Consider the following 57,671-nt stretch of genomic DNA (forward strand, 5'->3'; position numbering starts at 1 on the left):
ATTTCTCAAAAGAATGGTCAATTTGCAATGGGTTAGTAGATGGGATAGATAAATATACTATTCAAAACCATGAATCTGTTTTTTCTAATATAACTGGTGTAATTTCAGGAGGTTTGAATTACTCTAAGACATCGTCAAAAATCACAAAAGAACTTGCTGAAAAAGTATTGAATAATAATGGGTTGTTAATATCTGAAAACTCGCCAAATAAAAGTGAAGATCAATTTTCGGGAAGTAAAGCAAGCAGGATACATGCAGGATTATCAAAAGGAATTATATTAATTCAAAGCAGTAGTTCAGGAGGATCAAAATATACAATTAAGGCATTTTCAGAGTTAAATAGACCATTAGGAGTTATTAATTTTAAGGGTAATAAAACTTTTGAGAATGATGAGTTGTTTTCCGGAAACAGAATGCTTATAAATAAGGGGGTTGATGCCATAGCTGAAATGTGTGAAATTAAAAATATGAAAAGTATAAGGGTTGATAATATAGTATCTATAAGTAGCAAGAGTGATTATATTTTATTTGAGAAGGCTTTAGTGAATTAAATAAAAGGGACTTGAGTTTATTCAAACCAAGGTTGAGGCTTCGGTTCGATTTGTGCCAGTGATTTCGGTTCAAACTGTGCCACTTTTACCTGTGCGGTAAAAGCCTGTAGAGGTTCGATTTGTGTCACATTTCGATCATGCTCACTGTACCGACTTTGAAAGATCAAGTATTAATTATCTTATCGCTTAAAAGCATGCGATATGGCCAACACACTTGATCCAATGAACTAAAACCAAATCATTTCCCTACATAATGATGGGTTTAGCAACCGTAAAATAGGTGCTTAGGGATATCTCGTAATACTGTAAACAATTATATGCGCCTGTTCAAGCCAGTAACCGTTCTTTATATGAACTGGAACCTATTTAAAAGAACTGGCAAAGCTCCTAAAGGCAGATCTGCTTATCATGGATGACTCTGGCCTACAGGCCTTTGACAGCTATTAGAGAGAATCACTTATGGACATAATCGATGACCGTTACAAGAGGTCTTCCATCATCCTCTTGTCCCAGATCCCCATCTCAGCCTGGTAGGATATCATAATTTTAAATAACGGCTCATAATGCTCGTCAATCTCGTACTAGAATTGGTTCTTTATACCAAATTTTAACACTCCTCTTATTTAGATAAAATAATTCAAGGAATATGCAATAAAGGCTTTATGCGTTTAATATTATCTAGAAATCACTCAATAATAAAAATGTTTTTTCATGTTGACTAAGATCGATTCCTCATTGGACATTATTACAAAAAGTTTAACTGTAGCAGTTTTACAGCGCAAACCTGAAGTGTTTTGGTTTCACTTATCAATACGTAAGAATGTTAAAACTACCTTTCCAAATAAATATAAGTTTTATGAATTCTTCAGGGAAATGCTTTGTAGTTCTTATGTAAATTCGAAAGGCCATTTACATTTAGTTATTGAGAATCCTAGTTGGGAAACTGAAGGTTATATGCATTATAATTTTTATGATGCAGTTCATAAACATCCCCGATTTTATATTAAAATCAAAGAATTAGAAGATAATGTGCTCTGTTTTGATATGATGCCGTTCTAGGATTTCCAACTTATCATATTAAAGGAAAAACTCTATTAAAATAAACATTTGTCATTAGCACGTTCTAAGAAGTGCTCTACTAAAACCGAGCGAAGTAGAATAATTTGTAAGCATGCAACTAATAAACGCTCTAATCATCGCATAAATAGCAACAATTACTTCAAGGGGTCTATTAAGAATAGGGAGTTCGAGCATGTCCCTGCTCAAGCTATTCACGAGTTATAAAATTTCAGGTCTAAAACCATGGTATAGCGACGAAGAGCGTTGTTTTAGTATTCGGTCATAAACACTAATTCTAAATTAAAGTTTCAAAAATGGATCGCTAAAGGAACGCCCTGCTAATTGCAGGGTATCCAAATACAGGTTTTCCAATTTAGTCGCGATTCGTCTTAAACGCCAGCGATTTTAACTCCTGTTCAAGTCGAGATATGCCATATTTAGTAGCCACATCTTTCCAATGCCCAACAGCATTCCAAACTTCGTCTATAATTTCATTTGCTCTTTCTTCACTTAATCTAAAAAACACAGCAACTTCCAAAGCAAGATCTAAGTCTAAAGAATTATCTACATCAGAGATGTTAAGTTTTAATCCTGTGCCAGTTTCCACGGGGTTAATGTCATATGCAGGAGATAATATCCATCCATAATTAGTTAATATAAAGCCATGATTCCTAAGGTGATCGTCGGTGTTGGTGACACAAATACTAAATACAATTCTTCGCCAAAGTTGTTCCAAGTCCTGTTCCACATTGGCTCCATTATTCTGAATAAATTCAACCAATTCTAAATAACTGGCACCATCTACATGGTCCTGACCATCGGTATAGCCTAACATAGTCATAGCAGAAGCAAAATGGATGCGCTGTCCATCAGTTCCACGATCAAAACGCTTAGTGAGAAAAGTGTAATAATTAGAAGAAAACTTTTGTGCCTTAGATTCTGCCATGCTAATCCCTGCCATCAGCGCTAACTCGTAGGTTACAATTTCCCAGCCTCCAATATCCCCTTGGTCATTCCTGCTAGGGAATTTCGCAATCCACAATCCACCATCGGTATCGGTTATACTAGCTTTAGGTCTTGCTCCACCCAAGGAAGTTCCTGGGGCAATGAGCATGCTTAACCATCTTAAATACTCAGGATCATCCAAAACATCTTCATCCTCGAGCCTTAAACTTATTTGCTCAAGTTCTCTAAGAGAGGTCCACGGTGGACTGGCCATCGTCTCATTATCGTTTAAAAATGGACCAGCTTCTTCCAGTTTAAACCGCAAGGCACCCATTCTATGGCCATCAAAAACTCCCAGTAAATAATCAGTTTCAAATAACTTATGCTCTTCTCTGGCCTCAACTCTAGCAAGAGCAGCTTCTCTTCTGCGCATCAAAATACGACCCCAACGGTCCGGTGAGGAATCTAAAAATAGTCCAAAATTATCTTGTACCTCATTTAAGTAATGGAGTCCAGAATACAACTGTAAATTTGGATCTAACAATTGTGCAGGGCCATTGCGTAACCAGTCATCATCATACTCGAAAGAAAACACCTCTTTTCCCTTTAACCGATTAGAACTTAAGGTTCCCATGAATAAAGGGAGTTCCATACCTAACCAATGCGCATAAACCTGTATCGATTTTTTAGTGTTCCGCTTAGCCATTCTTGTCGTTTCGTTTAGCCGCCCTTTCATTTACAAGGATACCAGCATCTTGTAACTTTCGGCCTAATGTATCATCTTTTGCCACAATAAGGAAGTCTTTTTCCAATCCTAGCACTTGTAAAACGGATAAATAGGACCCCATACTTACGCTTGGTTTCCCTTTTTCGATGGATACCAAAGTAGGTCTACTAATATTGGCACGTTCCGCCACTTGTTCAGAACTTAATTTTCTCCTCAAGCGTGCGAGCTTAATATTCTCTCCCATTTCATCGATAATTCTTCTGGTTTTTGGTAATAATACTATTTTTACTTTTGCCATAACATTAAATATGATTTACAAATATACGTTTTTTTGTAAACTATATTTATCATTGTAATGATTATTCTAAACCATAAATTCCAGTCTCTACAAATTATTATCTATAAGAAGGCAACCTTATATGGCATCCTCAACATAAACACTGGCAGCTGAACATTGACATCCGAGAAATGACTTACGCTGCGGTGGCCGTAAATAACTTTTTACCTTTATTTTATGGGGTTGATAATATCTGATTCCACACGCCAATTTAACATTGTACAGTCTCAGATTATGAAATCAAGAGTAATAATAATGTTAGGGATGTTAATTTGCGCACCTACATCAATGCCTAATAGAGATACCCCACAAAATCAAACGATAAGGGCTGGTGCAGAGCAAATTCACTTATATTTTCCTTTATTACAAAATAAGAGGGTTGCAATTTCGGCAAATCAAACGTCCATTATTGGCGAATCATAATTGGTTGACCGTTTAAATCAACTGGGTGTTAACATTGTCAAAGTCTTTGGTCAAGAACATGGTTTTAGGGGCGATGCAAGCGCCGGCGCAAAAGTAAGTGACACAATAGATCTGGTCACTGGTATTCCAATCATCTCTTTATACGGCAAAAAAAAATGCCAAGTAAGTAAGGTCTTCAAGATGTGGATATTCTAATTTATGATTTGCGGGATGTGGGTGTTTGTTGAAGGCTTTCATAATCCACTCAGCCCATTGCCACTGCATTCCGCGAAAAGCTCCATTACGGGCAAAGCGCTTCATTAAAAAATCTTGGACCCAACTCCAAAGTTTACGATTTCCATTCCACTTGTCCGCTTATTCCCGAAAAAAGTCGGGAAGCGGTCAAACTCCATTCCAATCTCCAACTTTGAAGTCACTTCCGCTTAACCCCGGCTAAACGAGAACATTTCGTTTTCATAACACGGGAAGCACATTCCCCTGCATTCCGCGAAAAGCTCCATTCCGGGAAAAGAGCTTCCCTAAAAAAGTCTTGGACACAATCCCCAATTTTTAGCTTTCCATTCCGTTAACCCTTCCCGCTACACCGGGAAGGAACACTTCATTCCCTATCTAAAATTGGAAATAGCGTCCGCCAAACTGGAATTCAAATTATAATTTGGCACCACTTCCTATGTTTTTGTACTTCACATTAGCCTTTAGATTTTCATCCGCACCCTCGTCGTCCCTCCCTTTTTTTTGAAAGCAAAATACCAACATTTGGAACTTGAACGGACTGCATAAACCGTTTCGCTGCGCTTCTCTATTTATAAGTCCTCATCAATTCCAAATATTGAAACTGTATCAGCAACAAAAAAAGGTAATAACGAGGGCGCTATGGGAAGTAAATCTAAAATGAATCTTATGAAATCTTACAAAAACATCAAGAAGGAAGCAGCAACCAAAAAAAAAAGGGAAAACACTCAAGATATAATAAGTAAATCACTTACAAAAAAACAGAAAAGTAAACCGTTTGAATAGTTCAGATGGCAATTTTAATTAATTCTTAAATATTTTATTATGAGCACTTTAAAAAATCACGTACAGTTAATTGGAAACGTTGGACAGGAGCCAACCTTTACGAACCTTGAAAGCGGTAAAAAAGTAGCGCGCTTTTCATTGGCAACAAACGAATATTACAAGGATGCCAAAGGCGAAAAAACACAGACTACAGATTGGCACACCGTGGTAGCTTGGGGAAAGACGGCTGAAATTATCGAAAATTATGTAGATAAGGGCAAAGAAATAGGCGTTACTGGGAAACTACGAACTCGAACCTATACGACCGATGATGGCAGTCAGCGCTATGTGACCGAAATCGAGGCAAGGGAGATCCTTTTGCTTGGAACAAAAAATGATCACTAACTATTAAAAGTTAAGAGGGCGTTCTCATGGAAAGTAGCGCCCTCTTATTCATTATTCACACTTTAAAATACATGCACAATGAAATCACAAGTTAATAAAATCAAAGAAGGATTGCAACATTTTCACGGAACGGAGATGTTCTACCAGATCCCATTATTAAGAACACGTTTTACGGACGGACTAAAATATCTTGCTAATGTAGCGGATTGCTTTTGGCTCATTACGGACACTTCCGTCATTGCAAAAAGCCTGATTCCCCGTAGTGAATTTATAACCATAGACTTTAAAAGATTGTCCAAGGAAAAACAGGAGGTCACAGGTTATGAAGCTGAAATTATCTACACCGATGGCAACGATAATATTTTAGAAAAACAGGGCTATCCTGCCACCGATTTTCCACTGGATGAACTGCGGTTATTCTTTGTAAATGATACGCTGATGCTACCTAGCGAATATTAAAATATAAGGTCATGGTATATCTCAATTTTACGGACCTGAGCGAAGAAGCTCAAAACCGACTTTTAGAACTTTCTAAAAAAGATGTGGAACGAAAATTTGGCGACGATATTCGCAAATACGTAAGATAAAATTACACCAATTTTGAAACGAGGATAGAGGAAGAAGCATTACCAAATCTGTATTCCTATACCTTTAAATTCAATATCTGATTTTTAAAAAATAATGATCAAGCACCTCTAAATATTCAGAGGTGTTTTTGTGTTTAATTAATTTCATTTCAATAAAAAAATGTATCTTTATTTCACTGAAATTCAGTACCTATAATTTTATATGGTTATCCATTATTTACTTTCGCCGATAACCATACCCATCTAAAAACAACAAATTGGAAATTTATTTCCGAAAAATGGCAATTGGCTTTTTAGCCAGATTGTACGAAATTTTGTCCCGCTAGGCGGGACGAAAAGGAGTAGCAAGAGGATAACACGCTGCGCGATGTTAAGCACTCGTTTTGATTTTTAAGCCACTGATAATCAGCGACTTGAAATAATTGTAATTTCTTGACTCTCAACGATTTGCGACAAACGCCATGTGAGAGACCATTTTTAGGTTAGAATTTGCGACAAATCGGCGAATTATGGACTCATTTATTGGAATTAGATTCAAAAAGGAAACAGCAAAACGTTTTCAGGAATTTTCAAGAACGCACTTCAAATCACATACCGAAGCCATGGCAACCATGCTCGATTTCTTCTTCTATAATGAGATCTCGCCAAAGGAGAAATTTGGCCCGACGGGACGAACCATGGAAGCTAATTTGATGAAACGGATGAATGCCATTATTGCCATTCAGCGCGATATTGAAAAGACCCAAACCAAACCGACCGTGGCCATGTTGGAATCGCTATTTAAAACTGAAGGATCCACCACGACACCTTTGATCCTGGAGAAAAAATTTAGTGAGAATAACAGAGCCATCGGTTTTGAAGAGAAACGAAATACGACTAACGAACCCTAAAATCTGGAACTATGTATATCACAATTACACCCCAAAAATTAGGAGGCACATACTCACAAAGTTCAGCGGATTTTGTAGGGTATCTGGAGAAAGAAAATCAAGGTCTGGAACAAGAAGACATGGAATATTTTTTCAATCAGTATAGCGATGAGATTTCAGCTAAGGATGTCATAAAGGAGATTGATGAAAATACAGCGAAGCTCAAAAAGATCGAACCGAAATTCTATTCCATTACTGTCAGCCCTTCCAAATACGAACTGAATAGATTACAGAACTCAAGTGAAGAATTGAAACGGTACACCCGTGAGCTGATGAAAGATTATGTATCATCCTTTAATCGTGAAATTAATGGACGTCCAATAGGTATCGATGACATAAAATATTATGCAAAAATCGAGCATCAAAGAACCTATAAAGGAACTGACTTCCAGATAAAGGAAAATCAACCCTACGCTTCTAAAATACTACAGCTCAAAACGGATATCCGAAAAATTGAAAACGGGACAATGACTGGAAATAAGGATGAAAAAGAAAAGGAAATTGCAAAATTGGAAAGGGAAGCCCCGCACCAACAGGATGGCAAACGTATCGTTCAAGGGATGGCCAAGTCAGGTAACCAAAGTCACATTCACATTATTGTAAGTCGCAAGGATGCGTCCAACACAGTTAGTCTTTCGCCAGGGAGTAAATATAAAGCGTCAGAAACCGAGATGCATGGAAAGACCGTCAAACGTGGTTTTGATCGGGATAGTTTTTTTGAGAAGGCAGAAAAAACCTTCGATAAGAATTTTGGTTACCATCGAAACTTCGCGGAGACCTATCAAGCGAGAAAGGATTTTATCAAGAATCCAAAGATCTATTTTGCTGCGCTGATGAAATTGCCCACCAATGAAAAAGCATTAGCGTTTAAAATGATGGGCAAAGCTGGTGTGCCGATGATGCCTAGCATTCCTGTTACGCAAGGACAATTGGCAATGAAAATATTTAAAGGACTGCGACGTGGTGTGGAAGTCGCCATTAAATCAAGCTCCATCGGCATCTAATTTTAGAACTATGCATCTGGATAATTTATTTTCGACCTTTTTCATTATTGGTTTGACCAGTAGTGTTTTCTATGGCATGTATCGCATAAGCAAATATGCCTTTATTATCAATCTTCTAATCCTTGGTGCTTTTGCCTTTTTTCTTAAAGAAGAAATCCAACTCGTATTATTAGCACTTTATTTAATTTGTCCTCTAATTTTAGTTAACGTAGTGATGTATGTGTTCTTGCATAAAACAGACGTTTCAGTAAATGGAAACCTTGAATATCAAGTCAATTTTGACACGGATAAGGGAAAATTCAAACTCGACAACATTAAACGAGGAGCATCAGTTATCGGTTCTGCAGGAAGTGGCAAAACTGAGAGCGTGGTCTACGGTTTTCTGAAACACTTCCGGAAAGAGGGTTTTTGCGGTATCATTCACGATTATAAGGATTTTGAATTGACGGAAATGGCGTATCCTCTTTTTAAGACTGGCAATATTCCATTTAAGATCATTTCATTCGATAAAATCATTCATAGGGTTAATCCTATTGCGCCACGTTACCTGGAGAACGAGGAGAGCGTCAATGAGGTTTCGCGGGTACTGATTGAAAACCTTTTGGAACAAAGGGAATCCGGTACGACTGGTACTACCAAATTTTTCAATGATGCTGCGGAAGGACTGATAGGCGGGTTGATCTGGAAATTAAAAACGGACTATCCTAAATTCTGCACGCTGCCTCATTTAATTGCCGTATATCAATACCTAAATACCGAAAGTCTTATCAAGTTTTTGGAAACCAATACCACATCAAGAGCTATGGCAGATGCCTTTATCAGTGGCAAGGATTCCGAACGGCAGACGGCAGGTGTCAAAAGCACCTTGGCCAATGCTCTAAAACGAATTAGTACACAGCGCATTTTTATGGCATTATCAGCAGATGAAGTGGCATTGAATATCAATAGTGAAGATAATCCGGCGATCATTTCCATAGTAAATAATCCAAAATTTGAAACCTCCTATTCGCCTGTTATAGCAACGATCATTCACACGATAACCAAACAAATGAGCGTTCGAAATAGCAAACCTTCATTTCTTTTGATGGAAGAAGCGCCGACCATTCGCTTATTGAATATGCACCGTATTCCTGCGACATTGCGGAGTTATAACATCTCAACGGTCTATGTGATGCAGGACAAGATCCAGAATGATATGATGTATGGCGACAAGGGAAGTAAGGCAATTTTGAGCAACCTTTCTTATCAGTTTTTTGGAAAGGTCAACGATCCTGACACTGCCAAATATTATGAACGTTTCTTTGAGATCATTAAAGATCCAACCAAGAGTGTGAGTCGTGGTTATAATCTTGATTTTGATACGCGTGTGACTACTGGAGAAAAGGAGATTCCGAAAATAAGGGCTGATGTTTTCTTTAGATTGAAGCAAGGAGAGTTTATAACCTATGCGGATGGGAAGGAGAAAAGGGTGCAGTTTAAGTTGCCGAGGATACAGCGAGAGTTGCCAACAGATACTAAAGCGTTTTCCAAAGCCGAATTAGAAGTTAATTTTGAGCGGATTTATGGGGAGGCGAGATCCCTTTTTGGATAGCAATACTGGATGGATGACTGACAAAATTTGCCAGAATATATCCACCGAAAGTTAGGGCATTGCTGGGGCAATTCTTAAATGTTGGTCTTTCACTAAGGCGAAGTATTCTCAAATTTAATTTTTTCTATTAAATCTGCGAAATATTCGGGACTCCAAATATTTAAGACAGCATCGTTTGGGATGAACTTAACAACATCTTCTTTAATACCGCTAAAGGAAACCGATTTGATCTTGGCGTCCAATAGCCCTATGATCTGTTCGTTAGTAATGCTATCGTCTAGCCAGTCATTAGTGTCTTTTGCTCTGGTTAAGAAATGATTTACATCCAACGGGATTCCCTTTTTGATGTACCATTCCAGGTCATACCAATCCCTTCCTTTGACCCTGTTCAGCCATTTTCTAAATAGCAGGGCATGCATTTTGCCCGCAAACAAACTTGGTTTGGTAAAGCATTTCACATAAAAGGAAAATGGACGGAGCACTAATTTTTCTTCGGTTTTGAAATTTAATGGAGGCTGTCGGTCAACTTCTATTTTTATCTTCAAGGTCTTGTTGGAGCGCACCCCGGTTTCTTTGATGATATCTTCGAGCACAATTTCCTGCCAAATTGTTTCGGCTTTCAGAAATGCAGAATCAATAGCCGTCTGTCTTGTTTTTTTCTTCTCCCTAATGCTAACTGTCAGTCCCAATGACTTAAATTCATCTATAACGGCGTTGAAATAGGGCTCAATTGAAAAATCTGGATCAGCTTTGAGTAATGAAAAATCCAAATCTTCTGAATATCTATCCAGTCCATAAAAAATCCGGAGAGCAGTTCCTCCATAGAAAGCTGCTTTCTCAAAAAAATCAGTTCTTGATAGGCCTGCCAAAGTGATTTCTTGCATTATTTCCCGTAACGCAGATAATATTTCCTCTTCATTTTGAGGTTTATATTCCGCGATCCATTCTTTTATCATAATTTTATCAGCGTTTTAATAAGCATTTCCAGACTACTTTTTTTAGGGGCATGTTCAATCCATAATTCCATGACATTCGTATCTAAAGTGCTTAATGATTCACTGTCCATACGAAGATCTGCCATTAAAAAATCTTCCGTTTGTTTTGTGGTTCTAAGATAGATTTTTGGTGTTAGCACAACTTTGTCACACAAAGCTTTTTCAGGAGAGGCAATCAACATTGTTTGCTTCGGTGAATGTTCTATGTTTTTTATTCCATAAGAATAATAGGGGGTCTTTAATTGCTTGTAACTAAACCGTCCAACAGGAGTTTTATATAACTTTGAAGTTTTTATGGTCACTGAACTTATTTCATAAACTTTTTCCGGTATCATGTTCCAATAGGACAATGCGGATTCCAATGACACATAGCTCGGTCCTCTCAGGTGGTTCGCTATTAGAAAGGGTTCCGGTGCTGGCAAGTCTAATCTAGGTCCGGTCATGTATAGCCCTCTTCTAATGGAAATAAGTTCCTTGCTTTTAAGTAGCTCACTAATTTTATCGTTTGGCCGCTGATAATCACTTAGTAGATCTAAGATCAAATGTCTGGATATAGGCGTTTCAGCATATTCCCTTATCATGTTTCTAAAATCCATAGTGTAATTATTGTGAGTGATAATCGGATTACTTCCGATTTACTAATGTAAATATAGCAGTTAAATGTGAAAAAACAAACACATAATCGGATATATTCCGATTATGTATTTAGATTATTACAATTATTTTATAGTCGGTTATTTTAAATACCTTCAATATTTTCACATGAGAGTATGTTTTACAAAAGTTGCTAGGTTAAAGGCAATCTGATTATAGTCTTTGAAATATCCAATTTTATTTTAATAATGGAAATTGGGAATTAAAGATTTGTAGATGATGTTATTTTGATCAGTCTTTGCGATACATAATTTTTAATGTTCATTATTTTATGCTGTTCAGTGACAATGAACCTTCAGATATAATGAACATATTGAAGTATTTAATTTTATATTTGAGAATTCGATGATTGGAATATTGGGGAAATCTTGTTAAACCTAAAAAGGTCCCTTATCCCTAGGTCCATTATGAGTAACTTTCCATTGCCCATCTTCCTGCACCAATTTAAAAACGCCAGGTTTTGGATCGTAAACTGTGGAATATTTTATCCAGGCCACGTGGCCATCAGTTAATTCATCGATAATCATAAAATGGGACTCTGACTTTTTATCCTGAGCGAACATGTCCTGAATGCTAACAAGATTCGCATAACCTTCAGATGTAGTATATTTTTTAAGGGTTGATTTATCTCCATGATAAAAGCTTTCTACAACTGTTTTAGCGGTTTCTGAAGGAGAAAGCTTCATGTTACCAGAGCAGGAAACAAATATGAGAGCGAGTGAACAAATGAGAATCCTTTTCATAATATTATTAATTTGGGTTATTGATATGTTTATGTGATATTTTGAGTTCTAGGTTTCTTTCGCCATCATTTTCATTCAATTCCAGAATAATCCTGCGGTCATTGGATATTGAAAATTTGGGCAGAACATATACAAAGCGTACCGTTTCATTTTCTCTGACTTTTGTTGGAAGTTTGTGAATGAAAATAGGTTCTTGATACAAACGTTGCAATGATTTCCTTTTTCCTTTTTGCCGTGTTTCAATTGAGAATTTCAAAAAATTTAAATCGTAATCCAAAGTAGAATTATTTTCAATTTGGATAACGAAGTAGAGTTCTTCTTTATCAAAAACAATATTCTCAACACTTAAAACAATACTTTCTGTTTGATTCTTAATCCGCCCGATGCGCTGTTTTCTATCAAGAAGATATCTACAGAATTTTTCATAATAATAGGTTCCATAATCAACACTGCTTTCAAGGGTTTCAACAGGAATTGAATCCTTTACTTTTGGCTTTTCATTCCCTATACTACTAGAGACTGGAATGAAGTAATTGAGATTAGAAAGCTTCTCTTTATAGCTTACAATATACGAAAAAACAGATCCATTTATATTGATTACTAGAAGATTACTTTCTTTCCCGGGTTTTGCCTGGAGCAACCCAAAATACTGTTCTTTTTCTCGATTGTAAGTGAATATAAAATTCTCTGAGCCAGTTATTCCTTGTCGAATAGGTTCAGGAAAAAATAGTGCAACGTTTTTGGTGTCATTGGCATAAAGAGTGTCCAGAACTTGTGCTGAGCAAAGTTGTGGTACAAACGTGCAAATCAGAATAGCTGAAATAATCATATAATTTTTCATAAGAGTAAGATTTTAAAGATCTAATAGGCCTATGGCCTTGGTTTTAGAATTAATTTGTAATTATTAAGTACAATTACTTTTACACTTCGATTGTTGCGTTTTAGAACCTTTGTAATTCCATTGACTTGCGGTACCGATGGTATGTTGATATCTCCAATGATATCATCCAGAACTTCATTGGTTGCTTCAGCTCGGAAATTATTTTCAACATAAATGCCTTCACTGCCATCTTGTAAATCGACAGCTTTGAGCTTTGTGGGATGATGGTCGATATTCTCAATGTTAATTAAAGCGCGATTGGGCTGAAAGCTGATGAATCCGAAGACAAGCGTATTCTTTGGCATCAGTCTATTGTTGATTGTTGCTGCTTTAGTGAGACGCATTCTTAATCGCGTCTTGGCCTTTACAATCTGATCCCCATCAACAACGACGTAAATGCTCTCGTCGGTATGGCCGTGTGTGGCACTATCATTTGGCTTTGGCGAAGCAGCGAAAAACAATTGGTGTTCCAGCCCCAGTTCTTTAGCTTGAATTTTTTGTTCAGTCTTGATTTCGGTGGAATCAATCTGTTTTTTATCCATTCGAGTCACTTTTTCTTTTCCAAAATTTTGATATCGTTTTTCGGAGTATTGGATTTTGCCTGAGTTGTAAATACTATCTACAATGCGCTCTTTTTCACGTTGTGGCAAATCAGGATCGTAAAAGCCTAAAGAATCAATCAGTTTTTCATTATAGATGCTAGGTGCGTTGGTTTCCCGTACCTCATTAAGGTCATTGATGGCATCCAATTTTGAATCATATTGCTTTTGGTTTTCTTGTAAATCTGGGATCGAGGTTTGCTTAAGGTTCTTACTTTCACTTTTATCATCTCCCATGATCATGAGTGAATAGGAAATAAGGAAAATGAAAATCACTGCTAATACTGTTGCAAAGACTATTTTATTTTTTTCTTATTTTCTATTTTGAATTTTTTTTAAGGTGTTTTCGAAGTAATCGGTAATCAATAATCCGTGTGGATTGTTCGGGAAGTTCCGGTCAACCATTATCAATTTCCCTGTGGAGACCAATTCATAGGTGTCGGTTATGACGCCTCTGTTGATTTCAAAAATGGTGGTGGTCGTGAAACTATACGTTCCATCAGCTTCATTTAAATTGGAGTCAATACTGAGTACTTTTTGAACCAATGAGTATTGTAATAATCGATTATAGACGCCATCCGCTTTTTTCTGACGGTAGAGGTTATCAACAGAACTATTGCCTAGCCACAGGGCTTTCTTTAAGTTCCGTTCATAGTTGCTAGCATCAATGTTATAGAAGTAATTGTGGAACTGTTCTAAATGCGCCAATGCTTCTACCGCGAAATTCTCCTTTTGGGAAACGAGCTTCAGCGGAATGATGCTGCCATCGGTGTTGATGGCAAACGCACTATTGAGAGCATTTTTGTTGGTGGTAAAGGCCATCCAAAGCGAAAAGGTGCTGGATAACAAAGTACACACGATAACGGTTAAAACTATGAGCCTGTTTAACTTTAATACGCTATATATATTTCTATAAGGAGTTTTCATATGTGTTAGTTTAGCTATTAAATAATCTGAGCGTGAATGATGTGGCACGACTGTATAATTTAAATTTCAGAAATACTATAAAGAAAACAGAGCCTAACTGTACTACAGGAGCAAAAAAGCCTTGGCCTGCATCAGTACCAAACAGATTTGGCCAAAAATTGGTATTGATTTCGGTATAGATGGCGTTGATAAATATGTTGACCAAAAAAAACGCTGGCACCAGCATATAAACCGCCGCATATAACTTGAAAAATGAATAAGCAAGTGATCGGAATTTTTCAAATACGGCCAAGCTTATGACCAATGGGAAAAACGCTTGCATAATTCCAAGAAGAAAATAGCGTTCGGCTAAAAACAGCGGGTAAATAAATAAGTCCAATATCCATAGAAAGAGACTGATTATAAAAGCCAATATCTTGAAACCATAAAGTGGCGTTATTAATGCTTCATAAAGTAAAGACATTGCATTTTTTGCGGCATCAAAAAGATTTATGTCTTCTTCTATTGGAAGATCCTGCATCTGTAAGGGCAGTAGAGCAGGAGCGGTGGCACGATATTGCCCTTCAATTGCGACCAGGATACCATCAAAGAATCCCAATACTTGAGTTGAAAATATTACTAACAGAACTATTGCAAAATTTTTAGCAAGTTCACTTGGGGTCAATCCCCAGGTATAGCCGTCTTTATCGGCAACACCTTCATTATATTTTTTGAGGATATTGACCAGAAAGAATAGTACAGCAAGCGTTTTCATCCCTGCAATTGTGTATTGCGAGAAGCTACTGTTTTGTATCGTTTGGAAAACCGTATCGATATATTCCAATCCTATTCCTAAAATGATAATTGCGGTCATCTCTAAAATTCGGTTTCACGGTTATTGATTTTATCCTGCATTTTTCTAAACGAAATGATATCCTTGTAGCGTTTTGTTTTGGTAATAATATTGGATACCATCTCCCTAGATTCGAGCTCTTTTTCTTTTAGAATTTCAGCACGTTCGCCATCGCTCATTTTTAAATAGTCGCTCGACAGAATCTCATCTATAAAATCCAATGTATCCAAAGAGTTTTCAACGATCGCAGTGAATGATTGTGACACCCTTGACACTTCATCAGGTTTTATGTATGGACTATTAAGGATTTCCCTCAGATCATTCTGCATTACTTCAAGAAGGCGTCGATTGTTCCTTCCAATTTCACGAACTGCTTTTAATTGCTTTACCACATCGTTGACCTTTTCAATATTTTCTTTCTGGTTTTTCAGGAATTCGACGGTCTTGATAATGTTTGCAGTCTGCTTCCCAGATTCTATCAGTTGTTTTACCAAGCTAATAAAATTGGTGTTGTCATATGTGGGCATCCCTTGGGCTTTACCGCTCAGGCTGAACAGAAGCGTCATTCCTAGTATTAGGATTTTTATTTTACTCACGGACTTCGTCTTGGTAAAATTTTTCTGAATTTTCATTGCGTTTTTCATAGTATTAGGATTTAGAAGTGAATTCCTTTATAGCCAATTCCATATTATTGGTCTTTTCATAAATGGCCATTATGGCCGCGTTTTCCTGTCCGTCGGTTAGATAGGCGGCATAAACCTCCTTAGGAACTTCGAGCCTGAAAATGTTGCTTTCCTTTCCAATCTTGATGAACATCTCGGTATACTTCCTTGGGCCGGAAAGATTGTTCTTGATGGATTTTAATTGGTTCAGATCATGGCTGGATAGGTTGAGCCTTTTAACAAGTTCAGCATAGCCCTTTTCATTGTTCAGACTATAAATGACCTGTGTGTTTTCAAGAATGCTCGCAGAGGTAGAATTATTTGGAAGCTGATTTATGGATTGGAGAATAATACCAATGGCACCGTTTTGTTTACGTATGGCTTGATAATAGAACTCTACACTTTCCAGAACATTTTCGAACTTTAATTGTTTGGCAAACTCATCAAATAGGATGATACCTTTTTCAGCACGATTTTTCCATATCGTTCGTTGGATCGCTGATTTGATCAGCTTCAACATTACGGAAAGAATTTCCTTATTATCCTTGACTTCATCGAGTTCAAAAACAATTAAACGTTTATCCTCGATTTTATAGGTTTGGTCTTCGCTGACTTCAAAAAGAAAACTATATAGACCATCGCCAACGTATTCAGACATGACGTGCAAAAAGCTTGTGACGTTGAAATAGTCAGGATGGATTTTAAGGGTGTCCAAAATATCTTCTTGATTCCTTTCTATAAAATTGTAGAAACCCTCCAAAGAATGGTTTTCCGGAGTTGTATCATAATAATGGCGCAAGATCTTTTTGACTGAAACCGATTGTGCCTTTGTCACTTTTAGGTCCGATGTCAACAATTCAAAAAGAAACACTGATAAATCCTCAAGACGATCCGGTGTCAAATCATTTGCAGCGCTGATATAAAATGGATTTATGCCCAAATTTTTTCCACTCTCATAACGCAGTACGGTATACTGTTCAGGATAGAGTTTCGCGAATTTGGTGTAGGAGCCACCGAGGTCAATGATGACCAAACGAACGCCACTTTCAAAATATTGACGTAGAATATTATTGGCCAGAAATGATTTGCCCTCGCCTGTTGGAGCGAAGATGGCAAAGTTTCGTGCTTTGATGCGTTTCTTGTCATCGTCCCAAACATCTTTTAAAACAGGAATATTATATTCACGGTCGTTAAAGATGATTCCTGTTGTATCCGATTTGTAATTGGTGTTATTGATAAACAGACAGAGTGCGTGTTTTAAATCGGTTACGTATAGATCGTTGTTCGAGAAATTGGAGGAGAAACAGCAATAACTATTCAGGATATAGTTCTTGCGTTCTTCGCCTCGTGGATAATATGGAATGATGTCCAACTCTTTGAACTCTGTTTTAATCTTTGAGGTTATTCTATCCAGATCTTTGGCTTCCTTCGCCCAATACACAATATTGAGATGGCCACGGATGATCCGCGAGCTATCATCAGCATTGATCTGGTCAAGGATGTGTCGTATTTTTCCAAGAACCACCTTGTTCTGTGAACCAAAATTTGAACTTTTGTTCAGTTCCTCAATTTTCTTATCGAGCAGCTTGCGCCATTTTTGTTTGTCATCCAAATACAAGATTTGGTTAACGATATGATTCTCATTAAGCGTAAGCCCTATACCATCAATAAACCCTTGATGAAACACGAAATCGTCAGAAGTGAATCTCTCATTGGTCTTGCTACTCTGTACACTTTCGCCAAAGCACAGTTCGCTATTGATGGCCAGGGCATCAAAATGGTTTTCGCCAATAGTGACGCTTTTCTTATCCAGTAATATGTCGGTATCGAAACCTTCATTGAAGCCATTGAAATAGCCACTTGTTAGCTGTAAAATCTCTTCCGGTATAAGAGGAAGGAACGTCATTTTTCGGCTATTGTTTATAAAGGAAACGGAGTCGCTTACAGAGTTGGCAAAACTTTTTATGTTGTCATCCAATTCCTTTACAATTCCCTTCGATATTTTTCGGAAGGGATTGACATATTTTGGATTATTGAGGGTTTTGTTTTTGTTCAGTATAAAGAATAGATAACATCTGTGTTCAATATGGCCACGACCTTTGAAATGGTCGTGTGTGGCTTTTTCCAAAAACGTTGTATTCGGAAGTTTTTCTGATGAATAAGATTTCTTGAGGTAGACATCCTGTTTGTGAACCACCGTGCCAACTGGTAATGATTTTAGAGCCTGGAACCAAGCCCCGTGTATATCCTCAAAGTCCTTTTCAGAAAGTGAATAGATTTCTGGTAGATCTCCCTCATAACATAGGACTACGTTACCATTGTTGGCAAAAACGGTATTGTCCTGAATATCTGCAATAGGTTGATATGCCGAAAGGTTAATCTTTTCCATAATCGAAGCCTGAATTTCTTTTGTTACTGATGATGCTAGGGAAGGACTTGGCTATCTGAAATAGTTGTGGATTGTTCGTAATCCGAATCAAGCCAATGTAAAGGGCTGCATTAAAAATTAAGATGCTTATAATCAGCGCGAAGCTAAATGAGAAGATGATGACCAATAACGAACCAAGTATGGCAACCATCATTAGCGCAAACAGGGATATGGGCAGTCCAAAAATAACTGCCCGTTTTCTGATGTTTTTATAGACCTCGAATTTTTTCATACAGCTTGGTATTTAAATCCCTCTTAGAGAGTTAGACCACGATTCCGATGAGATAAGTGAAGATTCCCACGACTGCACCCGCAATCAAAACGAATATGAGAACCCTTGTGATCCCTTTTTTCATATCTGCGTTTTCTCCAAAGAAGTGTCCTGCATTAAACAGAAAACCTACAAGGAAAATAACACCAAGGATGATTGGGAAAATAGTTCTGATAGTATCAGAAACGTCACTAACGGAATCTTCGATGCCACCGATTTGAGCAAAAAGCGAAGTGGATAACAGTGACACAAATGTTGCTAAATAAAGTGATTTTTTCATAACGGAAAGTTTAGATTTTTGATTCATTTTCGTTATTGGAAATTTACATATATTTGTTTATAAAACATTGAAAATCAAATATTTGTGAAAAAAATAATGTTTGATTTTGTTTGAATTAATTTGTTATTATTTGACATCAAAATCTATGAGATTTTGAAGTAGAGTTGTCGATAACTTGAAAATTGGAAATGGAAAAAGCACTCAAAAACGTCAGTTTTGTCTTTTTGCTTCTAAAAATGTGTTTCATTTTTGGACAAGAAACGACAACCCAAAAACGAATTGTAATTGATGTTGGACACGGTGGAAAAGATTCTGGTGCGATCGGAATAAATGACATTAAAGAAAAAGATGTTGTACTAGATATCGCTCTTGAAATTTTGAAGCTAAACGAAAATTCAGAAATGCCACTTGATATCTATTTGACAAGATATAGCGATACATTTATTTCCTTACCACACAGAACGCAGCTGGCCAAAGCTTTGAAAACGGATGTCTTTATTTCCTTGCACTGTAATCATTCAAACAATCCAAACGCAAGAGGGATTGAGGTTTATGTAGCCAACAGGACTTCACAGAATTCCGATCATTCCACCTGGTTGGCCTATCAATTTCAAGCGCAATTCAAAAAGCAATTGGGTTTTGATAGTAGGGGAGTAAAGTTCTCAAATTTTCAGGTGTTGCGAGAAACAATTGAAAGCAATTCTTCGATTCTATTGGAATTGGGGTTTTTGAGTAATTGGGATGAGAGTGGCTATTTTTCAAACCTTCAAAATATCCAGTTAACTGCGAGAACCATTTTAAAAACTATAAAAAAAACAGTAAGGCCATGAAAGAAATATTTATAGAATTAACTAGGAATTTGAAGGAAATCACAGCGCAATTTTTTTCTGAGGTCATTGAATTGTTCAGATCTTTCCGACATTGAATTATTTTCTCTTGTCTCCAGCAGACTCATCAAAATCAATGATATTAAATAATTTTCGCATTCGGCTGCGAACACGATGGCCATAGTGTTCTTCCAATTCGTCAGCATCAAGATTTGTAGTCGCATGGGTCTTAATCCGTTGTTTTGACTGGATGAAAAGCTCATATCGGGAGAGCAGAACTTCGCCCATCACATTGAGGTCCTTGCCATAGAATCTTCCCATAGGCTCAATGCCAAGATCATCAAAGCAAAATGATTTTGTATTTCCGTAATCCTCGACCGTTTTAAAACCAAGATGGTTAAAGCTGAAGATTACATTTCTGCAGGGAATGATGTCGTAGGGCCGATTGGTTGGGATAATGTGTCGCAACAATGTCATCAATGTCGTTTTGCCGCAGCCTACAGGACCGGAAAGAAGAATTCCCTTCCTTGGATCAATATCATATTTTTGACAATTTTTCTGGTCTTTGATAAAATAATAGCAAAGTTTATGGATGATATCTTTGTCTTCATCGTAGATTCTGAATTGGTCGCCAAAGAGAAGCTTGCCCTTGGCATTTAAATAAATCGAAATTTTGTCAAAGTCATAGAGAACTCTGTTGCCATCAAAGTCGCCAAGCGAATATTCAATGTCATCTTCGATAATTTTAGAGGGGTTTTCCATAATTTTTAGATTTAGTGGTACGCAAGTTGTCCTTGATTTGGGACAGTTGATTTTTGTTTGGATTGTTTGCTTCGGAATATAGTGCTGATCTATCCATCCAGTTTGCAGCCATGGCACGCCAATCGCGAATGGCTTTTCCGTCGCTAGTTTTCCAATGTCTGGACTCATAATACTCGAAGAATTTTTTTCCTTCATCAGCATTAAAACTTTTTTCTAAAAAAAATTAATAACCACCTGCCAGCCCTTTGGTTGTTTTATAATGTTTACTTGTTTGGTATTGTTTATATTAGATCCCATTTTAAGTCCTGTGGTGGGACTGTAGTGTCCCATTGTTGGTCCATTCGTGGGACTGTAGTGTCCCAAGGAGGTATCGCTTTTGGGACTGTATGTTTCCATTGTGGGACTGTATCTTTCCATTTTGGGACTGTAGTGTCCCATAGAAGGTTCAATTTTGGGATTGTACTGTTCCGCAACCTGTTCCAATATGGGACTGTATTGTTCCACAGCAGTTTCTTCGTCCGTCCCGAAAATAAACATCTTAATTTTGCTTCCCTTGTAAGGGCTTTTTGAAGGGACATAGGACAAATATTCCCAGCAGTCCAGATCTTTCATGCACCTGTGGTAAGTTGATTTTGAGCCAATTTTAGAGGCTGTCATCAACTCCTTTCGACTCACTGTGAACTCATCCGTAAACCGGCTGCTGTTCCAATCCAGAAAAAGGGCCATATACAGACTGATGTGGTTGGGGTTTAAGCGGGCATCACAAAAGAACTTTTCAAATGCAGCATTGAGTAGCTTGATGTAGTTCATGGCCTAAGATTTTAGAGTGTGCTGAACACGGTTATTGGTCAAGATCTCTTGGATTTCCTCGGCGTCGTAGTAAATGATTCCGCCAACCTTGGTATAGGGTAGGATGCCATTGATGCGAAGATTTTGCAATGTGCCTGGACTTACTTGGAGCAGGTCCATTACCTCGGTGGATTTGAGGTATCTTTTCAAGTTCCCCTTAGATTGTTTGGTTAAGAGGTTTTTGATGTCTTCGAGCAGTTCCATTTTGAAATCTCGAAGATCGTCGGTGGTAATAATACTTGTCGGCATAATAACATGGTTTTTGTAGAAAGGGACTATCGCATTGATGTCAATCATTTTGATAGCCCCTGACTTGATTTGACTTTCGTTCTACAAATTTGAAAGGTATTATTGGATTTTATTCCCCATCTCGACCGTAGTACGGTTAAAATTTAACATTTTGAAATTTGATGTGTTTTGTGTCACATTGATGTCTGTTTTTTCAGATTATGACATCAAATGAATAGAAATAAAATGGAAATTAGCGTAAAAAGATGATGACCGTAGGTTAACCGTACTACGGTCTTTTTAAGATTATAAAATATTGATGAAATAGAATTATTCCTCGCTTTTAATTATTTCGGATAACAAGCTTTTAGTAAGCTCATCTAGAAATAAAGTTCTACTATTCTTTCGATTTTTAATGTCCTGATAAGTTTTGTAGATATCTTTGGGTGTGAAGTCAAAAACTTCTTGCATAATTTTGGAAATTCTACTAATACTTAAGCTTTTTTGTTTTGCAAGTCCTGCGGAATGAAACGCATAAGCAAGCTCAACCCAGTCTGTGTTTGTAAATGGCCAATTCAACTTTTCGGGATTGTCAATTGATGTTTCAGTGGCGACCACACGGAATTCTAAATCATGTAGGCGTTGTTCGAGATATAATACTAATTCACTATAGGCTTTAAATTTGCCTAAAAGAATATCCCTAGGTGTAGAGAAATCAGGGTCTTGAAAATAAAATTTAGAAGTAGCTATTCGGTAAGAATCCATAAATTCCCGAGTGTAGTATTCCTTATCAAAATGGGTGTGTTCTGAATCAGTGTAATGAGTAAAGTCCAAATTATAAATAAAAAAACGGTTAACTTTTTGTATTTTTTTCTGATAAATTTACGCTGACAGTCTTTGTCAGCTTTTGGGAATTGAATCTCAAAGGAACGTATTTCAGAAAAATAAATAAGATGCCTTAATGGAATTTGTTTTAGCTTTTTGAAAAAGTAAATTTCATCAGAGTCGCATTCGAAGCCATTGGTCACAATTTCTTTTTTTAATTCTCCTAAAAGATTTGTACATACAGCGATTGAACGGTTTGATCGTTGCACCATTGACTTTGAAGTTTCTTTAATTTCTGATAGCTGCTGTTCTAAATTTTGTGTTAGTAAATGTAATTTCATATTAGATCCCTTTACAGTGTTAGCAACTGTATTGATAGAGTTTATGTGACGTATTACATAGACTATGTAATGGACAATCTATGAACAGTTAGTTTTATGAAATAACAAAAAGCATGCCTCATTTTAATAACACATTGATTTTTAAGTATTTGAGGGGGTTAAAAATATGTTTTGATGTTGATATTTTGAACCTTATTTTTTGCGCCTCTAGAGGTTTGTAATGTTTATATACAAGTATCGAGTTAGATAGGTTTTGGATTTCTTAAAGCCGAAAGACTAAAGAAAAAAAATTCATATGGAATGGGTATGAAATAAGATCAAGTAAGAATTTTTCCTTAAGCATGATAGAAGTAACCGTTTTCTAATATGGCAATTTTTGACTCAAAAGTTTATTGTATTTGGTTGATTTTAAGATTCTCTTCTTTATCGAAATTAGCAAGTTTACTCTTCAGAAGTTGCATATCTTCATTGACTTTTCTATCCAGAATTTTTGCGTAATGCTGAGTGGTTTTTAAAGAGGTGTGTCCTAACATTTTACTCACAGACTCTATGGGTACACCATTGGAAAGTGTTACTGTAGTTGCAAAAGTATGTCTGGCCAAATGAAATGTAAGATGCTTGTTGATTCCACAGAGATCCGCAATCTCTTTAATATATGCATTCATTTTTTGATTGCTTAACACAGGAAGTAAAAGTCCATTTTCTGACAATTCAGAACTATGAGCATATTTTTGCAGAATGGTTTGGGGAATAGGTAAGAGAGGGATGTTACTTCTTGTGTCAGTTTTACTTCTATTTATTTTTATCCATTGGTCACCAGTGATACCCATAACAATGTTGTTTTTAGAAAGCTTTTTCACATCAGCATAAGCTAAACCCGTAAAACAACAAAAAACAAAGATGTCTTTCACATGATTTAATCTATCAATTCGGAATTCTTTTTCAACGAGTGTTTGAAGTTCTTGTTCTGTCAGAAATTCGCGATCCACTATTTTAAGCTTGGCTTTCCAATGTAGGAAGGGGTCTTTATCGATCCAATCGTTAGCATGGGAAATTCGAATGATTTTTTTAAAATTAGTGATATACTTGATGGCCGAGTTGTGGGCACACTTGCGAGTTGTTTTAAGATAGTATTCAAGACCTGTGATAAACTTATGGTCAATATCTTGTACGGGAATATCATTTTTCTTGTATTTCTTCTTTATAAAGCTTGCTACGTGTTTTTTGCAAGTGCGATAACGCTCGGCAGTTCCGGCAGCAAAATCCTTTCCGATTAGACTTTCAACTTCAGTATTGTGTTCCTGGAATATTTCTAGCAGCATTTTTTGAGTTTTGTCTTTTCCTAAGTAGGCATCTCGAAGAGCGATGGCAGTATATTCCTTTTCTTCTCTTTGAAATTGATGTTGAATTGAGTAAATCTTATTTTTAATTACGCCAAGCTCTCGATTGATTTCTTGCGCTACCATAGAATTACCTAGGGCAAGTTGGGTTTTGGGGTTCCATTCACTGGACTGAATTTTTCTATGAATACTGCACTCAGCCCTGCGACCGTCAAGTGTGATACGCAAGTAGATGTTAGCTTTGCCGTGTTCATCGGCCTTGCTTTTTTTGATATAAAACAGAAGAGAAAGAGAATGTGACACCGAATAGATTTTAAATTCTCTTCAATTTAGTAAATTTAATTTAAATCGTTTTAATTTTAAGTATCTATTTATCAATGGCTTAACTTCAATTCGGTGTCAGTTGGAAAGAGAATTTTAGTGACACCGAATTAGCCCCTTTTAGGATGATATTATATGATATCAAATGAAATCATCCAAAATTAAAAACCCTGTAAATCAACGATTTACAGGGTTTTTGGTGCCTTTTGTAGGACTTTTCGCGGAGAAAGAGGGATTCGAACCCCCGGAGGTGTGACCCTCAACAGTTTTCAAGACTGCCGCATTCGACCGCTCTGCCATTTCTCCAGTGTCTCTAGCGTTTGCCTTTTTTCAAGTTTGCCGTTATTGTGAACAAAATATGCTCTCAGCGGGCTTGCCCGGCTATGCAACCACAGGTTGCTTAGGCGGGTGCAAATATAGAACCCTTTTTTAATTCTTTCAAATAAAATCACAACTTTTTATCCAAATAAATTCTTCTATTAAATTAAATTATCGAAATGGTTTATAAATGCAATGGACATGGCTTATTTTTGTCCTAATTGAAATGAATACCAATGGATATAATAGAAAGTTTACAATGGCGCTATGCCACTAAAAAATTTGATAGGAATAAGAATCTTACCGATGAAAAGCTGCAGACTCTTAAACAGGCCTTTAACCTCACAGCCACATCTTTTGGCTTGCAAACCATTTCATTGCTTATCATTGAAAACGAGACCCTAAGAAATGAATTGTTGCCAGCAGCCTACAATCAAAAGCAAATTGTGGAGGCGTCACATTTATTGATCCTTTGTATTAAGGATCATATTAACACAAATGATGTGGATGAGCTCTTTGATAATGTCAGTTATTTGAGGAATACTCCAGAAACTATTTTGGAGCCTTACAGGAATGATCTGAAATCAATGATGCAAAAAATGACTCAGGAGCAACAACAGGAGTGGTCCATTAAACAGGCCTATATTGCCTTAGGGAATTTAATGACTGTTTGTGCTGTGGAGCGCATCGATTCATGCCCAATGGAAGGTTTTGACCGTGCTCAATATGATAACATTTTAAAGCTCCATGAGAAAGAACTGAAATCTGTTTTGTTATTGCCGGTTGGCTATAGGGCAGAAGATGACATGTTCGCAAATTTTAAAAAAGTGAGAAAGGCTTTGAAATATAGCATTATCGAAATGTAAAAGATTTAATGAAGGTGGTTTTAAAACTTTATTCTTATTCGATCATTTTATTACCATTCGCCTTATAATCCTCACCCATTCCTGAGACATACCCTCTAAAAAGCAGATTTTCTAAATTACCAATAAGATCAAACTCAGCTTCCTGAATCATAAAACCAGCTGAAAGTTTGCTATCCACAATTTTCAAATCGTAAAGGTCAAATGCTCCCACGTCAGAAGTGACGCTTCCAGAATAAGCACCTTCTGCATTTTTTGTAATTGTCATAGTGGCTGACACATCCCCTTGTGGTGTACTTTCTATCAACAAGCTCCAAGCACCCAAGTAAGGATCAACTTTTACTACATTTTTGCTGGAACCACAATTGGTTAACATAATCGAAGTAATTAAGACAAATAACAAATAGGACTTTTTCATGGTAAGGTCGGTTTTTACAACCTAAATGTACAAAATTTTTTATTACTGATGAACTTTGGTTTTTGGGCTTTTTAAGGTCATAAAATATGATGTTTCACTTTTTCAATGAACATATAAATCGTAATTTTGAATCATAAATTTATGAATTAATAGCGTAGTTATGCCAGGATTTGAATTGTTTGGAAGTGCTGAACGTAAAGAGGTAAATGATGTGTTGGAAAACGGTGTGTTGATGCGTTACGGTTTTGACGGCATGCGAAACGGACATTGGAAAGCCAAAGAATTGGAAGCAGAGTTACAATCCTCTTTTCAAACTAAACATGTACACTTGGTTTCCAGCGGAACAGCTGCGGTTTCAGTAGCACTTGCCGCTGCAGGAATTGGTGCAGGTGATGAGGTCATCATGCCATCGTTCACGTTTGTGGCAAGTTTTGAAGCTATTATGATGCTTGGAGCTATTCCTATTTTGGTGGATATAGATGATACCTTAACTTTAGATCCAAAAGCGGTTGAAAATGCAATCACGCCAAGAACAAAAGCGGTCATGGTAGTGCACATGTGCGGCAGCATGGGAAATATGGACGCACTGCAGGTCATATGTGATGCACATAACTTAGTTTTAATAGAAGACGCTTGCCAGGCCATTGGTGGAACTTATAAAGACAAGCCTTTGGGAAGTATCGGAGATTTGGGTTGTTTTTCATTTGATTTTGTAAAAACCATTACCTGTGGTGAAGGTGGTGCAGTCATTACGAATACTAATGACTACTATCTCAATGCTGACCATTATACTGATCACGGCCATGACCATGAAGGCAGTGATAGAGGTGCCGAAACCCATCCGTTTTTGGGCTACAATTTTAGGATTTCTGAACTTCATGCAGCTGTTGGGTTAGCCCAAGTGCGACGGTTGCCTGAATTTTTGTCCATCCAAAAGAAAAACTATACAGTGCTCAGGGAAGCCCTTTCTGAAATTGCAGAAGTGAATTTTAGAAGAGTGCCTGATGGTGGCGAGGAAAGTTATGCTTTTTTAAATTTTTTCCTTCCAGATCTGGAAATCGCAAGAAAAGCTTCTAAAAATCTGAAGGACGCCGGCATTGACGCCTGTTTTCATTATTTTGATAACAATTGGCATTATGTGCGTAAGTGGAACCATCTGAAGGACATAAAAAGCCTCTTTCCAATATCTGCTGAAGTAAAAGCTGGTCTGGAGTATTTAGAAACAAAAGCATTTGAACAGTCTGATCATTTTATTGGGAGAAATATCTCGTGCTTGATCAAATTATCATGGACAGAAGAAGAAGTGAAATTACGGGCACAAAAAATGGTGACCGCTATTCAACAATCCTTAAAGTCTTAATAACTTTTATAATCCACAATTTCAAGACCGTAACCAATTATTCCAACACGTTTGGTATGTTCGCTATTGGATAGCAACAACAGTTTATGGATGTTGAGATCGTGCAGAATTTGCGCTCCAATACCAAAATCTTTGTGGTCCATGGCAATACTTGGTGCCTTTATAATATCTGTATGATTTTGGCCTTGTCTCAATGTTTTTAATCGGTTCAACAAATCTGTAGATTGATGCTGCTGATTAATAAATAGTATAGCCCCTTTACCCTCATCATTGATCAATTTGAACATGTCATCCAATTTCTTATCAGCGTTATTGGTCAAGGTGCCTAAAATATCATTGTTTACTAGGGTAGAGTTAACCCTGGTCAAAACCGGTTCATTAGTTTTCCAAGCGCCTTTGGTCAGTGCAATATGCACTTGATTATTGGTGGTTTGTTGGTAGGCTCTCAATCTGAATTTACCAAAGCGCGTCACGATTTCAAAATCCTCTTTTTTTTCTATTAAAGAGTCGTGTTGCATTCTATAAGCTACCAAATCTTCTATGGATACAATCTTAACATCAAATTTCTTGGCTACCTTCATCAGTTGTGGCAATCGCGCCATGGTGCCATCCTCATTCATGATTTCTACGATGACTCCTGCAGGTCTTAAGCCCGCTAAGCGTGCAAAATCTATAGCAGCTTCAGTATGTCCTGTGCGTCTTAAGACACCGCCTTGCTTAGCCACCAATGGAAAAATATGTCCTGGCCGACCTAACTCGTGGGATTTGGTTTCAGGATCAATAAGTGCTTTGACCGTTTTTGCTCTGTCACTTGCTGAAATTCCGGTGGACACACCATTACCCCGCAAATCAACAGAAACTGTAAATGCGGTCTCCATAGGGTCAGTATTGTTATGAACCATTGGATGCAGGTCCAATTCTTTACAACGCTTTTCAGTAAGTGGTGTACAAATCAATCCGCGGCCATGCGTAGCCATGAAATTAATCATTTCAGGTGTTACCATTTCTGCAGCCGCAACAAAATCACCTTCATTTTCTCTATCGGCATCGTCAACAACAATAATCACTTTTCCATTTTTGATATCCTCAATGGCTTCTTCAATGGTATTTAAAATTATTGTTGTTTTGTCTGTGCTTGTGGTCATGTTTTTTGAAATTATATGCAAAGATATAGCTTATTTTATATTTAGGATAGAGCTTCTATCTAAGTCTTCCTTGATTTTGTTTTTGATTAAAAAATGGGAAACCCCATATAATGGCAACCCAACTATCATCAAAAACAGATTTACAGGTTTCACTTTTAAACCAAGATGGCTGTAGAATGAGCTTGCTTTTATAAAAGTCACTACAAAATAGAGGATATATATTAAAAGTGATATAATGCTTAAATCTAAAGCAGCAGATGCTACTTCTGGTAATTTATTGTTTTTGAATATCAAATGTAAAATCAACAAAATGACACCGATGGTGTAGAAAATGAAAGCAAATTTAGAATAATCGACCGTATCAGTAGCCTCTTTTTTAGAGCGGATAAAATCCTCACTTATAATTAGTCCTTGTTTTTGTAGGTCTTCAATAGTTTGGTTGCGCTTCAATAATTGATTCAGAGCAAACGGTTTGATACTCTGATCAAAATCAAGGTCATCATGGTTTTTGATGACATTGATAAGTTTTTCGTTGTGATAAGCATCCAGAAAACTATATTGCACCAGTTCTCCCTCAATGATTACCGAGTTTTTAGGTCGCAAATTCAAGAATTTCTTAATAGGATTGAGATAACTGTCAAAATCGAAAAGTCCTTTATCATTTGTAGCACGCGTTGTGAGATAAACGCCAAGCGGCAACATGATTAATGTAGAAAGCCACGTGGCCAATATTGGATTCAGAGTTCCATCTTCGGCACTGTTTTTAGCAAAGATGCCTATAAAATGGTAGGTCAGGAATAAAAGAATAGCAATAACCAAGGGTAAGCCAATACCTCCTTTTCTTATTAAGGCACCTAATGGCGCACCCACAAAGAAAAGAATAAAACAAGCAAAACCTAAGACATACTTTTCATTGAGGGCAATAAGGTGCTTATTCAGGTTTTTCTCAGACACCTCAAGAAACTGCTGTTTGGTGTCAATAATTTGTGCTGTACTGCTAATTGTATTTAGTGCTAGATTGACCGTTTGCAATTTAGTTCTTGTGTTAAAGAGATCAAACACATCGCCTTTAAAAATACTATCCGTTTCTAACGTCAGGCTACTATTGAGTGTGTTTATCGATGTTCTGGTGTACAACGTTTCTGCCAAATTTTTATATTCGATAGACTTGTTGTTATAAAGACTGTCAATGGTATAATTTAGGCCTCCTACGTCAAGCATATTATATCTACTGGTGTAGCTCTTAGCGTCTAAATCCACATCATTTAATGCCTCCAGATCGACGTTCATGGTATATGTATCAAAATAGCTTCGGGCAGCTGGTTTTTTCTGAACTTCCTGTGGCTTTTTGCTGTAAATTTCTTCGTAATAGTTGCCATTGAACAACACCAATTGAAGAATATTTGAGTTGGGATTGCTTTTTAATTCTCCAGATTCAGCTATAATAACGGTGTAATTTCCAGGACGAGTATCGTTACGCTGGTGCATAAGCACATTCGACAGAAATTGCCCTCGATCTCCACTTTTTTTATCGACTTTAATATTAAAATTACCGATTTCATTAAACTGTCCTTCGGCAATAGCCATTTGTGGTTTGACCTTCGCTATATTTTTTCTCAGATTGTAGGCATTGTATTCCGCCCAAGGAATAACGTTATTTGACAAAAAAAAATGTAGTAACTGAAAGTAAAATTATGAAGATGCTGAGGCCTCTCATGGCGCGTTGTAGCGAAATCCCTGTAGATTTCATTGCTGCAAACTCATAATTTTCAGCAAAACTGCCAAAGACCATTATGGAAACCAACAAGATAGTTAGCGGTAAAATTAATGGGATAAGGGTAGGCGTGATGTAAAGCAGGAACTTGAAGATGACGTCAATGTCCAAATCTTTTCCTGCCAATTCAGAAATGTATAGCCAAACGGCCTGTAAAACAAAAATGAGCATGAGTATAACAAACACGCTCAAAAATGTTTTTAAGTAGGTCTTAAGTATGTACCTATCCAGTATTTTCATAAAGTGAACGCCTTATCTAGTCTAGCTTATTGATGTAATAGCCCTTGTATTTATTGGCGTCAAATGTAAACAAGGTTTTTGAAATAGGCTCATTAGTTTTAAAACTATTTACAGTTAACGTAGTTTGTGTACCGTTTTTGCCCACTTCTATAAGATTGTAAATGTGTTTGGTCTGTGCATCAATACCCAACAGTACTTGTTTAATTTCAGAATTGCTGTCAATAGGCGTCAATTTTACATACTGAATTTTTCTTCCGCCAACATTTTGTATGATATCCATAGCATAGTTGTATCCTTCTTTATAAAATGATAACATCTTACTTGGTGTAATGGTGTTTTCATCTTCAGTATTATTTTTTGAAATGGTCACCTCTTCATCTTCAGGATTCACAGTATATAGTGTTTTGCCGTCGAAAATACGGGTAACACCAAGAATGTTCAGCAAATATTTTTCACCCTCAATAACCACATCCCCGCGGGTTTCCTGATTAATATTTTCACTCGTATTTTTAAGCACATATTTAAAATCAATACTGATGTTTTTATAACCTTTAACCTTGGCATTTACTTCATTCAATAAGGTTTTCGCTTTCTCTACGTCTTGCGCATACGTAGAAAACGATAGTAAGGCAATAGCTAATACAATTAATTTTTTCATTATTAAGTAATTTAAAAAATCCTGTTACGGAATTGTCGTTGTTATATTATTTATTATTGTAGTTCATTTGCTAAAAGTTGATCTAAGGCTACAAGATCGGTAACTAATACTTGGCGTGCTTTGCTGCCTTCAAATTGTCCAACAATACCAGCAGCTTCCAATTGGTCAATCAATCGGCCCGCTCTATTGTAACCTAATTTCAATTTTCGTTGTAACAAAGAAGCTGAGCCCTGTTGAGCTGTTACAATCACTTCGGCCGCTTCCCTGAACAGTTTATCTCTGTCGGAGATATCTACATCAAGACTTGTGCCATTCTCTTCCCCAACATATTCAGGTAAAAGATAGGCGTCTGGATATGCTTTTTGTCCACCAATAAATTCCGTAATCAGTTCAACTTCTGGAGTGTCTACAAAGGCGCATTGCACCCTGGTCAACTCATTGCCTTGAGTAAAAAGCATGTCGCCGCGACCTATCAACTGGTCAGCACCAGAACTATCTAAAATAGTCCGCGAGTCAATTTTTGAAGTCACCCTAAAAGCAAGTCGTGCAGGGAAGTTTGCTTTTATAATCCCAGTAATAACGTTCACGGAGGGTCTTTGTGTGGCAATGATCAAGTGGATCCCGATGGCACGTGCCAATTGGGCCAAACGCGCAATAGGCGTTTCTACCTCCTTGCCAGCAGTCATAATTAAATCAGCAAACTCATCCACTACCAAAACAATATATGGTAAAAATTGATGTCCTTCTTCAGGGTTTAATTTGCGTGCTCTGAATTTATCGTTGTATTCTTTGATGTTTCTGCATAATGCGTTTTTTAACATCTCATACCGATTGTCCATCTCAATACACAAAGAATTTAAGGTGTTGATCACTTTGGTATTGTCAGTAATGATCGCGTCCTCACTATCCGGTAATTTCGCTAAATAATGACGCTCAATCTTATTGAACAAGGTAAGCTCTACTTTTTTAGGATCTACCAAAACAAATTTTACTTCCGCAGGGTGCTTTTTGTAAAGCAAAGAGGTCAGAACAGCATTCAACCCCACAGATTTCCCTTGTCCTGTTGCTCCAGCCATCAATAAATGGGGCATTTTGGCCAAATCGACCACCATGGTTTCATTGCTGATGGTCTTCCCAAAGGCAATCGGTAATTCCATTTCTGATTTTTGGAATTTTTGCGAGGCTATAACGGATCGCATGGAGACAATGGTCGAATTTTTATTTGGCACTTCAATACCAATAGTGCCTTTCCCAGGAATAGGCGCTATAATACGAATGCCCAAAGCTGCCAGAGACAGAGCAATGTCATCTTCTAAATTCTTAATTTTTGAGATGCGTATACCCGCATTGGGAACAATTTCATACAACGTTACTGTTGGCCCAATCGTTGCTTTAATATTGCTGATGCCAATATTATAGTTGTTGAGCGTTTCTACAATTCGGTTTTTATTTTCTTCAAGTTCATCCTGATCAATGGTGATACCTTCAGAGTCATATTTTTTTAACAGGTCCAAAGGCGGAAATTGGTATTTGCTCAACTCCAAGGTCGGGTCAAATTGTCCAAAATCGGCCACTAATTTATCTGAAAGATTATTACTTTCTGAGGCTTCTTCTTTAACATGCTCTACTTCCATCGCCAATTCTTCTTCATCTTCTGGTGGTTCAGCAACTTGAATGTTTAGAGTTGGAGTTACTCCTGTAGGTTCAGGTTTAGGTTTTGCTGGGACAATGTCTTCTTCTTGTTTGGCAGGTTTTAAATCAAATGCTGCCTTGATATCTTCTGCTTCAGCCGTCAGATCATTGTCTAGAGGCGCATAAGTATCTGTAGTATACACGTCGTTTTTAAAATCTGCGTTGATGTTTTTTCTAGCGGATTTAAAAAAGGCCACGATAGAATCACCGGTAACGTTAAACTTAATGGCCGCATAAATGATCAATCCAAAAAAGAGTAGGAGTGCGGTACCGATAATACCGATGTAATCTTGAAAAAAGGAATTCATTTCAAACCCAATGGTGCCGCCAAGAGCGTCGTATTTATGGGCGAAGAATCCGAAGAAAATAGACATCCAAATAGCCGCGAGGGTTCCCCAGATCCAATGGCTTCTTAGTTTTGATTTGTTGATATCGAGTGTTACATAAATTCCGGAAAGGAATACCAAACCCGCAAGAATGAAGGAGGCAAACCCAAATCCTTTCATAATAAAAAAGTTACTCACCCAAGCGCCCAGTTTATTGAGCCAGTTTTGTGCAACTACTTCTCGGGATCCAATTTCAGTGAGTGTACTTTGATCAGCTTCTCCAGTAAAAAAGAAAGATAAAAAGGCAATAAAAAGCAAAATACCGAGAATCATCAACAAGCTTCCAAAAATGAGTTTTTGTTGACTTGTTAGTTTGACCCGCAACTTTCGGGAGGTTTTTTCGGTCTTTTGTAGTGGAGGTGCTGCTTTTAGTCTTGGTTTTTTTCTTCGCCATGTTGCCTTTCCGTGACCACGGAAATCTATTTATTTTTATTCGTACTACTAAAAAGTGTTAGGATTATCTGTTTGCCTAAGGAAACAAAAATACAAATTACTAACGTTAATCCTAATGGAATTAGTATTAAAAAAACCTAGGGTAATAAATGATTGAAGCCACAATAACCGCAGCAATTGAGGCAATGAAAACGGCTCCGGCGGCCACGTCTTTTATGCGCCCAATACTGGCATGAAGTTCAGGATGGATAAAGTCTGCAATGTATTCAATAGACGTGTTGACTCCTTCAATACTCATGACCAGACCGATCATGGCGACTTGAAACAACCATTCTGTTCTGGAGATCTCAAAGTAAAATCCTGCAACCGTCACAAGTATGGCTATAAAAAATTGAATCTGGATGCTGGCTTCAGTCCGCAGTAAAAGCAAGGCGCCTTTAAATGCCCATCCTACACTCTTTAAGCGATTGATCAGGAAGGAGTCTTTTTTATCGGACATAAGAGAAAACTAAGAAAGCGATTGTAACGCCGCTTCATAATTAGGCTCTTCAGAAATTTCAGAAACCTGCTCTGTGTAGATCACTTCAGCTTTTTTGTTGAGCACGACTACACATCTTGAATGTAACCCTTCAAAAGGACCATCAACAATAGTCAGCCCAAAGGATTTTCCAAAATTACCGTCTCTGTAATCAGAAAGACATTCAACATTCTCCAAACCTTCTGCTCCACAAAATCGTGCCAGGGCAAATGGCAAATCTTTAGAAATGCAAAGCACTTTGGTATTCTCCAATCCGCTCGCCTTTTCATTGAAAGTTCTTACTGATTGCGCACACACTCCTGTATCTACACTTGGGAAAATGTTAAGCACCACATTATGGCCTAAATAATCATTCAATGATTTTGAAGATAAATCAGTAGCTACCAATTTGAAATTTGGAACGTCAGTCCCTTTTTTTGGTAGTTCTCCATTAGTAGTTATTGGATTGCCTTTGAGTGTTATTGTTGCCATAATAGATCGTATTTTATATTAAGATTTTAAATTTAAGAATTATTTGAAGTTTTCACTATTAATTAAAACATAATATTTCAAAGATGATAACAGCATTAAAGCATAAATTATCTTCTCAAAAATAAAATAGTTTTTAATCCAACATTTAAAAACTATCGCAGCTTTGCTCCAAGCTGCTCTTCAAAATTGGACTGCAGTTTGTTCATTATTTTATCAACCTGCTTATCTGTAAGCGTGCTGTGTTCATCCTGGAATTTAAAGCTCACCGCATAACTCTTTTTACCAGCTGGGAGATTGTCACCCTGATAGACATCAAATAAATCAACATCTTTAAGTAAACGCTTTTCAGTTTGATTCGCAATGGTGTCAATCATTTCAAAAGTAATAGAGTCATCCAGAAGTAGCGCAAAATCACGTCTTGTTTCTGGATATTTAGGAAGTTCCTTAAAGTTGACGCTGTTGTGCTTGGCCATTTCAATGACATTGTCCCAATTGAAATCAGCAAACAAGACCTCTTGAGAAATATCAAAGTGTTTTATGATTTTTTTGTTGACCAAACCAAAGTCTACCAAAGTCTTTTTGCCCAAGGACAAACTGATCCCTTCACTAAATATATCATTCTGGATTGGAGAAATCTTGATACTGTTCAATCCCAGACGCTCTAAAACTGCGGTGATAATCCCTTTTAAGTAAAAGAAATTGCTTGGTTGCGCAGTAGAATTCCAACGTTCGGAATCTTTGTTGCCCGTCAAAAACAGCGCCAAGTGTTTGTTTTCAATGTGCTTATCGCCATAAGTATGATAAGTTTTGCCAAACTCAAAAAGCTTAAGGTCTGAACGCCTTCTGTTAATGTTTCGGCTTACGGCTTCCAAACCAGAAAATAATAAGCTTTGACGCATGACGCTCAAATCATTGCTCAATGGGTTGAGCATAACCACATTGTGTGCCTCTTTCAAATTTTCAGTTAAATTGACATAAGCAGGTGAGGTTAAAGAGTTGGATAATATCTCATAAAATCCTTGTGCTGCCAATTGATTTCCAACGATATTTTGAAGTTTAAAATCTTCAAAACGCGAGGTGTTAGAGATGGAGGCATTTAATTTTTCGGTCGTGTTGATGTTGTTGTAACCATAAACTCTCAAGACTTCCTCAATGATGTCTGCTTCACGAACCACGTCATTTCTATAAGCAGGAACAGTGAGGCCCAAACCTGTCTCCGTCACATTATTGATTTTGATATCTAAAGACATCAGAATCCTTTTTATAACGTCCTTCGGGATTTCTTCACCGATTTAAGTTTTTGGGCTATTTTACAAAGCTCATGCGTACTTGAAAGTCTTCTATTTTTTTGGGATAGATGTCCACAAGGTTACTGGTGATATTACCTCCGGCAACTTCCTGTATCAACAAGGCCGCACGCTTAAGGGCGTATTCTGTAATATTAGGGTCAACACCGCGCTCAAACCTGAATGAAGCGTCTGTGTTCAAATTATGTCTTTTGGCCGATTTTCTGATACTTACTGGATTGAAGTAAGCACTTTCTAAGAAGATACTTGTGGTATGTTCAGTAACTCCTGAATTTTCGCCACCAAAAACACCTGCAATACACATTGGTTTTGTCGTATCACAAATCATTAAGTCTTCTTCATGGAGTTCACGTTCAATACCGTCTAAGGTTTTAAACTTGGTCCCTTTTGGCAGTGTTTTTACTACCACTTTATTTCCTTCAATTTTGTTGGCATCAAACGCATGAAGGGGTTGGCCAAGTTCATGAAGCACATAATTGGTCACGTCAACAATATTGTTTTTTGGCGTTAACCCAATCGCTTTAAGTCTGTTTTGCAACCAAGCAGGTGAGGTGCCTACCTTAATACCTGAAATGGTAACGCCACAATAGCGTGGTGCCAGTTCTTTATCTTCAACTTCGACATCAATTTTCAAAGTTCTATTATCAACGCGAAAGGCACTCACTGAGGGGGTTATCAATTCTACCTGAATATCTTTTTGTAAAAGTCCAGCCCTTAAGTCTCTAGCGGTTCCAAAGTGACTCATTGCATCAGCTCTATTTGGGGTTAGGCCAATCTCAAAAACCTGATCGTTTTCTACTTCATAAAGCTCAGCAACCAAAGTACCAACCGTGATGTCGTCAGGCAAAACCAAAATACCCTCATGGGAGGTACCAAGTCCTAACTCGTCTTCGGCACATATCATTCCATGACTTTCTTCGCCTCTTATTTTTCCTTTCTTGATGGTCCAGGCTTCCCCTTCATCTGTATAGAGCGTGGAGCCAATGGTCGCCACAGGTACTTTTTGACCTGCAGCTACGTTTGGTGCACCGCATACAATTTGTAATGGTGCGCCAGAGCCAATGTTTACGGTAGTAATTTTAAGACGGTCAGCATTTGGGTGTTGGATACAGGTGAGTACTTCACCCACCACAATGTCTTCCAATCCGCCCTTGACTGATTGAAAATTGTGAATGCCTTCAACTTCAAGTCCCAAATCTGTCAGGAGCTCGCCCGTTTGTTCTGGAGTCCAATTACTATTGACAAATTGCTTTAACCAATTATAGGAAATCTTCATTTTTTGATTGTTATGCTATAGGCAGTTGTAGTTTATCCAAATGTTTACAGTAAGAATAATCTAAAGACGGCCAGTGTCGCGTCTAATTTTAAATATGGGGTAAAGATAATAATAGTATATAGTTATGGAAATTGTAAATTATTTTATTTTATATGTTTTTTTGTCTTTATTTTCGGCCTCAAATAAAAGTCCCTAGTTCATTATGAAGTATATGCTTATAATTTTATCCGCTCTAACTCTGGTTTCCTGCAACAAGGATTATTCAAAAAAGATGCAGCACGGTAAATGGTTGGGTCAAATGCAGGTGAGCGCCGATGAGAAATTGCCTTTTAATTTTGAGGTCACTTCAGATAGAAGTTTGAAAATTATAAATGCCGAAGAAGTGATCTTGGTAGATGACATCACCTATAAAAACGATTCTATTTTTATTAAAATGCCAGTTTTTGAAGGATATTTTGCTGTGAAGCTTACGGAAGAAGGGGTGAGCGGTCATTTTATCAATAAAAGTATGGATATTAACATCCCTTTTAAAGCGATTTATAATTCTAAAGCCCGTTTTGAAACCAAACAAGCGGCAAAAACCGATATTACGGGAAACTGGGAAGTGGTATTTAGCCCTGATTCACATGAAGATATTTACTTTGCGAAAGGAATCTTCCAGCAAAAGGGACAACAGGTAACGGGCACTTTCAGAACTAAGATAGGCGATTACAGATATTTGGAAGGCGTTGTTGACGGGGATACATTGAAACTATCGGCATTTGATGGGGCACACGCATTTTTGTTTGTGGCAACAGTCAAGGATAGTACGCTGAATGGTGTTTTTTATTCTGGAAATAATTGGAGTGAGCCTTTTAGTGCAAAACGGAATGACAACTTTGAGCTACCAGATGCCAACGCACTTACTTCAATGGCTGATAGCTATGAGCGCTTGGAATTTAGTTTTCCCAATGAGGCAGGTCAAATGGTTTCTTTAGCTGATGAAAAATTCCAAAATAAAGTAGTTGTGGTACAGCTTATGGGAACATGGTGTCCAAATTGTTTGGACGAAAGCACTTTTTTCTCTGAATACACCAAAATAAATTCTGAAAAAGATGTCGAATTTGTAGCGCTTGCTTTTGAAAATGCCAAAACAGATTCTCTGGCATTTGTGGGAATTAAACGTTTAAAAGATCGATTGGGTATTGAATATCCAGTGCTGTTGGCGCAATATGGAACTTCTGATAAGTTGGAAGCACAGACAAGGTTGCCCATGCTCAATGAAGTATTGTCTTACCCAACCACCATATTTGTTGATAAAACAGGTCAAGTCCGAAAAATCCATACCGGTTTTAATGGTCCTGCAACGGGAGAGAAATATGTGGCGTTTAAAAATGAGTTTAGGACATTTATAGATGAACTTTTGGCTGAGTAGACCTCAATAAATTTTGGCCTATGCAGTTTTTGATTGACCATTTTGCCGGTAATGTTTATTTTTTAGCTTCCACCTTCAAGCTTCAAGCTTCAACCTTCCACCTTCCACCTTCCAGCTTCCAGCTCCCAGCTTCCAACTTCCAGCTTCCAACATCTCGTTACTACCCGTGTATACTTTCAGATTTCCCATAACTCTTAATCAGTTCCCCTTCAAATTCTACCAATTCTTTCCAGCGTTTGTCCACATCAATATCTTTTCCATATTTGCGCGCATAGCTTATAAAAAGCGTGTAATGGCCAGCTTCACTCACCATTAAATCATAGTAGAATTTTGAAAGCTCAGGGTCTTTTACGTGTTGTGAAAGCATTTTAAAGCGTTCACAACTTCTGGCTTCAATCATGGCAGAAAATAAGAGTCTGTCTACCATACTCTGTAAATGGTTGCCACCTTTGTTCATAAATTTGTAAAGTTCATTGACATAGCTGTCTTTGCGCTCCCTGCCTAAAGTATAGCCTCTCTTTTTGATGATCTCGTGCACCAATTGAAAATGTTCCAATTCTTCTTTGGCAAGCTCCAATAAATCGGTTACCAAATCTTCATACTGCGAATTATGTGTAATAATAGTAATTGCATTAGTAGCGGCCTTCTGCTCACACCATGCATGGTCTGTTAAAATTTCTTCGATATTCTCTTCCGCAATGACAGTCCATCGCGGGTCAGTTTCTAGTTTGAGGTGTAGCATTTTGTATAATTATAATCGAAGAATAAGCTTTCGGATATTTAGGCGCGAAGATAGTGCTATTTAATTTGAATTGTTGAAGTGCAATTAGCATGTGATCTGTTTTGGGGCGTTAGTTAGGAAATATGCAAGATTGGAGAAAGGCGTTAACACTGAGCAAGTTTAATCATCAGTCTATTGGGCTGAAGCGGTCTCAACATAGTTTAGAGGTAATATTTGTTTTGCTAAATGTAAAGTTTATTTGTCTAAAGGTTTAATTTGTTTTACATTTGTTCAAAATATAATTAACACCTTATGTTATGAAAGCAAATTATCTATTTCCCAATAGGTTTAAACAAATCGGTTGGTTTATGCTTATTCCTTCCGCAATTATTGGTCTAGTAACCCTAATATATGAGTATGAGCCAAACTTTTTAGATTATGATGTTCCGGCTATTTTTATTGATGAGCTTTTAGGCAATAAGCAACTGTTCGGAATGGTCAGTAATAATATCCTGAATGAAATCTTCGGGGTTTTAATTATTATTAGTTCCTTGCTCGTCGCATTTTCAAAAGAAAAATTAGAAGACGAATATATTTCAAAAATAAGACTGGAGTCTTTGGTTTGGGCTGTTTATGTTAACTATGGTATTCTTTTATTTTCGTTTTTATTTATTTTCGATTTTTCCTTTTTATGGGTTATGATATTTAATATGTACACAGTTTTGCTCTTCTTTATCGTCAGATTTAATTGGCAAATTTCTAAACTTAAAAAATCAGCGAGTTATGAAGAATAGTATTAAAGTGGAACGCGCGAAAAAAAATATTACGCAAGCGGAGCTGGCCAATTTGATACATGTCAGTAGACAAACCATCAATGCTATGGAACTGGGCAAATATGTGCCCTCTACGGTTTTGGCGCTGCGGTTGGCCAAAATTTTTGAAGTTGAAGTAAGTCAGATTTTTATCTTAGAAGAATCAGATTGGACTTAGGAAACACGATTGGCAATTACGAAATATAATTCCAAATGTTTTTATACTTGCCCAATTGTCCATACGTATAACGCAATACTTTATTTTCGGACGCGGCAAGGGAAGGGTCAGCCTTCAGGATTGCTTTGGCGTAATAACGAGCATGCTGTAAAATATCCTTATCCTTGATCACGTCAGCTATTTTGAGGTTCAACACACCACTTTGCTGTGTACCCATCAAATCTCCCGGACCTCTAAGTCTCAAATCCACTTCGGCAATTTCAAAGCCGTCATTGGTGCTGACCATGGTTTGCAGCCTGGTTTTGCTGTCTTCGCTAAGTTTGTGGCTGGTCATCAAAATACAGTAGCTTTGTTCAGCGCCACGGCCAACACGTCCTCTCAATTGATGCAGTTGTGATAACCCAAAACGTTCAGCGCTTTCAATAATCATGACGGATGCATTCGGAACATTGACGCCAACTTCAATAACCGTGGTGGCGACCATGATTTGAGTTTCGCCTTTAACGAAGCGTTGCATCTCAAAATCTTTATCGGCAGGTTTCATTTGGCCATGAACAATTGAGATTTGATATTGAGGTAAGGGGAATTCCCTAGAGATACTTTCATAGCCATCCATCAAATCTTTATAATCCATTTTTTCGCTTTCTTGAATTAATGGATAGACGATATAAATTTGCCGTCCTTTTTCAATTTCATCTCTTATGAATCTGAAAACTTTCAGCCGATTTTTATCATACCTATGGACGGTTTTGATGTCCTTTCTTCCGGGTGGCAATTCATCAATTACCGATACATCCAGATCGCCATAAACAGACATGGCTAAGGTTCTCGGAATTGGGGTAGCAGTCATTATTAAAACGTGGGGAGGCGAGGTGTTTTTATGCCACAATTTACTCCGTTGCGCAACACCAAATCGGTGTTGTTCATCAATGATGGCGAGCCCTAAATTTTTGAATTTTACCTTATCTTCAAGCAAGGCATGCGTGCCAATTAAGATGTCCAATTCGCCATTTTCGAGCGCTTCGTGAATTTTTCGTCTTTCTGAAGTTTTGGTTGAACCAGTGAGTATTTTAATACTGATGTTCAGTTCGTTACATAGTTGAACTAAACCATGATAGTGTTGTACTGACAAAATTTCAGTCGGTGCCATCAAACAGGCTTGAAAACCGTTGTCAAGTGCCATTAACATTGACATGAGCGCTACTATGGTCTTTCCTGATCCAACATCGCCTTGCAAGAGGCGGTTCATTTGGGCATTGCTGCCTAAATCAGCCCTGATTTCTTTCAGAACCCGTTTTTGTGCGTTGGTCAAATCGAAGGGCAAATGCTCTTGAAAAAAGGTGTTGAAATAATGCCCGACATGCACAAAATTGAAGCCTTTAATTTTTGATTTATGAATCAGATTCTTGATGATCAATTGCAACTGAATATAAAATAATTCTTCAAATTTCAATCGGAATTGTGCCTGTGATAAGAGCTCTTGATTCTCTGGAAAATGGATGTTAAATAACGCTTTGTTTTTGGAAATTAATTTGAGTTCAGACAGTAAATTTTCAGATAGAGTTTCTTCAAATTGTCCCTTGGTTTCCAGAAATAATTGCTGCATTATTTTATTTAAAACCCGATTGGAAATTCCTTTATTTGCCAATTTTTCGGTAGACGGGTAGATGGGTTGCATAGCTGAACGTAAATTCTTTTCATGCTCCTCTAGCAGTTCCATTTCAGGATGTGGCATATTGAAAACACCATTGAACCAATTGGTTTTTCCAAAAATCACATATTTTTTTCCAAATTTCAGGCTCTCCCTGACCCATTTGTGGCCTCTAAACCAAACCAGTTCTATAATTCCAGTCTCATCTTTAAAGGTAGCAACCAATCGTTTCGCTCTCCCTTCTCCCATGTCTTTCAAGCTGGTAATTTCTCCTATAATTTGAACATCAGCAGTATTGCGCTGTAATTGGTTGATTTTATAGTATTGGGTTTTGTCAATATAACGGTTGGGGAAGAGGTTGATGAGGTCTTGATAGGTGTGAATGCCAAGTTCGCTTCGGAGCAAATCTGCACGATTTGGGCCGACACCTTTAAGGTAATCGATTGGCGTTTGAAGTTTGGCATTCATAGTGCGAATTTAATCAATTCCTACGAATGCAGGAATCTCATTGAGAATTGAATTGCAGTCTGGGTGAGTAAAGCACAACACTTTTATAAAAGTGCATGAGATTAAATGCACAAAGTGTTTATAGTTAAATATAGCGTCGTGGCACTAACAATAGCAATATTTTTTTCTTATTTTGGTCATATCTTAACCAAACTCTGACCATGAGATGCTTTTTATCGCTTTGCTTCATTCATTTATTTGGACTTGTCTCTGCGCAACAAATTGATCATGTTGATTTTGAAAAGATTGACGCTGACCTTAGTTTTAAGAATTTGGGTGAAGTTTTTGGTGACGTTTCTGTTAGGTTTAAAATTTTAGAGGATACGGATTCTATCTATCTCGATGCCGTAACGATGGATTTCAAAAAAATGGAATTGCGTAATCTTGCCAAAGATGCAGTAGAGACAATGGTTTACAGGGCTGATGCTGATAAGATTGTGATCTTTAATACGTTCAATAAAAATACCGATTACAATTTGCAGTTCTCATATTCTGTCCAGCCAAAAAAAGCACTGTACTTTGTGGAAGATCAGATTTGGACACAAGGTCAAGGAAAATATACGAGCAATTGGTTGCCAAGTATCGATGATATGAATGACAAGATTGAATTTGATTTATCTATTTCTTACGATGCTGGTTACGAAGTTTTGGCCAATGGAATACTTACAGAAAAAGAACCCATCACAGCAAACAGAACCAAATGGCATTATGATATGCAAGCGCCCATGAGCAGCTACCTTGTTGCACTTGCGATTGGTAAATACCATAAAAAAACTGAAACTTCAACCAGCGGTATTCCCTTAGAATATTACTATTATCCCAGAGATTCAGGGAATGTGGAGTCAACATATCGCTATAGCAAACAAATGTTTGATTTTTTAGAAGATGAAATCGGCGTCCCTTATCCATGGGAAATCTACAAACAGGTGCCTGTTCAGGACTTTTTATATTCTGGGATGGAGAATACCACGCTGACTATTTTTTCAGATGCTTTAGTGGTGGATGCTATAGGTTTTAACGACCGCAATTATGTTAACGTCAATGCCCATGAGCTTGCCCATCAGTGGTTCGGAAATTTGGTGACTGAAACTAGCGGCACACACCATTGGTTACAGGAGGGTTTTGCGACATATTACGCGCTTTTGGCAGAACGTGAGGTGTTTGGAGATGACTATTACTATTGGCGCTTGCACGAATACGCACAACAACTTTTAGAGCAGGAAAACGCTGGAGCAGGCACAGCTTTGCTCAATCCGAAATCCAGTAGCTTGACGTTTTATCAAAAAGGCGGTTGGGCCTTGCATGTGCTGAGAGAGCAGGTTGGGGACGAGGCTTTCAAATCGGCGGTAAAAAAATATCTACTAAAGTATCAATATAAAAATGTGGAAACTGCTGATTTTATAGAGGAGGTAGAACGTGAGAGTGGTCAGGATTTGACAGAATTTGTAAAGGTTTGGCTGGAAGATGTGATGCTTCCTCAAGATACGATGGTCAGAAGTTTGAAAAAATCAGAGTTTATCCAAGAATATATGGATGTGAGTTGCGAGACTTATCCTTCAAAATGTAAAGATTATTTGGTTTCTGATATTTCGGATAAAGCGAAAGTCAAAATTTTGTCACAAGAGACGTATGCAGTCAAATTGGAGGATTTTAACAATAGTATCGAGGTTCGGCAGGCCATCGCACAAAAACTAACAAGCATTCCGTCAGAATTTAAAAGAACCTATGAGACACTCTTAAATGATGCATCTTATGTGACTGTTGAAACAGCATTGTACAATTTATGGGTCAATTTCCCTGAGGATCGCGCTAAATATCTGCAGCAGACTAAGGCCATCTATGGCTTTAGTGATTATAACGTGAAATTGCTTTGGCTGGCCTTGCATTTAAATACCATAGAGTATCAACCAGAAAGGAAGCCAGAGGTTTTGGAGGAATTAAGAGGATATGCTGATCCAAAGTTCGGTTTTGAATTGCGGATGAATGCTTTTAATTACCTAAAATTGATCAATGGTTTTAACGAGTTGTCTTTGAGAAGCCTAATCCAGGCCACGACGCATCACAATTGGCGTTTTCAGCAGTTTGCAAAACAATTGCTTCAAGAGGTTGAAAAGAGTGAAGAATACAAGGAGATTTTGGTCAGAATAATGAATAACGAATAAAGAATAATGAATAATGAATAAAGAATAATGAATAAAGAATAATGAATAATGAATAAAGAATAATGAATAACGAATAAAGAATAAAGAATAAAGAATAAAGAATAAAGAATAAGTTCAACTTAAACAACACACAACACACAACACACAACACACAACACACAACACAACAAACAACAAACAAATTGAGAGCATTAGTCATATCAGGTGGTGGAAGTAAAGGAGCGTTTGCAGGAGGTGTGGCGCAATATCTTATAGAAAACAAGAAGTTGGATTACGACCTGTATATTGGCACCTCTACTGGGAGTTTGTTGGTGTCTCATCTGGCGTTGCATAAAGTCAAGGAGATCAAAGAGATCTATACCAATGTTACCCAAGAGTCTATTTTTAATGTGTGTCCGTTTAATATCAAAAGGAAAAAGGGTATAGAGACCATCAGCATCAATCATTTTAACGTCTTGCGAAATCTTTTCAGGGGCAGCAAAACATTCGGTGAAAGTCATAATTTGAAAAAACTGATCAGGTCACATGTTACGGAAGAAGGGTTTAAAGCCTTAAAAGAACTTAAGGCTGATGTGGTGGTGACTGTTTCCAACCTCTCGCTTAATCAGGTCGAATATAAATCGGTCAAGGATTTTGACTATGAAGAATTCATGGACTGGGTTTGGATATCCTGTAACTACACGCCTTTTATGACTTTGGTAAAAAAGAATGGCTGTGAATATGCTGATGGTGGCTTAGGGTCAATGGTGCCCATAGAAGAAGCCATTAAGCGAGGTGCAACGGTTGTAGATGCCGTTATTTTACAAACTGAGGTTTCACAACTCAACAGAATGCCGTCGTTAAATGCCTTCTCTTTACTGACCAATATGTTCTCATTTATTCTGGACAGGATTGAATTTCAAAACATACGCATTGGGAAGTTTGTAGCAAAAAATCAGGATGCGATTATTAATTTTTACTACACACCAACGGTCTTGACAACCAATTCGCTGGTTTTTAATAAAGAAAAAATGACCTCATGGTGGCAAAGTGGCTTTGATTTTGCGAAATATAAAAACGAAGAAACGAGTCCATTGGAGCCAGAGAAAACTGAGTAAAAATACCTTTGGATCAGCTCAGATTGAGATATAGTTATCCTCCCAAAATGGGTATCATTCATTTGTCCGCCATAAAGAAAGATGAGATTTCGTTTAGAGAAAGCTTACCACATGTCACTTACTTCTTGTTTAATGAAGGAAAGAGCAGCATCGCTTGGCGCACGTTTTTCCATCATCTCAGTCAAAACCACCTCTCTTAATTTGTTCGCAGTATCAGTTTTTTCTAAAAGACTTGCTTTTCTAATGAGTTGAATTGTGGCGTTTTTTGCGGCAGATATAATGTTCCAACACTCATCAGTAACATAGATTTGTTGTGACAAATTATGCTCAAATTCCTGTTCAATGCTTGCAATAAGTAAATTCTCATAACTATCTTTATCAGAAGATGTTGGCGTTATTCTGATCATTAATTTTGACGGTGTAATGCGCTCTAAAAAAATAGCCATTCGCTCATAGGCCTGTAATCGCAACGGCATGGTGTTGACTTGCATATCTTTTTGCAGTAAAAAGCGTCTTCTGCCATCTTCGTTTTTGGTATGTTCCTTAAAAAAATAATAAGCGATAATACCGGTTATCAAAGCGGGAATTGCGTAAAGTAGCGCATCAATTAGTTTTGTTCCTAATTCCATAATGGGATGTTAAGTTTTACCAAACATAAGATGTTTTTTATAAATTTCACAAAGAATTTTAAAAAACAGAAGTTTTGAAGCTATCGGAATATGGGTTTTGCGTTATTCTGAACTTTTTATTTTAATCTTTAAAACATGTTTCTAAAAGTATATCTTTAACTCATGACTAGACCTTTAAGAATTACATTGATAACGGTACTCACGCTATTGGTGCTCGCTATTGCTGGCTATTTTGTAGCGGATGCGATTATTTCTTCAAAGCTTGAAAATTTCCTGAAAAAAGAGTTTCCTGAGACCGTTAGCGTCGATTATGAATCATTGGATGTTAATATCTGGAGTGGCAGTGTGGTGATGGTGCGGCCAAAAATTATCAATAGAGGCACTCATACTTCAAAAACAAATGCTGAAATAGAACTGGATACGCTCTTGGTGGATGGTTTTGGCTATTGGAATTACTTGGTCAATAACAACATCCAAATAGAAAGTGTACAGTTGAGAAGTCCGAAATTGCTCTACAATCACAACAGTTCGGTTCCTAAAAATGAATATAAGTATTCTGCCTTAGAACAGCTGAAGCAAGAGATCAAGGTTGGTCGGTTTAATATTCAAAATGGGGAGCTTCATATCAAGGATATTGAAACAGACTCGCTTTTGCTGCATACTAGCAATCTGACAGCAAATGTAATGGGTATTCATCTCAATAGTAACACCGTAAAGAAACGCATTCCATTTAATTATGAAGATTATAATCTCTCTTTCAATGACTTGTTCTATAGTATGGGAGACTATGAACATCTAAAAATGACTTCGGCCAACATCACCCAGGATAAAGCAGCATTCAATCAGTTGAACTTATTTACCAAATATTCAAAAGAAAAATTGAACCAGATGATTTCGATTGAGCGTGATCATTTTAATGTCTCTATACCTTCACTGGTTTTGGAAGCTCAAGAATTTGGCTATAAAAGCGATTCCATCTTTTATTTCAAAAGTCCTAAAGTGATTATTGAAAGTCCTGAAATGTATATTTATAGAAACAAATTATTAGCTGATGATTCCACGCGTAAAAACCTATATAGTAAAATGTTAAGAAGTCTTAAGTTTGACTTAACTTTAAGTGCTATTAAATTGGAAAACGCCACCATTGTCTATTCTGAAAAAGTGAATGCAGACATGGAAGCTGGCGAAATTTCATTTACTCAAATGAATGCTGATATCAAAAATATCAGTAACACTTATGGCGCTTCAGAAAAAACGACCTTGGCTATTGATGCTATTTTTATGGCAAGAACGCCAATAAAAGTGGATTGGACTTTTGATGTCAACGACGTTAATGATGCGTTTGTTTTTAAAGTTGATATTGGCAGACTTCCCGCTCCGGATTTGAATCCGTTTTCCAAACCCAATTTAAAAGTGCAATTCGAGGGCGAGCTTTTAAAAACCTATGCCACAATTTCAGGAGATGCCAACACCGCAAGAGTAAATATGAGGGCCAATTACGAAGAGTTCAAAGTGAATGTGCTTGATAAGGACGGGAAAGATGAAAACAAACTCCTTTCGGCCATTGCAAATCTATTTATTAAGAAAGATAGCAACAAAGCTTCCGACGACTTTAGAGAAGGCTTTAAGGAAGGCATAGCCCGCGATTACACCAAATCAGTCTTCAATTTCTTGTGGCTAAGTTTAAGATCAGGACTGATCAGTATTATGACGGGAAATGGGAAAAAGTAGACCTGAGATTTGAGATGTTAGATACTAGATTCTAGATTCTAGATTCTAGATTTGAGACCTTATTGGCTAAAAAATACGAAGCCTAATTTTGATTCAAATAATCCAGTGCCAGTTGTGTCATCGTTTTGACGCCCAAAAGCATTCCACTTTCATCAATGACAAAATCAGGAGTGTGATGCGGAAATACCTCCGTATTTCCAGGGGTCATACCTCCCAAAAAGAAATAAAGTCCGGGAACAACTTCTTGAAAATATGAAAAATCTTCACCACCTGTTACGGCTTTCGTGATGATAACATTTTCAGTTCCTGCTACCTTTTGAAGTGTTGGGAGCATTGCAGCAGTTAAATCAGGATCGTTATAAGTAATAGAGGTGTTGTTTTCAAAGGTGATCGTTGCCTCGCCACCATAAGCCTTAGCAATAGTCTCTGTCATTTCAGTCATCCGCTTGATGATTTGCGCTTTCATGTCAGCATCTAAAGAGCGGACAGTCCCGATAAGTTCTGCGCTCTCTGGGATGATATTGAACCTTACGCCACTGGTAATTTTTCCGACGGTAATCACAGCAGCTTCCTGGGTCAAGTTCAATTCTCTGCTGACGATGGTTTGAAGCCCATCAATAATTTTTGCCGAAATCAAAATAGGGTCAACCCCAGACCAAGGTTGGGAACCATGAGTCTGTTTTCCCTTTACGTTGATCACAAACCGCTCTACAGCAGCCATAATCCCGCCAGATTTGTATTTAATTGTCCCCACAGGTGTGGCAGAATTGATATGGAGTCCAAAAATAGCATCCACTTTTGGGTTTTCAAGCACGCCTTCTTTGATCATCAATTTTGCACCACCTTCTTCTCCCGGTGGCGGACCTTCCTCTGCAGGTTGAAAAATGAATTTTATGGTGCCATTTATCTTGTCTTTATGCTTTGATAAAACTTCAGCAACACCCATCAAAATAGCGGTATGCGTATCATGGCCACAGGCATGCATCACCCCGGTTTTGATACCCATAAATTCTGCTGTAACTGTTGATTTGAACGGTAAATCATTGCGTTCAGTGACAGGAAGTGCATCAATGTCAGCTCTCAAAGCCACAACTTTCCCTGGGGTATTGCCTTTTAAAAGTCCGACAACGCCAGTTTTTCCTACTCCAGTTTGAACCTCCATTCCTAAAGACTGTAAGTGTGCAACAATCTTTTCGGCGGTTTTAAACTCCTGATTGCTCAACTCAGGATGTTCATGAAAATGACGTCGCCATTCAATCACCTTCGACTCTATGGCATTAAAGTCGGCGTCAAAATCAGTCTGGGCGTTTAAGGTGATGCTTCCAAAGAGGCATACAAGGAGTAGAAAGTATTTCATAGAATAAGAAGTTGTGTAATTTTTTTAAAGATATTCAAATAATTCCAGAGTGTTAAAACAAACGCAATTGTTTATAATTATTGATAAAAACGCTTACTAAAAACAGAAGCTTTGGTTAATTTCACACTCTAAAAATTAGAGGAGTTTTGGAGAAATATTTAAGTCAGTTAAATGAGGCGCAACTAGCACCAACATTGCAGAAAGATGGCCCTATGATTGTGATTGCAGGCGCTGGTTCTGGCAAAACGCGTGTGTTGACCATTAGAATTGCCTATTTAATGAGTCAGGGTGTGGATCCTTTTAATATCCTATCATTGACGTTTACCAATAAAGCTGCTCGCGAAATGAAGAGCAGAATTTCAGAAATTGTAGGAACTAGTGAGGCAAAGAACTTATGGATGGGGACATTTCACTCCGTTTTCGCAAAAATTTTGCGTATTGAAGCTGATAAATTAGGCTATCCCAGCAATTTCACCATTTATGATGCACAGGATTCCCAACGCTTAGTTTCGGCCATTATCAAAGAAATGGGTCTGGATAAGGACATCTACAAAACCAAGCAAATAAGCTCGAGGATTTCATCTTATAAAAATAGTTTGATTACCGTTAAGGCATATTTTCAGAATGCTGATTTGATTGAAGCTGATACCATGGCTAAACGCCCAAGAATGGGGGACATCTACAAAAACTATGTGGACAGATGCTTTAAGGCAGGTGCCATGGATTTTGATGATCTCTTATTGAAAACCAATGAGCTGTTGACGCGTTTTCCAGATGTGTTGGCAAAATATCAGAACCGGTTCCGATATATTTTGGTGGATGAGTATCAGGATACCAACCATTCACAGTATTTAATTGTGAGGGCATTGTCTGATCGTTTTCAGAACATTTGTGTGGTAGGTGATGATGCGCAAAGTATTTATGCGTTTAGAGGTGCAAATATCAATAACATTTTGAACTTTCAGAAGGATTACGATGATGTAAAAATGTTCCGTCTCGAGCAAAATTACCGCTCTACCAAAAATATTGTTAATGCTGCCAATTCCATCATTGATAAGAACCAGACCAAACTTGAAAAAGTAGTATGGACAGCAAATGATGAAGGCCCGAAAATAAAGGTCAACAGATTGATGACTGATGGTGATGAAGGCCGTTTTGTGGCAAGTTCCATCTTTGAAAACAAAATGGAAAATCAGTTGAACAATAGTGATTTTGCCATTTTATACCGTACCAACGCACAATCCCGTGCGATGGAGGATGCCTTGAGAAAGCGGAGCATTCCGTATAGAATTTATGGCGGACTCTCATTTTACCAACGTAAAGAAATTAAGGATGTCCTGTCTTATTTGCGATTAATTATCAATCCGGCAGATGAGGAAGCACTAAAACGTGTTATTAACTTTCCCGGGCGTGGTATTGGCCAAACAACGATAGATCGGTTGGTTGTAGCTGCAAATGGATATAACCGCTCCATTTTTGATGTGATGAAACACATTGATAAAGTAGAAATCAATATCAACTCAGGCACGAAAAATAAGCTTAAGAATTTTGTCACTTCAATTGAAAGCTTTCAGGTGATGAACCAAACGGCAAATGCCTTTGACTTGGCAGAACACGTCACCAAAGTGACTGGACTTATCAAGGAATTCAAAAATGATGGCACTCCAGAAGGCATTGCCAAAATGGAGAATATTGAGGAGTTGCTCAATGGTATCAAAGACTTTGTGGCAGGGCAGGAAGAATTGGCTGATGCCACCGGTTCCTTGGCTGAATTTATGGAAGATGTGGCCTTGGCCACAGATTTGGATGCCGATAAGGGAGATGCAGATCATGTGGCGTTGATGACCATTCACTTGGCCAAAGGTTTGGAGTTCCCGTACGTGTATATTGTGGGGATGGAAGAAGACTTGTTCCCAAGCGGAATGAGTATGAATACCCGTAGTGAGTTGGAGGAGGAGCGACGCTTATTTTACGTGGCCTTGACCAGGGCAGAAAAGCAGGCGTATTTGACCTACACCATGTCCCGCTACCGTTGGGGTAAATTGATTGATGCTGAACCAAGTCGGTTTATTGAGGAGATTGATGAAAACTTTTTAGAAATACTAACCCCTATTGATGACAGACGCTTCAATCCGATGTTGTCTGCCGATATTTTTGGCGATGTTGAGCCCAATCAGATCAGGTTTAAGAAAGCCGTCAAGCGAAAATCTGAAGAAAAACCACCTAAATTTATTCCGCCTGCCAAATTAAAGCCCATCGGGAAATCTACAGGAAGTCCAGATGTTAATTTGTTTGATGGCAAATTGACTGTCGGCAATGTCGTGGAGCACATGCGTTTTGGCAAAGGTGAAGTGATGAAAATTGAAGGCGTTGGTACAGATACCAAAGCTGAAATTAATTTTGAGCATGGCGGTGTCAAAAAATTATTATTGCGCTTTGCCAAACTAGATGTACTCGGTTAAAAGGTTATAAATGGGTTTGTGTGAATGCTTTTAATTTTGACCAAGTATCTAACAATTCAAGACCTACCCACCCATGACCAGCATTTTCATACAGTGTAAATTCATGGGTGATGCCCAATTGCTGCAAACGCGCTCTCATAGCTGTCCCTTGTGTTGTTGGTATTAATGGATCTTTTCCTCCATAAAACATAATCGTTGGAGGCGCCGTTGCTGTAACCCGATGGTATGGACTTACTTCTTCCAAAAATTCAGTAGACGCATTTACACCGTATACATCCATTAAAGCGCGAAGGTTGGGGTCTGTTGTATTTAAATAAGCAGGATCTGTGAAGTTGGTTGGACCTACAATGCTGCATACCATTTTCACATCCTTATCACTGTCAAAAGCATAACTCCAAAGCAAGGCTAAATGTGCGCCTGCACTGGTACCTATAAAACCGTAATCGTCAGAAATTCCATAAAAATCCTGGTTTTCTTTGAGGTGGCTGATTACAGATGTGATATCTTCAATCTGCATAGGATACGGTCTGTTATTGGCATCGGCCAATCTGTAATTAAGGTTGACAATGGCCAGATTTGGCAAATCCAAACGGATGATATCCTTAAGGCTATTCATATCTGCTTTATCTCCGGCAGACCATCCACCTCCGTGGACCAAAATCATAACTTTAGTTGAAGTGCTCCGGTTTTGAGGTAAATACAAATCAAATTTTTGATCGTTATCAGAACCATAACTAACATTGAGTTCTTCATAATATTCCGACGTATTTAATCCTTCATTGGGTGTATCGGTGTTTTCTTTACTACAAGAAAATGTTATCAAAACAAGTAAGACACTCAGTAAAATGACTTTTATAGCCTTCATAATAAAATATTTAATTACTTTGTAAACGATATAATAAGATGTAAAGTATGGCTGAATTTATTAAAATATATGAAGAAAACCCAAATGCGAAGGAAATAAAAAAGGTCATCAAAGTGCTTAAAGCTGGAGGACTCATTATTTATCCGACGGATACGGTATACGGGTTAGGATGTGATATCAATAATATTAAGGCTTTAGAACGGGTGGCACAAATAAAAGGAGTGAAATTGGATAAAGCCAATTTTTCATTTATATGTCATGATTTGAGCAACTTAAGCGATTATGTAAAGCAAATTGATACAGCCACCTTTAAAATTTTGAAACGTGCATTGCCGGGACCTTATACATTTATTCTTCCGGGGGCCAAAACCCTGCCGCATCCATTTAAAAAGAAAAAAACTGTGGGGATTAGGGTGCCCAATAATAATATTGCTTTAGAAATTGTAAGGCAATTGGGGAGGCCCATCATTTCTACGTCCATTAGAGATGAGGATGAAATTATTGAATATACTACAGATCCTGAATTAATTTTAGAAAAATGGGATAATTTAGTAGACTTGGTAATTGATGGTGGCTATGGTGATAATTTAGCGTCTACAATAATTGACTTATCTGAGGAACAACCAATAATCGTGAGAGAAGGTAAAGGAAGTTTGGAGATTTTCTAGATTGATTTATTATACAAAGAACAGTGGTTTCTAACAAAGATTTGAGACCGCTTCGCTTATCGATGTTAGAGCTGAGACTTTATCAGAAGCAATCTGTCTACAGTATGATTTTTTAAACTATTGCTTTTTTAAAGTTTTATAGCAAATCCCCAAGCCTATCAATTATATTCAATCATTTGAAAAATGCTGTTTTAAAGCAACTAATATCTTTTGCTTAAAGTGTTTCACATGACACGTTATTAAATATAGGGCATAAAAAAAGCTCAACGTCAAGTTGAGCTTTTTAAATATATTAAATACACTGCTTATTTCTTTGCGTCTTCAGCAATCATATTTTTCATTTCTTTTTCAACCATTTCGTAAAATTGGTCAATTTTAGGAAGCACTAATATACGCGTACGTCTGTTAGTCGCTCTGTTTTCAGCAGAATCATTAGGAACTAAAGGTACATATTCACTACGGCCAGCAGCAATCAGTTGCTTAGGATTAACGCCTAAATCTTCCAATACTCTAACAATAGATGTTGCACGTTTTACACTTAAATCCCAGTTATCTTCTAAGATGCCACCCTTTTTGTAAGGTACGCTATCTGTATGACCTTCAACCATAGCTTCAAAATCAGGTTTTCCCTTTACGACAGTTGCAACTTTACCTAAGATTTCCTTAGCTCTTGAAGTCACATTGTAACTTCCACTTTGGAATAATAATTTATCAGCGATAGAGATATAAACCACACCTTTTTCAACATTGATCTGAATGTCCTGATCACTAAGACCAACATCTTTCTTCAAACTTGTTACAATAGCAAGGGTAACACTGTCTTTTCTAGTTAATGCATCTTGCAAACGTGTAATTTTAAGATCTCTTTCTTTAAGACTTTCAAGAGATTTTTCAAGGTTATCAGCACCTTTTTGAGTCAGGATTGTTAAATTGCCCTTAGTGCTAATCAAATCTTCATTGGTTCTGCGCATGTCTGCCAATTGTGCCTGTAAACCTTCAACACGTGCCTGAGCGGTAGCATTGTCTGACAGACAGCTGTTCAATTTAACAGTTGCAGTGTTTAATAAATCTTGCGTTTCTTTTTGCTTTGCTTCCAGCGCTGAGTATTCTTTTTTGGATACACATGAGCTTAAAACCAACAATGAAACCACACTTAATAACATGATTTTTTTCATAATGGTAGTGATTAATTAATTAGAAATTTAACAGTCCAAAATTATATAAAAAACGGTAGCTACAAGAAGAATTAACAAATAATTTAACACTTAATTTAAATCCTTAAATTTCCTTTTATTTTTTATAAAATACAGCCATACAATGGATTCAACTTGGTAATATTTGGAAACTGATTCCTTTAAAAGTTGTGATCTCAATACACGACGTTTTTTAAGCAAGCTTGTAAAATTGGAGTAAAAATTTCCATGCGCCCGAAGCACTGCCCATATGTGGGCGAACTTAAATTCTGTTAAGAATTTCAAACTTGCAATGCCATCCAAAACAAGCCGCATAAATATTAAAAGGAACAGGTTTTTAGGTGCATTCTTGGTTATGGCGAACAAACTGTTTCTAAAATTGAGGTATGTTTTTTTAGGATTTGTAGCGTTTAAAGTGGCACCACCCACATGGTAAACAGCAGAAGTACCTACATACCTCGTGACATATCCTAAATTGTGGGCGCGCCAGCAGAGATCTATTTCTTCCATATGGGCAAAAAATGAATCATCAAAACCATTTAAAACTTCAAAAACTGATTTTCTGATAAATAAACAAGCTCCAGATGCCCAAAAAATTTGAGTAGTATCGTTGTATTGACCAACATCTTTTTCAATAGCATCAAAAATTCGTCCCCGACAGTACGGGTAACCGAATTTATCGATAAATCCACCGCCAGCCCCAGCATATTCAAAATAATCTTTGTTTTTGTGATCTAGAATTTTGGGTTGTACTAGCGCCGTTTTAGGTTCGGTTTTAAAGATGGTATATATAGGTTCCAACCAATTTTGCGTCACTTCAACATCACTGTTTAAAAGACAAAGGATCTCTTCATCAACATGTTTCAACGCATCATTATAGCCCTTAGCGTAACCACCATTTTCTTTATTTTGAATTATTTTTACCGAGGGATAATGGGCTTTCAAAAATTCAACAGAGTCATCTGTAGAGGCATTATCTGCCACATATATGGCAGCTTCTTCAGAATGCTCTAAAACCGAGGGAAGAAATTTTTCCAACAAGGCTTTCCCATTCCAATTTAATATAACAACGGCTATTTCTTTTTTAATCACAAATTAACGATTTTACACCTAACACCTAACACCTAACACCTAACACCTAACACCTAACACCTAACACCTAACATACTCAGGAATATCCTTTAAAAACACATAATTTTCCGCTTCAAAATCCATCTGACAGTAATAATGGTCCAATCCGTTGGTAACCATCAAATAATTAGCCTTTAAGGAAAGGTTGTAGCGTGCAATTTGATCAAAAGTTGTTTGATCAATTTTAATCTGTGGGGCTTTGCATTCTACAATTAAATGCACCTCGCCTTTGCTATTAAACACTACAATATCATACCGTTTTTTTAAGTTATTGATGGTCAATTCCTTTTCAACATTGATCAATGAATGTGGATATTTCTTTTCAGTCATCAGGTAATGCACGCAATGCTGACGCACCCATTCTTCGGGTTGTAAGATGACAAACTTTTTACGAACCGTGTCGAAAATAGATACTTTATTTTCGCTATTTTTGAATCGAAACGAAAACTTTGGGAAATTTAGTGGTTGCAATACTTCAAAATTTTATAGTCCCAAAGTTAAACTTCAATCATCAAATACCAAATTCCGAGGTTATAAATTGGAATTTGGAGCTTTTAATTTAAAAAATTTACCACGTTTGGACGAAGTTAAACAGATAGCCGCCGACATTAAGAGCAGAAAATTAAAACCCATCTATTTTTTAATGGGTGAGGAGCCTTATTATATAGATAAGCTTTCCGATTTTATCGAAGACAATGTGCTTACGGAAGAAGAGCGTGGCTTCAATCAGATGGTACTTTATGGACGTGATGTGTCTATAGATGATATTGTAGGAAATGCGAAGCGCTTTCCAATGATGGCGGAATATCAGGTCATTATTGTTAAGGAAGCTCAGGATTTGTCCCGAAATATTGAAAAGTTGGTTGACTATGCCAAGCAACCACAACCTTCCACTATTTTGGTGTTTAATTATAAGTATAAGACGATAGATAAGCGCAAATCACTATATAAAACCCTAAATAAAATGGGTGTGGTTTATGAGAGTAAGAAACTCTATGAAAACCAAGTAGCGGATTGGATCAGGCGTGTGTTGTCTCCTAAAGATTATTCGATTTCTCCAAAAGCGTCTCAAATGTTGGTCGAATTCTTAGGCACTGATTTGAGCAAGATCAATAATGAGCTGGAAAAACTTCAGATCATTTTACCAAAAGACACACAAATTTCTCCAGAACATATCGAAGAGAACATTGGGATCAGTAAAGACTTCAATAATTTTGAACTTCGCAAGGCCATTGGCGATGGGGATGTCAAAAAAGCCCACCAAATCATCAATTACTTTGCTGAAAACCCGAAGGACAATCCAATGGTAGTTACGGTGTCTTTATTGTTTAATTTTTTTAGTCAGCTGCTGTATTTTCATGGATTGAATGATAAATCTCCACGTAATGTTGCTTCAGCATTAAAGATTAACCCTTATTTTGTAAACGAGTATATCACTGCAGCACGCAACTTTCCTATGAAAAAAGTGAGCAGTGTGGTGGGTACTCTGCGCGATTTTGATGTTAAAAGCAAAGGGGTTGGCGCCAATGCCGTATCGCAGGGTGATTTGTTGAAAGAACTTCTGGTTCGAATAATGAGATAGACTACATGTATCTCATTGCCTATAATAGCTAATAATCTTGAGAGTTACCTTTTTATTTTAAGATGTCTTAACATATACTATTAAGCTTAGGTTAAACCCTCTGTAATATGCTCTTGTCGCTTATTTTTTAAGTAAATTGAAATGAAATCAATTATTAATTTAAAAAATATATATACCATGGAAAACTTAAATAGAAAGAGAGTTGCAATTTTAGCAACAAACGGATTTGAAGAAAGTGAATTAAGAGAACCAAAAAAAGCTTTAGAAAAAGCAGGAGCTGAAGTCCATATTATTTCAGAGAAATCTGGAAAGATAAAATCATGGGCAGATGGAAATTGGAGTGCAGACTATAAC

The 57,671-nt window shown here is 37.3% G+C and carries 54 protein-coding genes, 1 tRNA gene and 5 pseudogenes (1 of these 60 running past the window's edge); 23 read left to right on the forward strand and 37 right to left on the reverse strand.

The genetic code is table 11. From position 1 onward, the window contains the following. The 3 genes and pseudogenes from A9996_RS08110 to A9996_RS08115 form a co-directional block, all read left to right on the forward strand. A partial coding sequence (locus A9996_RS08110; RefSeq protein WP_157487197.1) for a DNA-processing protein DprA occupies window positions 1-551 on the forward strand: 551 nt, incomplete at its 5' end. A 357-nt stretch (window positions 552-908) separates the two neighbouring features. Continuing rightward, window positions 909-1,082: pseudogene (locus A9996_RS21040) on the forward strand (ATP-binding protein); the annotation flags it as partial. 180 nt (window positions 1,083-1,262) lie between these two features. Beyond that, complete coding sequence (locus A9996_RS08115) at window positions 1,263-1,610, forward strand: hypothetical protein (protein ID WP_066433056.1); 348 nt, start codon at window positions 1,263-1,265, stop codon at window positions 1,608-1,610. Window positions 1,611-1,983: 373 nt separating this feature from the next. Here A9996_RS08115 and A9996_RS08120 read toward each other — a convergent pair whose 3' ends face one another. Both A9996_RS08120 and A9996_RS08125 read right to left on the reverse strand, forming a co-directional pair. Further along, window positions 1,984-3,261 (reverse strand): type II toxin-antitoxin system HipA family toxin, encoded by a 1,278-nt coding sequence (locus A9996_RS08120; protein WP_066433058.1) that lies wholly within the window; start codon window positions 3,259-3,261, stop codon window positions 1,984-1,986. After that, a complete protein-coding gene (locus A9996_RS08125; RefSeq protein WP_066433060.1) occupies window positions 3,254-3,580 on the reverse strand; it encodes a helix-turn-helix domain-containing protein in 327 nt (108 codons plus the stop codon). Before A9996_RS08125 ends, A9996_RS08120 begins: the two co-directional genes overlap by 8 nt. A gap of 462 nt (window positions 3,581-4,042) precedes the next feature. Between A9996_RS08125 and A9996_RS20520 the strand changes: the two genes are divergently transcribed. After that, a complete protein-coding gene (locus A9996_RS20520; protein WP_245905322.1) occupies window positions 4,043-4,237 on the forward strand; it encodes an exo-beta-N-acetylmuramidase NamZ domain-containing protein in 195 nt (64 codons plus the stop codon). On the opposite strand, the gene A9996_RS20525 is transcribed toward A9996_RS20520, so the two are convergent. After that, window positions 4,181-4,342 carry a hypothetical protein gene (locus A9996_RS20525; protein WP_245905329.1) on the reverse strand — a complete coding sequence of 54 codons (162 nt, stop codon included), beginning with the start codon at window positions 4,340-4,342 and terminating at the stop codon, window positions 4,181-4,183. The two genes, A9996_RS20520 and A9996_RS20525, sit on opposite strands and share 57 nt — an antisense overlap. Before the next feature lie 756 nt (window positions 4,343-5,098). On the opposite strand from A9996_RS20525, the gene A9996_RS08135 reads away from it, so the two are divergent. The 6 genes and pseudogenes from A9996_RS08135 to A9996_RS08155 all read left to right on the forward strand — a co-directional run bounded on the left by A9996_RS08135 (window position 5,099) and on the right by A9996_RS08155 (window position 9,554). Continuing rightward, the gene (locus A9996_RS08135) at window positions 5,099-5,443 is read left to right on the forward strand and encodes a single-stranded DNA-binding protein (protein WP_066433064.1); all 345 of its coding nucleotides are present in this window, start codon (window positions 5,099-5,101) and stop codon (window positions 5,441-5,443) included. A 78-nt stretch (window positions 5,444-5,521) separates the two neighbouring features. Then, window positions 5,522-5,902, forward strand: a complete 381-nt coding sequence (locus A9996_RS08140; RefSeq protein ID WP_066433065.1) for a DUF6876 family protein — start codon at window positions 5,522-5,524, stop codon at window positions 5,900-5,902. Window positions 5,903-5,913: 11 nt separating this feature from the next. Beyond that, window positions 5,914-6,111, forward strand: a pseudogene (locus tag A9996_RS19605) (hypothetical protein). Window positions 6,112-6,539: 428 nt separating this feature from the next. Beyond that, a complete protein-coding gene (locus tag A9996_RS08145; RefSeq protein ID WP_066433066.1) occupies window positions 6,540-6,920 on the forward strand; it encodes a BfmA/BtgA family mobilization protein in 381 nt (126 codons plus the stop codon). Between the two features lie 11 nt (window positions 6,921-6,931). After that, entirely contained in the window at window positions 6,932-7,963 is a 1,032-nt protein-coding gene (gene mobB / locus A9996_RS08150; protein WP_066433068.1) for a MobB family relaxase, read from the forward strand. 10 nt (window positions 7,964-7,973) lie between these two features. Further along, window positions 7,974-9,554: a type IV secretory system conjugative DNA transfer family protein gene (locus tag A9996_RS08155; protein WP_066433071.1), complete on the forward strand. Its 1,581-nt coding sequence runs from the start codon at window positions 7,974-7,976 to the stop codon at window positions 9,552-9,554. 92 nt (window positions 9,555-9,646) lie between these two features. On the opposite strand, the gene A9996_RS08160 is transcribed toward A9996_RS08155, so the two are convergent. The 11 genes from A9996_RS08160 to A9996_RS08210 form a co-directional block, all read right to left on the reverse strand. Beyond that, window positions 9,647-10,510 (reverse strand): nucleotidyl transferase AbiEii/AbiGii toxin family protein, encoded by an 864-nt coding sequence (locus tag A9996_RS08160; protein ID WP_066433072.1) that lies wholly within the window; start codon window positions 10,508-10,510, stop codon window positions 9,647-9,649. Beyond that, window positions 10,507-11,145, reverse strand: a complete 639-nt coding sequence (locus A9996_RS08165) for a type IV toxin-antitoxin system AbiEi family antitoxin domain-containing protein (protein ID WP_066433075.1) — start codon at window positions 11,143-11,145, stop codon at window positions 10,507-10,509. The genes A9996_RS08160 and A9996_RS08165 overlap by 4 nt, the downstream gene beginning before the upstream one ends. Before the next feature lie 435 nt (window positions 11,146-11,580). Further along, window positions 11,581-11,946: a nuclear transport factor 2 family protein gene (locus A9996_RS08170; protein WP_066433077.1), complete on the reverse strand. Its 366-nt coding sequence runs from the start codon at window positions 11,944-11,946 to the stop codon at window positions 11,581-11,583. 7 nt (window positions 11,947-11,953) lie between these two features. Continuing rightward, window positions 11,954-12,787: a DUF4138 domain-containing protein gene (locus A9996_RS08175; RefSeq protein WP_066433079.1), complete on the reverse strand. Its 834-nt coding sequence runs from the start codon at window positions 12,785-12,787 to the stop codon at window positions 11,954-11,956. Window positions 12,788-12,816: 29 nt separating this feature from the next. After that, window positions 12,817-13,662, reverse strand: coding sequence for a conjugative transposon protein TraM (traM, locus tag A9996_RS08180; RefSeq protein ID WP_428838883.1), 846 nt, complete (start codon window positions 13,660-13,662; stop codon window positions 12,817-12,819). Window positions 13,663-13,737: 75 nt separating this feature from the next. Next, window positions 13,738-14,352 carry a conjugal transfer protein TraK gene (locus A9996_RS19860; protein WP_157487199.1) on the reverse strand — a complete coding sequence of 205 codons (615 nt, stop codon included), beginning with the start codon at window positions 14,350-14,352 and terminating at the stop codon, window positions 13,738-13,740. 10 nt (window positions 14,353-14,362) lie between these two features. Continuing rightward, window positions 14,363-15,205, reverse strand: a complete 843-nt coding sequence (locus A9996_RS08190) for a hypothetical protein (RefSeq protein ID WP_066433081.1) — start codon at window positions 15,203-15,205, stop codon at window positions 14,363-14,365. 2 nt (window positions 15,206-15,207) lie between these two features. Further along, a complete protein-coding gene (locus A9996_RS08195) occupies window positions 15,208-15,828 on the reverse strand; it encodes a conjugal transfer protein (protein WP_111625936.1) in 621 nt (206 codons plus the stop codon). 4 nt (window positions 15,829-15,832) lie between these two features. Then, on the reverse strand, window positions 15,833-18,235 hold the full coding sequence (locus tag A9996_RS08200) for a TraG family conjugative transposon ATPase (protein WP_066433083.1): 2,403 nt from the start codon (window positions 18,233-18,235) through the stop codon (window positions 15,833-15,835). Further along, a complete protein-coding gene (locus A9996_RS08205) occupies window positions 18,222-18,506 on the reverse strand; it encodes a hypothetical protein (protein ID WP_066433084.1) in 285 nt (94 codons plus the stop codon). The genes A9996_RS08200 and A9996_RS08205 overlap by 14 nt, the downstream gene beginning before the upstream one ends. A 31-nt stretch (window positions 18,507-18,537) precedes the next feature. Continuing rightward, entirely contained in the window at window positions 18,538-18,825 is a 288-nt protein-coding gene (locus A9996_RS08210) for a hypothetical protein (protein WP_066433187.1), read from the reverse strand. 188 nt (window positions 18,826-19,013) lie between these two features. On the opposite strand from A9996_RS08210, the gene A9996_RS08215 reads away from it, so the two are divergent. After that, window positions 19,014-19,655, forward strand: a complete 642-nt coding sequence (locus A9996_RS08215) for an N-acetylmuramoyl-L-alanine amidase family protein (protein WP_066433086.1) — start codon at window positions 19,014-19,016, stop codon at window positions 19,653-19,655. Window positions 19,656-19,751: 96 nt separating this feature from the next. Here the strand turns inward: A9996_RS08215 and A9996_RS08220 are convergent, their stop codons facing one another. The 6 genes and pseudogenes from A9996_RS08220 to A9996_RS08245 form a co-directional block, all read right to left on the reverse strand. Beyond that, the gene (locus tag A9996_RS08220; protein WP_066433088.1) at window positions 19,752-20,414 is read right to left on the reverse strand and encodes a P-loop NTPase family protein; all 663 of its coding nucleotides are present in this window, start codon (window positions 20,412-20,414) and stop codon (window positions 19,752-19,754) included. Next, window positions 20,398-21,224: pseudogene (locus A9996_RS08225) on the reverse strand (hypothetical protein). Before A9996_RS08225 ends, A9996_RS08220 begins: the two are co-directional and overlap by 17 nt. Before the next feature lie 3 nt (window positions 21,225-21,227). After that, window positions 21,228-21,512 (reverse strand): helix-turn-helix domain-containing protein, encoded by a 285-nt coding sequence (locus tag A9996_RS08230; RefSeq protein WP_066433189.1) that lies wholly within the window; start codon window positions 21,510-21,512, stop codon window positions 21,228-21,230. Window positions 21,513-21,821: 309 nt separating this feature from the next. Beyond that, a pseudogene (locus A9996_RS21045) lies at window positions 21,822-22,657 on the reverse strand (RteC domain-containing protein). A gap of 389 nt (window positions 22,658-23,046) precedes the next feature. Further along, window positions 23,047-24,300: a site-specific integrase gene (locus A9996_RS08240; protein ID WP_066433090.1), complete on the reverse strand. Its 1,254-nt coding sequence runs from the start codon at window positions 24,298-24,300 to the stop codon at window positions 23,047-23,049. Between the two features lie 239 nt (window positions 24,301-24,539). Further along, window positions 24,540-24,624, reverse strand: a tRNA-Ser gene (locus A9996_RS08245). Between the two features lie 248 nt (window positions 24,625-24,872). Here A9996_RS08245 and A9996_RS08250 point away from each other — a divergent pair. Further along, complete coding sequence (locus A9996_RS08250) at window positions 24,873-25,502, forward strand: NAD(P)H-dependent oxidoreductase (protein ID WP_066433093.1); 630 nt, start codon at window positions 24,873-24,875, stop codon at window positions 25,500-25,502. A gap of 34 nt (window positions 25,503-25,536) precedes the next feature. Here the strand turns inward: A9996_RS08250 and A9996_RS08255 are convergent, their stop codons facing one another. Continuing rightward, complete coding sequence (locus A9996_RS08255; RefSeq protein WP_066433095.1) at window positions 25,537-25,917, reverse strand: hypothetical protein; 381 nt, start codon at window positions 25,915-25,917, stop codon at window positions 25,537-25,539. 160 nt (window positions 25,918-26,077) lie between these two features. Between A9996_RS08255 and A9996_RS08260 the strand changes: the two genes are divergently transcribed. Continuing rightward, window positions 26,078-27,277, forward strand: coding sequence for a DegT/DnrJ/EryC1/StrS family aminotransferase (locus A9996_RS08260; protein WP_066433097.1), 1,200 nt, complete (start codon window positions 26,078-26,080; stop codon window positions 27,275-27,277). On the opposite strand, the gene ribB is transcribed toward A9996_RS08260, so the two are convergent. From ribB to pheT, 8 genes and pseudogenes are all read right to left on the reverse strand, one after another. Continuing rightward, window positions 27,274-28,422, reverse strand: a complete 1,149-nt coding sequence (gene ribB / locus A9996_RS08265) for a 3,4-dihydroxy-2-butanone-4-phosphate synthase (RefSeq protein ID WP_066433099.1) — start codon at window positions 28,420-28,422, stop codon at window positions 27,274-27,276. The two genes, A9996_RS08260 and ribB, sit on opposite strands and share 4 nt — an antisense overlap. Window positions 28,423-28,452: 30 nt before the next feature. Further along, window positions 28,453-30,087 carry an LptF/LptG family permease gene (locus tag A9996_RS08270; protein ID WP_248912332.1) on the reverse strand — a complete coding sequence of 545 codons (1,635 nt, stop codon included), beginning with the start codon at window positions 30,085-30,087 and terminating at the stop codon, window positions 28,453-28,455. Beyond that, a complete protein-coding gene (locus A9996_RS20540; protein ID WP_248912333.1) occupies window positions 30,077-30,436 on the reverse strand; it encodes an LptF/LptG family permease in 360 nt (119 codons plus the stop codon). The genes A9996_RS08270 and A9996_RS20540 overlap by 11 nt, the downstream gene beginning before the upstream one ends. Window positions 30,437-30,452: 16 nt before the next feature. Continuing rightward, window positions 30,453-31,094, reverse strand: coding sequence for an outer membrane lipoprotein periplasmic chaperone LolA1 (gene lolA1 / locus A9996_RS08275; protein WP_066433101.1), 642 nt, complete (start codon window positions 31,092-31,094; stop codon window positions 30,453-30,455). Window positions 31,095-31,147: 53 nt separating this feature from the next. Beyond that, window positions 31,148-33,496 carry a DNA translocase FtsK gene (locus A9996_RS08280; RefSeq protein ID WP_428838884.1) on the reverse strand — a complete coding sequence of 783 codons (2,349 nt, stop codon included), beginning with the start codon at window positions 33,494-33,496 and terminating at the stop codon, window positions 31,148-31,150. A 196-nt stretch (window positions 33,497-33,692) separates the two neighbouring features. Further along, complete coding sequence (locus A9996_RS08285; RefSeq protein WP_066433106.1) at window positions 33,693-34,064, reverse strand: diacylglycerol kinase; 372 nt, start codon at window positions 34,062-34,064, stop codon at window positions 33,693-33,695. A gap of 9 nt (window positions 34,065-34,073) precedes the next feature. Beyond that, window positions 34,074-34,574, reverse strand: a complete 501-nt coding sequence (gene tpx, locus A9996_RS08290) for a thiol peroxidase (protein WP_066433107.1) — start codon at window positions 34,572-34,574, stop codon at window positions 34,074-34,076. A 152-nt stretch (window positions 34,575-34,726) separates the two neighbouring features. Beyond that, window positions 34,727-37,157: pseudogene (gene pheT / locus A9996_RS08295) on the reverse strand (phenylalanine--tRNA ligase subunit beta). A gap of 271 nt (window positions 37,158-37,428) precedes the next feature. Here pheT and A9996_RS08300 point away from each other — a divergent pair. After that, entirely contained in the window at window positions 37,429-38,571 is a 1,143-nt protein-coding gene (locus A9996_RS08300) for a peroxiredoxin family protein (protein ID WP_317047119.1), read from the forward strand. A 160-nt stretch (window positions 38,572-38,731) separates the two neighbouring features. On the opposite strand, the gene A9996_RS08305 is transcribed toward A9996_RS08300, so the two are convergent. Next, on the reverse strand, window positions 38,732-39,313 hold the full coding sequence (locus A9996_RS08305) for a MiaE family protein (protein WP_066433112.1): 582 nt from the start codon (window positions 39,311-39,313) through the stop codon (window positions 38,732-38,734). A 296-nt stretch (window positions 39,314-39,609) separates the two neighbouring features. Here A9996_RS08305 and A9996_RS08310 point away from each other — a divergent pair, with 296 nt between their 5' ends. Beyond that, window positions 39,610-40,086 (forward strand): hypothetical protein, encoded by a 477-nt coding sequence (locus A9996_RS08310; RefSeq protein WP_066433117.1) that lies wholly within the window; start codon window positions 39,610-39,612, stop codon window positions 40,084-40,086. Then, a complete protein-coding gene (locus A9996_RS08315) occupies window positions 40,076-40,282 on the forward strand; it encodes a helix-turn-helix transcriptional regulator (RefSeq protein ID WP_066433118.1) in 207 nt (68 codons plus the stop codon). Before A9996_RS08310 ends, A9996_RS08315 begins: the two co-directional genes overlap by 11 nt. A gap of 16 nt (window positions 40,283-40,298) precedes the next feature. Here the strand turns inward: A9996_RS08315 and recG are convergent, their stop codons facing one another. After that, complete coding sequence (gene recG / locus A9996_RS08320) at window positions 40,299-42,401, reverse strand: ATP-dependent DNA helicase RecG (protein WP_066433119.1); 2,103 nt, start codon at window positions 42,399-42,401, stop codon at window positions 40,299-40,301. A gap of 200 nt (window positions 42,402-42,601) precedes the next feature. Here recG and A9996_RS08325 point away from each other — a divergent pair, with 200 nt between their 5' ends. After that, window positions 42,602-44,602 (forward strand): M1 family metallopeptidase, encoded by a 2,001-nt coding sequence (locus A9996_RS08325; protein WP_066433120.1) that lies wholly within the window; start codon window positions 42,602-42,604, stop codon window positions 44,600-44,602. A gap of 182 nt (window positions 44,603-44,784) precedes the next feature. Beyond that, entirely contained in the window at window positions 44,785-45,699 is a 915-nt protein-coding gene (locus A9996_RS08330) for a patatin-like phospholipase family protein (protein ID WP_066433121.1), read from the forward strand. 104 nt (window positions 45,700-45,803) lie between these two features. Here the strand turns inward: A9996_RS08330 and A9996_RS08335 are convergent, their stop codons facing one another. Next, the gene (locus tag A9996_RS08335; RefSeq protein WP_066433122.1) at window positions 45,804-46,328 is read right to left on the reverse strand and encodes a DUF7935 family protein; all 525 of its coding nucleotides are present in this window, start codon (window positions 46,326-46,328) and stop codon (window positions 45,804-45,806) included. Window positions 46,329-46,490: 162 nt separating this feature from the next. On the opposite strand from A9996_RS08335, the gene A9996_RS08340 reads away from it, so the two are divergent. After that, complete coding sequence (locus tag A9996_RS08340) at window positions 46,491-48,059, forward strand: DUF748 domain-containing protein (RefSeq protein ID WP_066433124.1); 1,569 nt, start codon at window positions 46,491-46,493, stop codon at window positions 48,057-48,059. A gap of 82 nt (window positions 48,060-48,141) precedes the next feature. Here the strand turns inward: A9996_RS08340 and A9996_RS08345 are convergent, their stop codons facing one another. Beyond that, a complete protein-coding gene (locus A9996_RS08345; RefSeq protein WP_066433126.1) occupies window positions 48,142-49,416 on the reverse strand; it encodes an amidohydrolase in 1,275 nt (424 codons plus the stop codon). Window positions 49,417-49,562: 146 nt separating this feature from the next. Between A9996_RS08345 and A9996_RS08350 the strand changes: the two genes are divergently transcribed. Beyond that, window positions 49,563-51,878 carry an ATP-dependent helicase gene (locus A9996_RS08350; RefSeq protein ID WP_066433128.1) on the forward strand — a complete coding sequence of 772 codons (2,316 nt, stop codon included), beginning with the start codon at window positions 49,563-49,565 and terminating at the stop codon, window positions 51,876-51,878. A 4-nt stretch (window positions 51,879-51,882) separates the two neighbouring features. Here the strand turns inward: A9996_RS08350 and A9996_RS08355 are convergent, their stop codons facing one another. Next, window positions 51,883-52,743, reverse strand: a complete 861-nt coding sequence (locus A9996_RS08355) for an alpha/beta hydrolase (protein WP_066433130.1) — start codon at window positions 52,741-52,743, stop codon at window positions 51,883-51,885. A 47-nt stretch (window positions 52,744-52,790) separates the two neighbouring features. On the opposite strand from A9996_RS08355, the gene A9996_RS08360 reads away from it, so the two are divergent. Beyond that, window positions 52,791-53,411: an L-threonylcarbamoyladenylate synthase gene (locus tag A9996_RS08360; protein WP_066433132.1), complete on the forward strand. Its 621-nt coding sequence runs from the start codon at window positions 52,791-52,793 to the stop codon at window positions 53,409-53,411. Window positions 53,412-53,716: 305 nt separating this feature from the next. Here the strand turns inward: A9996_RS08360 and A9996_RS08365 are convergent, their stop codons facing one another. The 3 genes from A9996_RS08365 to A9996_RS08375 all read right to left on the reverse strand — a co-directional run bounded on the left by A9996_RS08365 (window position 53,717) and on the right by A9996_RS08375 (window position 56,206). Further along, window positions 53,717-54,586, reverse strand: a complete 870-nt coding sequence (locus A9996_RS08365) for an OmpA/MotB family protein (RefSeq protein ID WP_066433134.1) — start codon at window positions 54,584-54,586, stop codon at window positions 53,717-53,719. Window positions 54,587-54,676: 90 nt separating this feature from the next. After that, the gene (locus tag A9996_RS08370; protein ID WP_066433136.1) at window positions 54,677-55,696 is read right to left on the reverse strand and encodes a glycosyltransferase family 2 protein; all 1,020 of its coding nucleotides are present in this window, start codon (window positions 55,694-55,696) and stop codon (window positions 54,677-54,679) included. 60 nt (window positions 55,697-55,756) lie between these two features. Beyond that, window positions 55,757-56,206, reverse strand: a complete 450-nt coding sequence (locus A9996_RS08375; protein ID WP_066433138.1) for a type I restriction enzyme HsdR N-terminal domain-containing protein — start codon at window positions 56,204-56,206, stop codon at window positions 55,757-55,759. Window positions 56,207-56,312: 106 nt separating this feature from the next. Between A9996_RS08375 and holA the strand changes: the two genes are divergently transcribed. Then, window positions 56,313-57,317 carry a DNA polymerase III subunit delta gene (gene holA, locus A9996_RS08380; RefSeq protein ID WP_066433197.1) on the forward strand — a complete coding sequence of 335 codons (1,005 nt, stop codon included), beginning with the start codon at window positions 56,313-56,315 and terminating at the stop codon, window positions 57,315-57,317. A 177-nt stretch (window positions 57,318-57,494) separates the two neighbouring features. Next, window positions 57,495-57,671: the 5' end (the start) of a type 1 glutamine amidotransferase domain-containing protein gene (locus A9996_RS08385; protein ID WP_066433199.1), read on the forward strand. It continues 384 nt past the right edge of the window; 177 of the gene's 561 nt are visible here — the first part of the coding sequence; its start codon is at window positions 57,495-57,497; its stop codon lies beyond the right edge, outside the window.

This window comes from Gelidibacter algens, from assembly GCF_001678675.1.
GTDB classification, from domain to species: domain Bacteria; phylum Bacteroidota; class Bacteroidia; order Flavobacteriales; family Flavobacteriaceae; genus Gelidibacter; species Gelidibacter algens.

Excerpts from the sequence above, each read along its gene's own strand:
- A9996_RS08115 (WP_066433056.1), top strand. The coding sequence starts at position 1,263 with ATGTTGACTAAGATCGATTCCTCATTGGACATTATTACAAAAAGTTTA.
- A9996_RS08120 (WP_066433058.1), bottom strand. The coding sequence starts at position 3,261 with ATGGCTAAGCGGAACACTAAAAAATCGATACAGGTTTATGCGCATTGG.
- A9996_RS08125 (WP_066433060.1), bottom strand. The coding sequence starts at position 3,580 with ATGGCAAAAGTAAAAATAGTATTATTACCAAAAACCAGAAGAATTATC.
- A9996_RS20525 (WP_245905329.1), bottom strand. The coding sequence starts at position 4,342 with ATGAAGCGCTTTGCCCGTAATGGAGCTTTTCGCGGAATGCAGTGGCAA.
- A9996_RS08135 (WP_066433064.1), top strand. The coding sequence starts at position 5,099 with ATGAGCACTTTAAAAAATCACGTACAGTTAATTGGAAACGTTGGACAG.
- A9996_RS08140 (WP_066433065.1), top strand. The coding sequence starts at position 5,522 with ATGAAATCACAAGTTAATAAAATCAAAGAAGGATTGCAACATTTTCAC.
- A9996_RS08145 (WP_066433066.1), top strand. The coding sequence starts at position 6,540 with ATGGACTCATTTATTGGAATTAGATTCAAAAAGGAAACAGCAAAACGT.
- mobB (WP_066433068.1), top strand. The coding sequence starts at position 6,932 with ATGTATATCACAATTACACCCCAAAAATTAGGAGGCACATACTCACAA.
- A9996_RS08155 (WP_066433071.1), top strand. The coding sequence starts at position 7,974 with ATGCATCTGGATAATTTATTTTCGACCTTTTTCATTATTGGTTTGACC.
- A9996_RS08160 (WP_066433072.1), bottom strand. The coding sequence starts at position 10,510 with ATGATAAAAGAATGGATCGCGGAATATAAACCTCAAAATGAAGAGGAA.
- A9996_RS08165 (WP_066433075.1), bottom strand. The coding sequence starts at position 11,145 with ATGGATTTTAGAAACATGATAAGGGAATATGCTGAAACGCCTATATCC.
- A9996_RS08170 (WP_066433077.1), bottom strand. The coding sequence starts at position 11,946 with ATGAAAAGGATTCTCATTTGTTCACTCGCTCTCATATTTGTTTCCTGC.
- A9996_RS08175 (WP_066433079.1), bottom strand. The coding sequence starts at position 12,787 with ATGAAAAATTATATGATTATTTCAGCTATTCTGATTTGCACGTTTGTA.
- traM (WP_428838883.1), bottom strand. The coding sequence starts at position 13,662 with ATGGGAGATGATAAAAGTGAAAGTAAGAACCTTAAGCAAACCTCGATC.
- A9996_RS19860 (WP_157487199.1), bottom strand. The coding sequence starts at position 14,352 with ATGAAAACTCCTTATAGAAATATATATAGCGTATTAAAGTTAAACAGG.
- A9996_RS08190 (WP_066433081.1), bottom strand. The coding sequence starts at position 15,205 with ATGACCGCAATTATCATTTTAGGAATAGGATTGGAATATATCGATACG.
- A9996_RS08195 (WP_111625936.1), bottom strand. The coding sequence starts at position 15,828 with ATGAAAAACGCAATGAAAATTCAGAAAAATTTTACCAAGACGAAGTCC.
- A9996_RS08200 (WP_066433083.1), bottom strand. The coding sequence starts at position 18,235 with ATGGAAAAGATTAACCTTTCGGCATATCAACCTATTGCAGATATTCAG.
- A9996_RS08205 (WP_066433084.1), bottom strand. The coding sequence starts at position 18,506 with ATGAAAAAATTCGAGGTCTATAAAAACATCAGAAAACGGGCAGTTATT.
- A9996_RS08210 (WP_066433187.1), bottom strand. The coding sequence starts at position 18,825 with ATGAAAAAATCACTTTATTTAGCAACATTTGTGTCACTGTTATCCACT.
- A9996_RS08215 (WP_066433086.1), top strand. The coding sequence starts at position 19,014 with ATGGAAAAAGCACTCAAAAACGTCAGTTTTGTCTTTTTGCTTCTAAAA.
- A9996_RS08220 (WP_066433088.1), bottom strand. The coding sequence starts at position 20,414 with ATGGAAAACCCCTCTAAAATTATCGAAGATGACATTGAATATTCGCTT.
- A9996_RS08230 (WP_066433189.1), bottom strand. The coding sequence starts at position 21,512 with ATGCCGACAAGTATTATTACCACCGACGATCTTCGAGATTTCAAAATG.
- A9996_RS08250 (WP_066433093.1), top strand. The coding sequence starts at position 24,873 with ATGGATATAATAGAAAGTTTACAATGGCGCTATGCCACTAAAAAATTT.
- A9996_RS08255 (WP_066433095.1), bottom strand. The coding sequence starts at position 25,917 with ATGAAAAAGTCCTATTTGTTATTTGTCTTAATTACTTCGATTATGTTA.
- A9996_RS08260 (WP_066433097.1), top strand. The coding sequence starts at position 26,078 with ATGCCAGGATTTGAATTGTTTGGAAGTGCTGAACGTAAAGAGGTAAAT.
- ribB (WP_066433099.1), bottom strand. The coding sequence starts at position 28,422 with ATGACCACAAGCACAGACAAAACAACAATAATTTTAAATACCATTGAA.
- A9996_RS20540 (WP_248912333.1), bottom strand. The coding sequence starts at position 30,436 with ATGAAAATACTGGATAGGTACATACTTAAGACCTACTTAAAAACATTT.
- lolA1 (WP_066433101.1), bottom strand. The coding sequence starts at position 31,094 with ATGAAAAAATTAATTGTATTAGCTATTGCCTTACTATCGTTTTCTACG.
- A9996_RS08285 (WP_066433106.1), bottom strand. The coding sequence starts at position 34,064 with ATGTCCGATAAAAAAGACTCCTTCCTGATCAATCGCTTAAAGAGTGTA.
- tpx (WP_066433107.1), bottom strand. The coding sequence starts at position 34,574 with ATGGCAACAATAACACTCAAAGGCAATCCAATAACTACTAATGGAGAA.
- A9996_RS08300 (WP_317047119.1), top strand. The coding sequence starts at position 37,429 with ATGCAGCACGGTAAATGGTTGGGTCAAATGCAGGTGAGCGCCGATGAG.
- A9996_RS08305 (WP_066433112.1), bottom strand. The coding sequence starts at position 39,313 with ATGCTACACCTCAAACTAGAAACTGACCCGCGATGGACTGTCATTGCG.
- A9996_RS08310 (WP_066433117.1), top strand. The coding sequence starts at position 39,610 with ATGAAAGCAAATTATCTATTTCCCAATAGGTTTAAACAAATCGGTTGG.
- A9996_RS08315 (WP_066433118.1), top strand. The coding sequence starts at position 40,076 with ATGAAGAATAGTATTAAAGTGGAACGCGCGAAAAAAAATATTACGCAA.
- recG (WP_066433119.1), bottom strand. The coding sequence starts at position 42,401 with ATGAATGCCAAACTTCAAACGCCAATCGATTACCTTAAAGGTGTCGGC.
- A9996_RS08325 (WP_066433120.1), top strand. The coding sequence starts at position 42,602 with ATGAGATGCTTTTTATCGCTTTGCTTCATTCATTTATTTGGACTTGTC.
- A9996_RS08335 (WP_066433122.1), bottom strand. The coding sequence starts at position 46,328 with ATGGAATTAGGAACAAAACTAATTGATGCGCTACTTTACGCAATTCCC.
- A9996_RS08340 (WP_066433124.1), top strand. The coding sequence starts at position 46,491 with ATGACTAGACCTTTAAGAATTACATTGATAACGGTACTCACGCTATTG.
- A9996_RS08345 (WP_066433126.1), bottom strand. The coding sequence starts at position 49,416 with ATGAAATACTTTCTACTCCTTGTATGCCTCTTTGGAAGCATCACCTTA.
- A9996_RS08355 (WP_066433130.1), bottom strand. The coding sequence starts at position 52,743 with ATGAAGGCTATAAAAGTCATTTTACTGAGTGTCTTACTTGTTTTGATA.
- A9996_RS08360 (WP_066433132.1), top strand. The coding sequence starts at position 52,791 with ATGGCTGAATTTATTAAAATATATGAAGAAAACCCAAATGCGAAGGAA.
- A9996_RS08365 (WP_066433134.1), bottom strand. The coding sequence starts at position 54,586 with ATGAAAAAAATCATGTTATTAAGTGTGGTTTCATTGTTGGTTTTAAGC.